The 49,824-nt window shown below is 69.0% G+C and carries 51 protein-coding genes and 1 pseudogene; 31 read left to right on the top strand and 21 right to left on the bottom strand.

Translation table 11 applies throughout. The features are described 5' to 3' along the window. Positions 1 to 11 precede the first annotated feature (11 nt). Both ACFP3H_RS25185 and mce read right to left on the bottom strand, forming a co-directional pair. The gene (locus ACFP3H_RS25185; RefSeq protein WP_378609678.1) at positions 12 to 1,013 is read right to left on the bottom strand and encodes a coiled-coil domain-containing protein; all 1,002 of its coding nucleotides are present in this window, start codon (positions 1,011 to 1,013) and stop codon (positions 12 to 14) included. Positions 1,014 to 1,099: 86 nt separating this feature from the next. Continuing rightward, the gene (mce, locus tag ACFP3H_RS25180; RefSeq protein ID WP_378609677.1) at positions 1,100 to 1,561 is read right to left on the bottom strand and encodes a methylmalonyl-CoA epimerase; all 462 of its coding nucleotides are present in this window, start codon (positions 1,559 to 1,561) and stop codon (positions 1,100 to 1,102) included. A 196-nt stretch (positions 1,562 to 1,757) separates the two neighbouring features. Here mce and ACFP3H_RS25175 point away from each other — a divergent pair, with 196 nt between their 5' ends. From ACFP3H_RS25175 to ACFP3H_RS25165, 3 genes are all read left to right on the top strand, one after another. Further along, the gene (locus ACFP3H_RS25175; protein WP_378609675.1) at positions 1,758 to 2,942 is read left to right on the top strand and encodes an acetyl-CoA C-acetyltransferase; all 1,185 of its coding nucleotides are present in this window, start codon (positions 1,758 to 1,760) and stop codon (positions 2,940 to 2,942) included. 218 nt (positions 2,943 to 3,160) lie between these two features. Next, positions 3,161 to 3,526: a DUF3817 domain-containing protein gene (locus tag ACFP3H_RS25170; RefSeq protein ID WP_378609674.1), complete on the top strand. Its 366-nt coding sequence runs from the start codon at positions 3,161 to 3,163 to the stop codon at positions 3,524 to 3,526. 61 nt (positions 3,527 to 3,587) lie between these two features. Then, positions 3,588 to 4,454 carry a tetratricopeptide repeat protein gene (locus ACFP3H_RS25165; protein ID WP_378609684.1) on the top strand — a complete coding sequence of 289 codons (867 nt, stop codon included), beginning with the start codon at positions 3,588 to 3,590 and terminating at the stop codon, positions 4,452 to 4,454. 143 nt (positions 4,455 to 4,597) lie between these two features. Here ACFP3H_RS25165 and glgB read toward each other — a convergent pair whose 3' ends face one another. From glgB to ACFP3H_RS25150, 3 genes are read right to left on the bottom strand one after another with little or no spacing between them, the layout of a single operon-like run. Then, positions 4,598 to 6,754, bottom strand: coding sequence for a 1,4-alpha-glucan branching protein GlgB (gene glgB / locus ACFP3H_RS25160; RefSeq protein WP_378609672.1), 2,157 nt, complete (start codon positions 6,752 to 6,754; stop codon positions 4,598 to 4,600). Further along, positions 6,751 to 8,754, bottom strand: a complete 2,004-nt coding sequence (locus ACFP3H_RS25155) for an alpha-1,4-glucan--maltose-1-phosphate maltosyltransferase (RefSeq protein ID WP_378609671.1) — start codon at positions 8,752 to 8,754, stop codon at positions 6,751 to 6,753. The genes glgB and ACFP3H_RS25155 overlap by 4 nt, the downstream gene beginning before the upstream one ends. Next, positions 8,751 to 9,401 carry a TetR/AcrR family transcriptional regulator gene (locus ACFP3H_RS25150; RefSeq protein ID WP_378609669.1) on the bottom strand — a complete coding sequence of 217 codons (651 nt, stop codon included), beginning with the start codon at positions 9,399 to 9,401 and terminating at the stop codon, positions 8,751 to 8,753. The genes ACFP3H_RS25155 and ACFP3H_RS25150 overlap by 4 nt, the downstream gene beginning before the upstream one ends. 77 nt (positions 9,402 to 9,478) lie before the next feature. Here ACFP3H_RS25150 and ACFP3H_RS25145 point away from each other — a divergent pair, with 77 nt between their 5' ends. The 5 genes from ACFP3H_RS25145 (at position 9,479) to ACFP3H_RS25125 (ending at position 15,632) form a co-directional block, all read left to right on the top strand. Continuing rightward, complete coding sequence (locus tag ACFP3H_RS25145; RefSeq protein ID WP_378609668.1) at positions 9,479 to 9,895, top strand: VOC family protein; 417 nt, start codon at positions 9,479 to 9,481, stop codon at positions 9,893 to 9,895. 180 nt (positions 9,896 to 10,075) lie between these two features. Beyond that, on the top strand, positions 10,076 to 12,646 hold the full coding sequence (gene glgP, locus ACFP3H_RS25140; protein WP_378609666.1) for an alpha-glucan family phosphorylase: 2,571 nt from the start codon (positions 10,076 to 10,078) through the stop codon (positions 12,644 to 12,646). A gap of 110 nt (positions 12,647 to 12,756) precedes the next feature. Further along, the gene (locus tag ACFP3H_RS25135; protein WP_378609665.1) at positions 12,757 to 14,118 is read left to right on the top strand and encodes an NCS2 family permease; all 1,362 of its coding nucleotides are present in this window, start codon (positions 12,757 to 12,759) and stop codon (positions 14,116 to 14,118) included. Between the two features lie 64 nt (positions 14,119 to 14,182). Continuing rightward, positions 14,183 to 14,596 (top strand): MTB12 C-terminal domain-containing protein, encoded by a 414-nt coding sequence (locus ACFP3H_RS25130; protein WP_378609664.1) that lies wholly within the window; start codon positions 14,183 to 14,185, stop codon positions 14,594 to 14,596. Between the two features lie 226 nt (positions 14,597 to 14,822). Then, complete coding sequence (locus ACFP3H_RS25125; protein WP_378609662.1) at positions 14,823 to 15,632, top strand: hypothetical protein; 810 nt, start codon at positions 14,823 to 14,825, stop codon at positions 15,630 to 15,632. 7 nt (positions 15,633 to 15,639) lie between these two features. On the opposite strand, the gene ACFP3H_RS25120 is transcribed toward ACFP3H_RS25125, so the two are convergent. The 6 genes from ACFP3H_RS25120 to ACFP3H_RS25095 form a co-directional block, all read right to left on the bottom strand. Continuing rightward, positions 15,640 to 16,965: a glycosyltransferase 87 family protein gene (locus tag ACFP3H_RS25120; RefSeq protein ID WP_378609661.1), complete on the bottom strand. Its 1,326-nt coding sequence runs from the start codon at positions 16,963 to 16,965 to the stop codon at positions 15,640 to 15,642. A gap of 142 nt (positions 16,966 to 17,107) precedes the next feature. Further along, positions 17,108 to 17,812: a methyltransferase domain-containing protein gene (locus ACFP3H_RS25115; RefSeq protein ID WP_378609660.1), complete on the bottom strand. Its 705-nt coding sequence runs from the start codon at positions 17,810 to 17,812 to the stop codon at positions 17,108 to 17,110. 53 nt (positions 17,813 to 17,865) lie between these two features. Then, complete coding sequence (locus ACFP3H_RS25110; RefSeq protein ID WP_378609659.1) at positions 17,866 to 19,911, bottom strand: ATP-dependent DNA helicase; 2,046 nt, start codon at positions 19,909 to 19,911, stop codon at positions 17,866 to 17,868. Between the two features lie 159 nt (positions 19,912 to 20,070). Continuing rightward, positions 20,071 to 20,607 (bottom strand): DMP19 family protein, encoded by a 537-nt coding sequence (locus ACFP3H_RS25105; RefSeq protein ID WP_378609657.1) that lies wholly within the window; start codon positions 20,605 to 20,607, stop codon positions 20,071 to 20,073. An 11-nt stretch (positions 20,608 to 20,618) separates the two neighbouring features. Beyond that, on the bottom strand, positions 20,619 to 21,173 hold the full coding sequence (locus ACFP3H_RS25100) for an isochorismatase family protein (RefSeq protein WP_378609656.1): 555 nt from the start codon (positions 21,171 to 21,173) through the stop codon (positions 20,619 to 20,621). A 238-nt stretch (positions 21,174 to 21,411) separates the two neighbouring features. After that, positions 21,412 to 22,725 (bottom strand): nicotinate phosphoribosyltransferase, encoded by a 1,314-nt coding sequence (locus ACFP3H_RS25095; protein ID WP_378609654.1) that lies wholly within the window; start codon positions 22,723 to 22,725, stop codon positions 21,412 to 21,414. Positions 22,726 to 22,786: 61 nt separating this feature from the next. Here ACFP3H_RS25095 and clpS point away from each other — a divergent pair, with 61 nt between their 5' ends. The 10 genes from clpS (at position 22,787) to rdgB (ending at position 29,699) form a co-directional block, all read left to right on the top strand. Continuing rightward, entirely contained in the window at positions 22,787 to 23,137 is a 351-nt protein-coding gene (clpS, locus tag ACFP3H_RS25090) for an ATP-dependent Clp protease adapter ClpS (protein ID WP_378609653.1), read from the top strand. 21 nt (positions 23,138 to 23,158) lie between these two features. Further along, complete coding sequence (aosR, locus tag ACFP3H_RS25085; RefSeq protein ID WP_378609652.1) at positions 23,159 to 23,728, top strand: oxidative stress transcriptional regulator AosR; 570 nt, start codon at positions 23,159 to 23,161, stop codon at positions 23,726 to 23,728. Positions 23,729 to 23,731: 3 nt separating this feature from the next. Next, positions 23,732 to 24,790 (top strand): P1 family peptidase, encoded by a 1,059-nt coding sequence (locus tag ACFP3H_RS25080; protein WP_378609650.1) that lies wholly within the window; start codon positions 23,732 to 23,734, stop codon positions 24,788 to 24,790. Between the two features lie 210 nt (positions 24,791 to 25,000). Continuing rightward, positions 25,001 to 25,414: a M67 family metallopeptidase gene (locus tag ACFP3H_RS25075; protein WP_378609649.1), complete on the top strand. Its 414-nt coding sequence runs from the start codon at positions 25,001 to 25,003 to the stop codon at positions 25,412 to 25,414. Positions 25,415 to 25,444: 30 nt separating this feature from the next. Further along, a complete protein-coding gene (locus tag ACFP3H_RS25070) occupies positions 25,445 to 25,720 on the top strand; it encodes a MoaD/ThiS family protein (protein ID WP_378609647.1) in 276 nt (91 codons plus the stop codon). 4 nt (positions 25,721 to 25,724) lie between these two features. Next, positions 25,725 to 26,687: a PLP-dependent cysteine synthase family protein gene (locus ACFP3H_RS25065; protein WP_378609646.1), complete on the top strand. Its 963-nt coding sequence runs from the start codon at positions 25,725 to 25,727 to the stop codon at positions 26,685 to 26,687. A 69-nt stretch (positions 26,688 to 26,756) separates the two neighbouring features. Then, the gene (locus ACFP3H_RS25060; RefSeq protein ID WP_378609645.1) at positions 26,757 to 27,470 is read left to right on the top strand and encodes a rhomboid family intramembrane serine protease; all 714 of its coding nucleotides are present in this window, start codon (positions 26,757 to 26,759) and stop codon (positions 27,468 to 27,470) included. A gap of 69 nt (positions 27,471 to 27,539) precedes the next feature. After that, positions 27,540 to 28,304 carry a cyclic nucleotide-degrading phosphodiesterase gene (locus tag ACFP3H_RS25055; RefSeq protein WP_378609644.1) on the top strand — a complete coding sequence of 255 codons (765 nt, stop codon included), beginning with the start codon at positions 27,540 to 27,542 and terminating at the stop codon, positions 28,302 to 28,304. A 22-nt stretch (positions 28,305 to 28,326) separates the two neighbouring features. Continuing rightward, positions 28,327 to 29,091: a ribonuclease PH gene (gene rph, locus ACFP3H_RS25050; RefSeq protein ID WP_378609643.1), complete on the top strand. Its 765-nt coding sequence runs from the start codon at positions 28,327 to 28,329 to the stop codon at positions 29,089 to 29,091. A 2-nt stretch (positions 29,092 to 29,093) separates the two neighbouring features. Next, the gene (gene rdgB / locus ACFP3H_RS25045) at positions 29,094 to 29,699 is read left to right on the top strand and encodes an RdgB/HAM1 family non-canonical purine NTP pyrophosphatase (protein ID WP_378609642.1); all 606 of its coding nucleotides are present in this window, start codon (positions 29,094 to 29,096) and stop codon (positions 29,697 to 29,699) included. Between the two features lie 2 nt (positions 29,700 to 29,701). On the opposite strand, the gene ACFP3H_RS25040 is transcribed toward rdgB, so the two are convergent. The 3 genes from ACFP3H_RS25040 to ACFP3H_RS25030 are packed head-to-tail and all read right to left on the bottom strand — an operon-like array spanning position 29,702 to position 31,544. Beyond that, entirely contained in the window at positions 29,702 to 30,091 is a 390-nt protein-coding gene (locus ACFP3H_RS25040) for a DUF3817 domain-containing protein (protein ID WP_378609641.1), read from the bottom strand. Continuing rightward, on the bottom strand, positions 30,088 to 30,516 hold the full coding sequence (locus tag ACFP3H_RS25035) for a transcriptional regulator (RefSeq protein ID WP_378609683.1): 429 nt from the start codon (positions 30,514 to 30,516) through the stop codon (positions 30,088 to 30,090). Before ACFP3H_RS25035 ends, ACFP3H_RS25040 begins: the two co-directional genes overlap by 4 nt. Positions 30,517 to 30,575: 59 nt before the next feature. Beyond that, positions 30,576 to 31,544, bottom strand: coding sequence for a GlxA family transcriptional regulator (locus ACFP3H_RS25030; RefSeq protein WP_378609640.1), 969 nt, complete (start codon positions 31,542 to 31,544; stop codon positions 30,576 to 30,578). Between the two features lie 118 nt (positions 31,545 to 31,662). On the opposite strand from ACFP3H_RS25030, the gene ACFP3H_RS25025 reads away from it, so the two are divergent. After that, entirely contained in the window at positions 31,663 to 32,601 is a 939-nt protein-coding gene (locus ACFP3H_RS25025) for an NADP-dependent oxidoreductase (RefSeq protein ID WP_378609639.1), read from the top strand. On the opposite strand, the gene ACFP3H_RS25020 is transcribed toward ACFP3H_RS25025, so the two are convergent. The 3 genes from ACFP3H_RS25020 to ACFP3H_RS25010 are packed head-to-tail and all read right to left on the bottom strand — an operon-like array spanning position 32,589 to position 34,634. Continuing rightward, on the bottom strand, positions 32,589 to 33,464 hold the full coding sequence (locus ACFP3H_RS25020) for an oxidoreductase (protein WP_378609638.1): 876 nt from the start codon (positions 33,462 to 33,464) through the stop codon (positions 32,589 to 32,591). The two genes, ACFP3H_RS25025 and ACFP3H_RS25020, sit on opposite strands and share 13 nt — an antisense overlap. Positions 33,465 to 33,502: 38 nt before the next feature. Continuing rightward, the gene (locus ACFP3H_RS25015) at positions 33,503 to 34,414 is read right to left on the bottom strand and encodes a sigma-70 family RNA polymerase sigma factor (RefSeq protein ID WP_378609637.1); all 912 of its coding nucleotides are present in this window, start codon (positions 34,412 to 34,414) and stop codon (positions 33,503 to 33,505) included. A 52-nt stretch (positions 34,415 to 34,466) separates the two neighbouring features. Beyond that, a complete protein-coding gene (locus tag ACFP3H_RS25010) occupies positions 34,467 to 34,634 on the bottom strand; it encodes a hypothetical protein (RefSeq protein ID WP_378609636.1) in 168 nt (55 codons plus the stop codon). A 117-nt stretch (positions 34,635 to 34,751) separates the two neighbouring features. Here ACFP3H_RS25010 and ACFP3H_RS25005 point away from each other — a divergent pair, with 117 nt between their 5' ends. Next, positions 34,752 to 35,384, top strand: coding sequence for a TetR/AcrR family transcriptional regulator (locus ACFP3H_RS25005; RefSeq protein WP_378609635.1), 633 nt, complete (start codon positions 34,752 to 34,754; stop codon positions 35,382 to 35,384). Positions 35,385 to 35,451: 67 nt separating this feature from the next. Further along, on the top strand, positions 35,452 to 37,482 hold the full coding sequence (locus ACFP3H_RS25000; protein WP_465263773.1) for an MDR family MFS transporter: 2,031 nt from the start codon (positions 35,452 to 35,454) through the stop codon (positions 37,480 to 37,482). 11 nt (positions 37,483 to 37,493) lie between these two features. Here ACFP3H_RS25000 and ACFP3H_RS24995 read toward each other — a convergent pair whose 3' ends face one another. The 4 genes from ACFP3H_RS24995 to ACFP3H_RS24980 all read right to left on the bottom strand — a co-directional run bounded on the left by ACFP3H_RS24995 (position 37,494) and on the right by ACFP3H_RS24980 (position 39,996). Continuing rightward, positions 37,494 to 38,147 carry a phosphatase PAP2 family protein gene (locus tag ACFP3H_RS24995; RefSeq protein WP_378609634.1) on the bottom strand — a complete coding sequence of 218 codons (654 nt, stop codon included), beginning with the start codon at positions 38,145 to 38,147 and terminating at the stop codon, positions 37,494 to 37,496. A gap of 25 nt (positions 38,148 to 38,172) precedes the next feature. After that, a complete protein-coding gene (locus tag ACFP3H_RS24990; protein WP_378609633.1) occupies positions 38,173 to 38,397 on the bottom strand; it encodes a hypothetical protein in 225 nt (74 codons plus the stop codon). A 35-nt stretch (positions 38,398 to 38,432) separates the two neighbouring features. Next, entirely contained in the window at positions 38,433 to 39,218 is a 786-nt protein-coding gene (locus tag ACFP3H_RS24985; protein ID WP_378609632.1) for an HNH endonuclease family protein, read from the bottom strand. 127 nt (positions 39,219 to 39,345) lie between these two features. Continuing rightward, a complete protein-coding gene (locus ACFP3H_RS24980; RefSeq protein WP_378609631.1) occupies positions 39,346 to 39,996 on the bottom strand; it encodes a phosphate signaling complex PhoU family protein in 651 nt (216 codons plus the stop codon). Between the two features lie 103 nt (positions 39,997 to 40,099). Between ACFP3H_RS24980 and ACFP3H_RS24975 the strand changes: the two genes are divergently transcribed. The 10 genes and pseudogenes from ACFP3H_RS24975 to ACFP3H_RS24930 all read left to right on the top strand — a co-directional run. After that, entirely contained in the window at positions 40,100 to 41,197 is a 1,098-nt protein-coding gene (locus ACFP3H_RS24975; RefSeq protein WP_378609630.1) for a calcium:cation antiporter, read from the top strand. Positions 41,198 to 41,395: 198 nt separating this feature from the next. Further along, on the top strand, positions 41,396 to 42,241 hold the full coding sequence (locus tag ACFP3H_RS24970; protein ID WP_378609629.1) for an MlaE family ABC transporter permease: 846 nt from the start codon (positions 41,396 to 41,398) through the stop codon (positions 42,239 to 42,241). Then, complete coding sequence (locus tag ACFP3H_RS24965; protein WP_378609628.1) at positions 42,241 to 43,101, top strand: MlaE family ABC transporter permease; 861 nt, start codon at positions 42,241 to 42,243, stop codon at positions 43,099 to 43,101. Before ACFP3H_RS24970 ends, ACFP3H_RS24965 begins: the two co-directional genes overlap by 1 nt. A 4-nt stretch (positions 43,102 to 43,105) precedes the next feature. Continuing rightward, positions 43,106 to 44,137 carry an MlaD family protein gene (locus ACFP3H_RS24960; RefSeq protein ID WP_378609627.1) on the top strand — a complete coding sequence of 344 codons (1,032 nt, stop codon included), beginning with the start codon at positions 43,106 to 43,108 and terminating at the stop codon, positions 44,135 to 44,137. Next, positions 44,137 to 45,141 (top strand): MlaD family protein, encoded by a 1,005-nt coding sequence (locus ACFP3H_RS24955; RefSeq protein WP_378609626.1) that lies wholly within the window; start codon positions 44,137 to 44,139, stop codon positions 45,139 to 45,141. The genes ACFP3H_RS24960 and ACFP3H_RS24955 overlap by 1 nt, the downstream gene beginning before the upstream one ends. Then, positions 45,129 to 46,142: an MlaD family protein gene (locus ACFP3H_RS24950; protein ID WP_378609625.1), complete on the top strand. Its 1,014-nt coding sequence runs from the start codon at positions 45,129 to 45,131 to the stop codon at positions 46,140 to 46,142. Before ACFP3H_RS24955 ends, ACFP3H_RS24950 begins: the two co-directional genes overlap by 13 nt. After that, positions 46,142 to 47,239, top strand: a complete 1,098-nt coding sequence (locus tag ACFP3H_RS24945) for an MlaD family protein (RefSeq protein ID WP_378609624.1) — start codon at positions 46,142 to 46,144, stop codon at positions 47,237 to 47,239. Before ACFP3H_RS24950 ends, ACFP3H_RS24945 begins: the two co-directional genes overlap by 1 nt. Further along, positions 47,236 to 48,285: an MlaD family protein gene (locus ACFP3H_RS24940; protein WP_378609622.1), complete on the top strand. Its 1,050-nt coding sequence runs from the start codon at positions 47,236 to 47,238 to the stop codon at positions 48,283 to 48,285. Before ACFP3H_RS24945 ends, ACFP3H_RS24940 begins: the two co-directional genes overlap by 4 nt. Next, positions 48,282 to 49,235, top strand: a complete 954-nt coding sequence (locus tag ACFP3H_RS24935) for an MlaD family protein (RefSeq protein WP_378609621.1) — start codon at positions 48,282 to 48,284, stop codon at positions 49,233 to 49,235. The genes ACFP3H_RS24940 and ACFP3H_RS24935 overlap by 4 nt, the downstream gene beginning before the upstream one ends. A gap of 88 nt (positions 49,236 to 49,323) precedes the next feature. Next, a pseudogene (locus ACFP3H_RS24930) lies at positions 49,324 to 49,824 on the top strand (hypothetical protein); the annotation flags it as partial.

Below are 49,824 nucleotides of genomic sequence, written 5' to 3'. Positions count from 1 at the left end.
TTCGACAGGGATCAGTTGACGTCGGCGCTCTCGCGGTCCTCGTCGACGATGTCCTCGTCGGCCACCTCGGGGATGGCCTTGTTCTGACGCGAACCCGACACGGACTTGTTGCCGTTGCTGTTGGAGCTGATCGACTTACGCTCGGGCGTGCCGTCGAGCAGTTCGCTCTCGCGGTTGACCGCGGCGAGCATGGCGGGCACCGAGTCGAGCTGACCGCGGATACCGAGCAGCTGGGCCAGGACCCGGCCGCGCAGCACGCGCATCTCCTCGGCCAGTTCCTTCGCGTGCGCGATCTTGCGCTCGGAGGTCTGGGTGGCCGAGCTGATGAGCCGGTTGGACTCGTCGGTCGCGTCCTTGATCCGCTGGGCGGCCTCGGCGCGACTGGTGGCCTCGAGCTCCTCCATGGCACGGGTCAGCTTGGTGCGCCGATCGTTCATGGTGGCCTCGAAGTCCTGCTGGGTGGCCTTGCGCTTGGCTTCGGCCTCCTTGCCCAGACGTTCGACATCGGCTTGGGCGGCTTCGATGATCTTGGCGGACTCGGTGCGCGCGTTCGCGAGGGTCTGCTCGAACTCGATTTCGAGCGCCTCGCGCTTCTCCTTGGTCTCCGCGAGCAGCGACTCGTACTTGCCACGCATCTCGGTGGCCTGCTGCTCGGCGATCGACACCATCTCGGCGGCCTCGGCCTGCGCGAGCGCGCGAACCTCGGACGCTTCGTCCGAGGCGAGGCGCAGCATGCGCGAGATGCGGTCGGACATGCCTTCGGCGGTGGTCGGCGGCACGGAAAGCCGGTCGACCTCCTTGCGGAGCTCGTCGATCTCGTCACGCGCGTCTTCCAGCTGGCTGGCGAGATTGCGGGCCTGCGCGGCGGCAGCATCCCGGTCGGTGGCGGTGACGCGGAGCTCAGCGTCGAAGCGGTCGAAGTAGTTGCGCACCTCGTCTTGCGCATAACCCTTGCGCACAACGGTGAAGGGCAGTGCAACGAAGCGATTGCGATCGGACTCAGGTGACGACATGGCACACAAAATACAGCCTCGAGCGACCCTATGGAGACTCGACCGGGATTGTGATCGCGCCGAGATTTACCGACAGTACCGGCGTACTAGTGCGTAATGTCCGGGTTCGGCTCCACGAGCTCGACCAGCACACCCCCAGCATCCTTCGGATGGATGAAATTGATGCGGGAATCGGCGGTCCCGTGGCGGGGCGCCTCGTACAGCAAACGCACGCCACGCCCGCGCAGGAAGTCCGAAACCGCCTCGATATCGGTGACGCGGTAGGCCAGTTGCTGCAGGCCGGGACCGCTGCGGTCGATGAACTTGGCGATGGTGGACTCCGGGGTGAGCGGGGCCAGCAACTGCAGGGCGGTCGCGCGGTCGGCCGCGGCCGGGCACGACAGCATGGCCTCGACGACGCCCTGGGCCTCGTTCACCTCGCGGTGGGTCTCGACCATGCCGAGGTTGTCGGTGTACCAGGCCACGGCGATGTCGAGGTCGGGCACGGCGATGCCGACGTGGTCGACGGCGATGACGTAGTCGGCGGGGATGAAGTTCTCGTTGGTCACCCTACGAAGCTAGCGCTTGTGCGCGGGAACGGGGATCGGGCCCGCGCTCTCGTCGTCGAGCGCAACGTCGGCGCCGGCACGCCGACCTGCGTGCCGGGCACCGGCCGACACAAGTTACCGTGGAGGTAACTCCTGTACGTCTGCGGTGGCCCCGCCTGCGTCCGGCGAGGTTCGACTCAATGAATGCGAGGCTTTCGTGACCACTTCTGTCATCGTGTCCGGTGCGCGTACCCCGGTCGGTCGGCTGCTCGGCGGTCTGAAGGGCTTCAAGGCCTCGGATCTGGCCGGTGTGGCGATCAAGGCCGCGCTCGAGAAGGGCGGCGTCGCGCCCGAGCAGGTCGACTACGTGATCCTGGGCCAGGTGCTGCAGGCCGGCGCCGGGCAGCTGCCTGCCCGCCAGGCCGCCATCGCGGGCGGTATCCCGATGGATGTGCCCTCGATCCTGATCAACAAGGTCTGTCTGTCGGGCATCAACGCCATCGCGCTGGCCGATCAGCTGATCCGTGCCGGTGAGCACGAGATCGTGGTCGCCGGTGGCATGGAGTCGATGAGCCAGACCCCGCACCTGCTGCCCAAGAGCCGTGAGGGCCACAAGTACGGCGACACCACCCTGGTCGACCACATGGCCTACGACGGCCTGCACGACGTGATCACCGACCAGGCCATGGGTCTGCTCACCGAGGACCGCAACGACCTGGACAAGGTCAGCCGCGAGGATCAGGACGCGCTGGCCGCGGCCTCGCACCAGCGCGCCGCCGCCGCGTGGAAGAACGGGCTGTTCACCGACGAGGTCGTGCCGGTGGCCGTGCCGCAGCGCAAGGGCGACCCGATCTACGTGACCGAGGACGAGGGCATCCGCGCCGACACCACCGTCGAGTCGCTGGGCAAGCTGCGTCCGGCCTTCCGCAAGGACGGCACGGTCACCGCAGGCACCGCCTCGCAGATCTCCGACGGCGCCGCGGCGGTCGTGGTGATGAGCAAGGCCAAGGCCGAGGAGCTCGGACTGGAGTGGATCGCCGAGATCGGCGCCTCGGGCCAGGTCGCCGGACCGGACTCGACGCTGCAGGACCAGCCGGCCGACGCCATCCTCGCCGCGTGCGCGAAGGAGGGCATCACGCCCGCCGATCTGGATCTGATCGAGATCAACGAGGCGTTCGCGGCCGTCGGCGTGTCGTCGACCCGCAAGCTCGGGTACGACCCGGAGAAGGTCAACGTCAACGGTGGCGCCATCGCCATCGGCCACCCGCTCGGGGCGTCCGGGGCGCGGATTCTGCTGCACCTGGCGCTGGAGTTGAAGCGTCGGGGTGGTGGGGTTGGTGCTGCCGCGCTGTGTGGTGGTGGTGGTCAGGGTGATGCGCTGATCATTCGCGTGCCTGCTTGATTTTTGTGACTGAGGTCCCGGTGCTCGGTGAGTGCCGGGGCCTTTGTTGTGTGGTGGGCGGGGATTTGGTGGGGTGGGCGCAGGCCGACGATCTTCGCCGAGTCACCGCCGGCCGCCTCCATCGCGGAGACGTCGTAGATCTGCAGCGAATTGTCGTGCGTGGCCAGGGTGGATGGGTCCACTACGTGGTGTCGTAGATCATGCTGCACAATGGGGGCATGGGTTTCTTCGATTTGCGGTCTACGGCTAGTCGGTTTCGGTTCTTCGCGGTGCTCGAGGCGCTGTCGTGGGTGGGTCTGCTGACCGGTATGGCGTTCAAGTACCTGCCTGCCGAGGGCAACGAGATCGGTGTGAAGATCTTCGGACCGGTGCACGGGGTGATCTTCGTGCTGTTCGTGCTGACGGCGCTGTTGACCGCGCGTGAGCTGAACTGGAACTGGAAGACCACCGTGCTGGCGCTCGCGTCGAGCATTCCGCCGCTGTTCACCGTGATCTTCGAGGCCTGGGCGGTGCGCACCGGGCAGCTCGGTGAGCTGAGTGCGAACAGCAAGGGCTCCGCGGCAGCCGCGCCGACGGCTTCGTGACAAACTGGGAAGCGTGACTCGACCCGCTGCCCGTCGTCCTTCGCCCGCCGCAGCCGCTGCCATGTCCGGCGCGGTGGATCTGTCCGCGCTGAAGCAGCCGCCCGCCGCACCCGGTGGGGCCGCCGCACCGGCCTCGGGAAACCACACGGTCACCGAGGCCGATTTCGAGGCCAAGGTGATTCGGCGCTCGATGCAGGTGCCCGTGGTGGTCGCGCTGTACTCGCAGCGCAGCCAGGGCAGTGTCGATCTGGTTCGTACGCTGGAACGGTTCAACGCCGAGGATCGCGGCGCGTGGGATCTGGCCGCGATCGAGGCCGAGGCCAATATGAACATCGTCCAGGCGCTGCGCGTGCAGGGCATTCCGACGGTGATCGCGGTGGCCGGTGGGCAGCCGCTGGCCGATTTCGAAGGCACGCAGCCCGATCCGCAGGTGCGCCAGTGGCTCGACGCGGTGATCGACGCGACCGCGGGCAAGCTCGAGGGCGACCCGGGTGCGGCTCCGGCCGAACCCGAGGTCGAGGATCCGCGCTTCGTCGACGCCGAGGACAAGCTGTCCGAGGGCGACTTCGCCGGCGCCGAGGCGGCCTACGAGGCGATCATCGCCGAGGAGCCGGGCAACGAGGAAGCCAAGGCGGCCCTGCGCCAGCTGCGCTTCCTGACCCGCGCCCAGCAGCTCGACCCGGCGGTCGTCGCGACCGCCGATGCCGACCCCGCGAACCTCGACGCCGCCCTCGACGCCGCCGACGTGGAACTGCTCGAACAGCGCCCCGAAGCGGCCTTCGAGCGCATCATCGCCAGCGTGAAGCGCACGGCCGGCGACGACCGCACCCGCGCGCGCACCCGCCTGCTCGAACTGTTCGAGTTGTTCGACCCCGCCGAGCCTTTCGTCATCGCGGCCCGCCGCAAGCTCGCCGCCGCCCTGTACTGATACCCACGTCGACGCCGCCCCGGACACTGCCCTGGGCGGTTTCGTCGATTCTGGGCTCGGTCGGTGGCATAAACGTGCAACCATCCTCGATTACAGCCGAAATCGGCACGAATTCGCTCACGAGTGCACGTTTATGCCAATGGTCAGGGTGGCGAGGACAGCCAGAGGGCGCTGTGGGGAGCCATGGTGACGGCGGCCGAGGCGGGGTGGCCGTGGCTGGGGGTGGCGGTGGCGGTGACCGTGCCGAGGTTGCCGATGCCGGAGCCCGCGTATTCGGTGGCGTCGGTGTTGAGGATCTCGCGCCACGGGCCGGGGTGGGGTAGGCCGATGCGGTAGTTCTCGCGGGGGGAGCCGGAGAAGTTGAAGACGCAGGCCACCGCGCTGCCGTCGGTGCCCCAGCGCAGGAAGGCGAAGACGTTGGCGGTGCTGTCGTCGGCTTCGATCCAGGAGTGGCCGCCGGGGGTGGTGTCTTGCGACCACAGGGCGCAGTGGGCGGTGTAGGTGCGGTTGAGGTCCGCGACCATGGTGCAAATGCCTTGGTGGAGTGGGTTTTCCAGTTCGTGCCAGTCCAGGCCGCGGTCGTTGTCCCACTCGCGGAACTGGCCGAATTCCTGGCCCATGAACAGCAGTTGTTTGCCGGGGTGGGCCCACATGTAGGCGAGCAGGGCGCGCACGCCGCTCGCCTTGGCGAAGTCGTCGCCGGGCATGCGGGTCCACAGGGTGCCCTTGCCGTGCACGACCTCGTCGTGGCTGATCGGCAGGACGTAGTTCTCGCTCCACGCGTAGACCAGCGAGAACGTCATCTCGTTGTGGTGCCACGAGCGGTGGATGGGGTCTCGGCCGAGGTAGCCGAGGGTGTCGTGCATCCAGCCCATGTTCCACTTCATGGTGAAACCGAGGCCGCCGACGTCGGTGCCGCGGGTGACGCCGGGCCAGGTGGTCGACTCCTCGGCGATGGTGACCACACCGGGGTGGGCGCCGTGCACGGTGTCGTTGAGGTCCTGGAGGAAATCGACCGCTTCCAGGTTCTCGCGGCCGCCGTAGATGTTGGGTTCCCAGGCGCCGTCGGGGCGGGAGTAGTCCAGGTAGAGCATCGAGGCGACCGCGTCCACGCGCAGGCCGTCGATGTGGAATTCCTCGATCCAGAAGGCGGCGTTGGCGACCAGGAAGTTGCGGACCTCGTTGCGGCCGAAGTCGAAAACGTAGGTGCCCCAGTCGAGTTGCTCGCCCCGGCGGGGGTCGGCGTGTTCGTAGAGCGGGGTGCCGTCGAAGCGGGCCAGTGCCCATTCGTCGCGGGGGAAGTGCGCGGGGACCCAGTCGAGCAGCACGCCGATGCCGGCGTTGTGCAGGTGGTCGACGAAGTAGCGGAAGTCGTCGGGGGAACCGAAGCGGGAGGTGGGGGCGTAGTAGGAGGTGACCTGGTAGCCCCACGAACCGCCGAAGGGATGCTCGGCGACGGGCAGCAATTCGACGTGGGTGAAACCGGTTTCGCGCAGGTAGTCGGCCAGCTGGTGGGCCAGTTCGCGGTAGTCCAGGCCGGGGCGCCAGGAACCGAGGTGGATCTCGTAGGCGCTCATGGGGGAGCTGACGGCGTCGGTGCGGGCGCGGCGGTCGAGCCAGGCGCTGTCGGTCCACACGTGGTCGGCGCGGGTCACCACCGAGGCGGTCGCGGGCGGGATCTCGGTCGAGAAGGCAAGGGGGTCGGCGTGATCCACGACGCGACCGTCGGCGCCGTGCACGCGGAACTTGTAGCGGGTGCCCGGTCCGACGCCCGGCACGAACACCTCCCACACCCCGGAGGTGCCCAGCGCGCGCAGCGGGGTGGCGGTGCCGCCCCACAGGTCGAAATCGCCGAAGACGGTGACGCCTCGGGCACTGGGCGCCCACACCGCGAAGGACGTGCCGTCGACCTCGCCGTCGAGGGTGGTGTAGTGGCGCGGATGCGCGCCGAGGACCTCCCACAGGCGGGTGTGGCGGCCCTCGCCGATGAGGTGCAGGTCGAACTCGCCGACCGTGGGCAGGAAGCGGTAGCCGTCGGCGGACACCACGGTCTGACCGCCGGGGTACTCGGTGCGTACGCGGTAGTCGTCGATGCGCGGATAGGGCAGCACCGCGTCGAAGATGCCGTGCCCCAACGATTTCAGGCGGTGCTCGGCCTCGCCGACCAGGACCGTCACGGTCTCGGCGTGCGGGCGCAGGACCCGGACCGCGGTGCCGTCGCCGTGCGCGTGCGCGCCGAGGACGGTGTGCGGGTCGGGGTGGGTGCCCGCGGCCAACAGCAGCAGATCGCGACGCTTCATCGCAAGGTCTCGCGGTAGGCCAGCGGTGCGCGGGCAGCGGTCGGGACGGCGGGCAGGGCCAGGATGTGCGCGACCGCGCGGGCGGGGTCCAGGCGCACGAAATTCGTGTGGCCCCAGTGGTATTCCTCGCCGCTGACCTCGTCGAACACCACGGGATGGTCGTGCCATTCGCGGCCGATCGCGGGCAGATCCAGCGAGATGTGGCCCTGCTCGGCGGCATACGGGTTCAGGTTCACCACGACCAGCACGGCGTCGCCGGTGGCCGGGTCGATCTTGGAGTAGGCGATCAGCGCGTCGTTGTCGACGTGATGGAAGTGGATGCAGCGCAACTGTTGCAGCGCGGGATGTTTGCGGCGGATCTCGTTGAGGCGGGTCAGCCAGGGCGCCAGCGATTCGCCGCGTTCCAGGGCGCCGGCGAAATCGCGCGGGCGCAGTTCGTACTTCTCCGAGTCGAGGTATTCCTCGCTGCCCTCGCGCACCGCCTCGTGTTCGAACAGCTCGAAACCGGAGTAGACGCCCCAGGTGGGGGCCATGGTGGCGGCGAGCACGGCGCGGATGGCGAACATGCCGGGACCGCCGTGCTGCAGGCTCTCGTGCAGGATGTCGGGGGTGTTCACGAACAGGTTCGGCCTGGCCTCGTCGGCCTTGGCGGCGATCTCGTAGCCGAACTCGGTGAGCTCCCACTTGTGCACGCGCCAGGTGAAATAGGTGTAGGACTGGCTGAAGCCGCGTCGGGCCAGGCCGTAGAGGCGGGCGGGGCGGGTGAACGCCTCGGACAGGAAGATCACGTCCGGGTCGGTGCGGCGCAGCTCGGTGATCAGCCACTCCCAGAAATCGGCGGGCTTGGTGTGCGGGTTGTCGACGCGGAAGATGGTGACGCCCAACGCGATCCAGTGCCGGACCACGCGCAGGATCTCGGCGTAGATGCCGTCGGGGTCGTTGTCGAAGTTGACCGGGTAGATGTCCTGGTACTTCTTGGGCGGGTTCTCGGCGTAGGCGATGGTGCCGTCGGGCAGGGTGGTGAACCACTCCGGGTGGGCCGCGACCCAGGGGTGGTCGGGGGCGCACTGCAGGGCCAGATCGATCGCGACGTCCAGGCCCAGAGCTGTTGCGGTGGAAACGAACTCGGTGAAATCGGCCTCGGTGCCCAGCAGTGGGTTGACCGCGTCGTGGCCGCCCGCGGCCGAACCGATCGCCCACGGGGAGCCCACATCGTCGGGCTCGGTGGTGAGAGTGTTGTTGCGGCCCTTGCGATTCACCTCGCCGACCGGGTGGATCGGCGGCAGGTACACCACGTCGAAACCCATGCCGGCGATGCGGGGCAGTTCGCGCGCGGCGGTGGCGAAGGTGCCGTGGACCGGCTTGCCGTCGGCGTCGCGGCCGCCGGTGGAGCGGGGGAAGAACTCGTACCAGGAGCCGACCAGCGCGCGGCGGCGTTCGACCAGCACCGAGAACTGGGTGCCGCGGGTGACCATGTCGCGCAGCGGGGTGGCGCGCAGGATCTCGGCGACCTCCTCGGAGAAGGCGGGCGCGACCCGGGCGGGCAGTTGTTCGTCGCTCCGCAGTGCGGTGGCGGCGGCGCGCAGGCGTTCGAACTGCTTCTTCGGTACGGCCTGGGCGGCGCGGTCGAACAGGCGGGCGCCGGTCTCGAGATCGTTGGCCAGATCGGCGGCGGTCTGGCCGACCGCGAGCTTCGCCTCGACGGCTGAGCGCCAGGTGGCGACGGGGTCGCTCCAGCCCTCGATCCGGTAGGTCCACAGGCCCTGGAGGTGCGGGGTGAACACGGCGTTGAAGACATCGGGCTGGTAGTCGGGGGTCATCGGGATGCGGGTGATCCGCGAGGAGCCGGGGGCGCGCACGGCGAGGGTGGCGGCTACCGCGTCGTGACCCTCGCGCCAGACGACGGCGCGCACGGGAAATACCTCGCCGACGGCGGCTTTGGCCGGGCGGCCGCCGGGGATGGACGGGGCAATGTCATCGATGGCTATCCGGCCGGTCACTCGGTCAACTTACCCGCCTGCCCGCTGATTACGCGCGTCGTCGGCGCGGATGTTTCGCCGCGGCCGCGTGTGGGGCCGCGCAGGCCGTCCAGGAGTCGGTCCAGGGCCGCGATGGTGTCGGGTAGGGCCTCGGGTTGCGTGGTCAGCCAGAGCGCGGCCTCGTTCATCGCCCCCGAGAGCAGGTGGGTGAGCGGGGCGACCGGTTGCGGGGGTAGGACGCCGGCGTCGACGAGGGCGCTCAGGGCCTCGTGCAGGTGGCGGGCGGAGTTGGCCTCGTCCATGGCGCGCCACTCGTGCCAGCCGAGCACGGCGGGGCCGTCGATGAGCATGATCCGCTGGATCAGGGGGTCGGCGCACGCGCGCAGGAACGCCGCGCAGCCGGTGCGCAGTTGCGTCCACGGGTCGGGTTCGGCGTCCGCGGCGGCGGCGACCTGGGCGCCGACCTCCTCCTGGACCTGGGTGAGGACGGCTTTGAACAGGTCGGTCTTGCTGTCGAAGTGGTGGTAGAGCGCGCCCTTGGTGACCCCGGCCGCCGTCACGATCTCCGCCAGGCCGACGGCGGCGTAGCCCTTCGCGGCGAACAGGGCCCTGGTCTCGCGCAGCAGGATCCGGCGGGTCTCCTCGCGCTGTCGCGCCCGTGTCGTCATCGATTCCTCCATTGACCTACCGGTGGTATGTGAACTATCGTACGACACATACCAACGGTATGTGAAAGGTGATCGTCATGAGACTCAGCAGCTTCTACCCCGTGCTCGCCACCACCCGGATCGCACAGTCGCGCGACTTCTACACCACCTGGTTCGGCTTCGAGATCGTGTTCGAGGCCGACTGGTACGTCAGCCTGCGGCGGCCCGGCGCCGACGGCGAACCCGACTACGAACTGGCCCTGCTCGACCCCACCCACCCGACCATCCCCGCCGGTTTCGGCAAACCGGTCCAGGGGTTGGTGCTCAACTTCGAGGTCGACGATGTCGACGCCGAATGGGATCGCCTGGTGAAAACCGGTGGGCTGCACGCCGAACTGGAATTGCGCTCCGAGGACTTCGGCCAGCGCCACTTCATCGTCGCCGACCCGTCGGGTGTCCTCGTCGACGTGATCACCGAGATCCCGCTCCCCCGCCTCTCCGAGTATTCAGCGTGACGTCCGGTAGCTCGACTGTCGGTCGTCGGGCTACCGGAAGATGGCGATGGGTGGGAGGTGGTCGGGGAGTTACCCATGTTCTTTCGAGATCAGTGGGTTGCGGGATCGAATCGATAGGCCCTGGGTTGCGGCGTTGTTTCTGACGCGCTCCGCCCGGCGAGCGCGGGTACTCTCTGGCTGGTGAAGGCACTCCGTCGGTTCACTGTCCGTGCTCATCTGCCGCAGCGGCTCGCCGCACTGGACGAGCTGTCGACCAATCTGCGCTGGTCCTGGCACGGTCCGACCCAGGATCTGTTCGCCGAACTCGATCCCGAGTTGTGGCGCGTCGTCGGGCAGGACCCGGTGCGGATGCTGGGGGAGGTGCCCGCCGAGCGGCTCGACGAACTCGCCGCCGACCCCGACTACACCGCCAGGGTCGACGCGGCCGCGGAAGGCCTGCGCGACTACCTCACCCGGCCGCGCTGGTTCCAGGAGCAGACCGGCACCGACGTGGCCGGTATCGCCTACTTCTCGATGGAGTTCGGTGTCACCGAGGTGCTGCCGAACTACTCCGGTGGTCTCGGCATCCTCGCCGGTGACCACCTCAAGGCCGCCTCGGATCTGGGGTTGCCGCTGATCGGGGTCGGGCTGCTGTATCGCTCGGGCTACTTCCGGCAGTCGCTGTCGGCCGACGGCTGGCAGATGGAGCACTACCCGGCGCTCGACCCGCAGGGGTTGCCGCTGCGCCTGCTCACCAGTGACGGTTCGCCGGTGCTCATCCACGTCGGGATGCCCGAGGGGCGGGTGCTGCGCGCGCGGGTGTGGATCGCGCAGGTGGGCCGAATTCCGTTGCTGCTGCTCGATTCCGACATCGCCGAGAACGATCCGGAACTGCGCGCGGTGACCGACCGGCTCTACGGCGGCGACCAGGACCACCGCATCAAACAGGAGATCCTGGCCGGGATCGGCGGGGTGCGCGCGGTGCGGGCCTACACCCGCGCCAACGGCCTGCCCGATCCCGATGTGTTCCACATGAACGAGGGCCACGCGGGCTTCCTCGGCGTCGAGCGGATTCGCGAATTCATCGCCGACGGACTGGATTTCGATACCGCGCTGGCCGCGGTCCGCGCGGGCACCGTGTTCACCACACACACCCCGGTCCCGGCGGGCATCGACCGGTTCCCGATGCCGTTGGTGCGCAGGTACTTCGGCGGCGGGCACGGTGAATCCGAATCCGCGCTGCTGCCAGGGCTTTCCGTCGACCGTATCCTCGCCTTCGGTCGCGAGAGCGATCCGTCGGTGTTCAACATGGCGCACATGGGTCTGCGGATGGCCCAGCGCGCCAACGGGGTGTCCAAGCTGCACGGTGAGGTCAGCCGGGACATGTTCGCCGCGCTGTGGCCGGGCTTCGACGCGTCCGAGGTGCCGATCGGTTCGGTTACCAACGGCGTGCACGCCCCCACCTGGGCCGCGCGCGAATGGATCGACAAGGCGCGCGAACTCGTCGGTCCCGAACTCGTGGAGGAGGCGCGGGGCTGGGAGAAGCTCAGCGATGTCGACCTCGGGCAGCTGTGGTCGACGCGAAACACCTTGCGCGGCGTGCTGATCGAGGAGGTGCGGCGCAGGCTGCGCGACTCCTGGCATCAGCGCGGCGCCGCCGACGCCGAATTGGGCTGGGTGGACGACGTTTTCGACCCGAACGTGCTCACCATCGGCTTCGCCCGCCGCGTGCCCACCTACAAGCGACTCACCCTCATGCTGCGCGATCCCGATCGGCTGCGCGCGCTGCTGCTCGACCCCGAACGCCCGGTGCAGTTGGTCGTCGCGGGCAAGAGTCACCCCGCCGACGACGGCGGCAAGGCGCTGATCCAGCAGGTCGTGCGCTTCGCCGACGATCCCGAGGTGCGCAACCGCATCGTGTTCCTGCCCGACTACGACATGTCGATGGCCCGCTACCTGTACTGGGGTTGCGATGTGTGGCTGAACAATCCGCTGCGCCCGCTCGAGGCGTGCGGGACCTCGGGGATGAAGTCCGCGCTCAACGGCGGCCTGAACCTGTCGATCCGCGACGGCTGGTGGGACGAGATGTTCGACGGCCACAACGGCTGGGCCATCCCCACCGCCGACGGCGTCCGCGACGAGGCCCGCCGCGACGATCTCGAGGCGTCGGCGCTCTACGAACTGGTCGAACGCACCGTCGCGCCCCGCTTCTACGACCGCGACGGCGACGGCGTGCCGGTGCGCTGGACCGAGATGGTGCGCCACACATTGCAGACCACCAGCCCGAAGGTGCTGGCCTCGCGGATGGTGCGCGACTACGCCGAGCAGTACTACGGACCGGCCGCGGCCGCGTTCGGTCGCGCCGCCGCGGACAAGTTCGCCGGCGCCGCCCAGGTCGCCGAGTACCGCAGGCGCGTCGACGCCGCGTGGCCCTCGGTGCGGATCGCGCAGGTGGACAGCTCCGGGCTACCCGATACGCCGGTGATCGGCGCCGAGTTGTCGCTGCACGCGCGCGTCGAACTCGGCGGGCTCACCCCGGCGGACGTGGTGGTGCAGGCGGTGCTGGGCCGGGTCTCGCCGACCGACGACCTGTCCGACACCACCACCTTCGAGATGACCCACACCGGCACCGACCACGGCACCGAGCTGTATTCGATCCAGGCGCCGGTGCCGCTGTCGGGCGCGGTCGGCTATACGGTGCGGGTGCTGCCGCACAACGCGCTGCTCGCCGCCGACGCCGAACTGGGGTTGGTGGCCGTCGCGGGGGCGTAACAGTACGCGTGACACGTATGCCGGGTTATTCGATCGAGTGAACTCTCCGCTACCGTTCGGCGGGCACTATTTCCCATCGAACAGCTTCGAGAAACCCGGACTGGAGAGTCATGGCCAGCGATGTCGCAACCCGCGCCCGAGGGCGCATCGACGGATACTTCGGTATCTCGTCGAGCGGGTCCACCTTCAAACGCGAGGCGATGGCGGGCACGGTCACGTTCCTGGCGATGTCGTATGTGCTGGCGGTGAACCCGTCGATCCTCGGTGACGAGGGGGCGCTCGGCGACAAGGGCATCCCGATGCAGGCGGTGTTCACCGCCACGGCCGTTGCCGCGGTGTTCGGCACGCTGGTCATGGGCATCTGGGCCAAGTACCCGATCGCGCTCGCACCGGGCATGGGCCTCAACGCCTTCTTCGCCTACACCGTGGTGCTCAGCATGGGCATCCCGTGGCAGGTGGCCCTGTCGGGAACCTTGCTCTCGGGCCTCATCTTCTTCGTCCTGGCCATCACGAAGATCCGCGAACGGGTCCTCAACGCGATCCCGCTGCAGCTGAAGTTCGCGGTCGGCGCGGGTATCGGGTTGTTCGTGGCGTTCCTCGGTTTGAAGAACGCGGGCATCGTCGTCAACAGTGACGCCACCCTGGTCACCCTCGGCGACTTCACCAAGGGCACCACGCTGCTGGCCATGTTCGGGCTCATCGTGACCGTGATCTTCCTGGTGATCGGCTGGCACGGCGCGGTCCTCTACGGCATCGTCGCCACCACCGTGCTCGGCATGGTGACCGGGCTGGTCGGCGTGCCCGACGGCATCGCCGAGCTGCCCAAGGGCCTGGATCAGACCTTCGGTCAGGCGATCATCCACCTGCCCGACGCCTTCACCGGGCAGATGATCATCGTGGTGCTGACCATGCTGTTCGTCGACTTCTTCGACGCCTCCGGCACTCTCATCGGCGTCGCGAACCAGGCCGGGCTGCTCAACAAGGACGGCACGCTGCCCCGCGCGCGCAGTGCCATGGCCGCGGACTCGGTCGGCACCACCGCGGGCGCCATCATCGGCACCTCCACCACCACCGCCTATGTCGAATCGACCGCGGGTGTGTCGGCGGGTGGTCGCACCGGATTCACGGCGGTGACCACGGCGGGGTGGTTCCTGATCGCGATGTTCTGCTACCCGATCTTCTCCGTGGTGGCCGGATCGGCCGAGATCACCTCGGCCGCGCTGATCGTGGTCGGCGTGCTGATGGCGCGTTCGCTCGGCGACATCGACTGGCAGAACCTGGAATATTCGGTGCCCGCGTTCATCACCGTGATCATGATGCCGCTGACGTATTCGATCGCCAACGGGCTGGCGATGGGCATGATCTTCTACCCGATCGTCATGGTCGCCAAGGGTCGGATCAAGGAAGTCCATCCGGTGATGTGGGCGCTGATGGTGTTGTTCATCGCGTACTTCATCTTCTTGGTCGAGTAGGGATCTCGGCGTAGGTGTGTCTATACTTAGGCTAGCCTAAGCCTTGATTGAAGGAGATCTACCCATGAAGCGCTCGTTCGCTGCTGCCTCGATGGCTCTCGCCGCTGTCTTCGCGCCGGTCACCGTTGCCGTCGTCGCCACCGCCCCCGCCGCCATCGCCGCGCCCGCCACCCCGTCGGTCGGTGAACTGCAGGGCAAGCTGACCGCGGCCATGAACGGCTCGTCCGCCGAGCTCGAGTCCGGCAACGCGGGCAGCCTGATCGTCGTGCGCGACACCGTCAACCGCATCCCCGGCTACCGCTGGAGCGTCGCGGGCCCCGTCTCCGTCGACGGCGACACCCTCCACGCCACCCTGAACAGCCAGCTCGGCGACTACATCTACCCGATCCCGGTGACCTGGAAGGCCGTCAACGGCACCTGGAAGCTGTCGCAGGAGTCGGAGAGCACGCTGGTCGGTTACGCCACCATGGCGTGGTGATCTGAGCGATCGCACGCGAACGGGCCGTCCTGGTAGGGCGGCCCTTTCGCGTTTTCGGCCCGGATTCGGTTGCCGCGCCGCCTCTTTCGCGCCAGTTCGTCATCGGCCGGATACCTGGGGTTCCACGCAGTGCGCGTGGCTGTCGGTAGCAGCGATTACGCTCGTGGCGGCGCCGGGGACAGCAGCGGCGTCGGGCATTGTCCGCGGATGGAGGAGGAGAGCTGCGATGAAGGCTTACGACCTGGGTTTCGGTGACTCGGCGGACAAACTGGCCGAGACGCCCGGCGGGGAACCGCTGGCGCTCGTCGGCCCGGTGCGCGCCGGGTGGATCGGCAGCGCGGGTCCGGCGATCGACCCCGCGACCTGGCCGCGCGGACCTCTCACCGGATTGCCGATGATGCACGCGTTCACCCTGCGCCTGCCCACCGACTACCAGCGTCGCGGACCGGGTTTCCCCGCCATCGCCTTCTTCCAGGGCGAGGGTCAGTTCGCCGGCTCCGACGCGGTCGAACCCGACGCGAACTCCGACGACCCGCTGGCGCGCGACCTGGCCGCCACCCGCTTCCACCCGAAGTCGCAGATCCTGCACGACGAGATCGGCGGCGCCTTCGCCCTGATCTGGCTCACCGACAAGGAATTCGACGCGGGCCCCGCCGCCCCGCCCGCCGACGTCCGCGAGCCCGGTTCGCACGCCGCGAGCGACGAGGGCCGCAATGCCTGGGACGATGTCGAACCCACCCTCGGCATCTGGCTCGCCGAGCGCACCGGCGACCCCAATGTCGGCATCCCGCCTGTCGAGTACGACCCCAACACCAAGTACCAGGATCCGCTCACCGACGACTCCGGCTGGACCCCGTGGGCCGAGCCGCTGTTCGGGCGCTCCCACCTCGGCGGTACCGCCTTCCCGGTCCAGGCGCTGCCCGAGGGTCTCACCCCGTACTACCTGGAGATCGAGGAGATCTCCGGGCTGAACTTCGGCGGGGGCAACGGCCAACTCGATTTGGAGTCGGGCATTTTCGACTGGTCCTGCGGGTAGGAGCGGGTCAGCGCACGGTTGCTGTCGGACGATCGTCGTCGGTACCGGCGACGATCTTCGCGGTTTGGAGCTGGGCTGCGGCGTGCGAATTTTCTTGCGGTGCGGGGTGTTTGACGCGCGGTGTGGTTTTCCTGGGTGAGCGGACGTGAAAGGCGATGGCTGCCAAGGTGATCAGGTAGATCAGCGTGTAGATGTTGAGGAAGAGCTGGGGCAGCGGCCACCACGGGGGGAGCAGGAAGGTGCCCACGCTGACCCAGGTGGGGGTGTAGGTGTAGGTCCAGGCGGCGGTGGCCAGGTAGAGGGCGGCCGCGGCGAGCCACCAGCGGGAACCGGTCTGGGCTCGGTGGATGAGGTAGACGAGCAGCGGGACGAACCACACCCAGTGGTGGCCCCACGAATACGGGGACACCGCGCACGCGGTGAGGCCGCCGAGCGTGACCGACAGCAGCGGTTCGTCACGGCGGACCAGGGCCGCGGCCAGCCACAGGGCGACCAGCGCGATCGGCACGGCGATCAGCAACCACAGCCAGATCGGGGCGGGACCGTGGGTGAGATGGGCGATGGTCCCGCGCACGGACTGGTTGGCCGGATGGGTGTCGGGGGCGATGCGGCCGGAGTGGAAGAACGTGGAGGTCCAGTACTGGTAGGAATCGCTGGGCAGGACCACGGCGGTCACGCCGATCGTCGCGAGGAACGTGAGCGTGCCGGTCGCCGCCGCGCGCCACTGCTTCTGGGCCAGGTACTGGGCGATGAAGTAGAGCGGGGTCAGTTTGATCCCGGCCGCGATGCCGACGCCGAGTCCGCGCAGCGCGCTGTCGCGGGCGCGGGAGAAGTCCCACAGCACCACCAGCATCAGCACCAGATTGATCTGCCCGTAGTACAGGGTGGTGCGCACCGGCTCGGAGAACGTGCAGGTGAGGGTGAGCAGGGCGCTCGCACAGGCCAGAGCGGGCGTCACCCGGTAGCCGAGCATCCGAAAGCTCTGCAGCACAACGCCGAACAGCACGAGCAGGTTGAACACCAACCAGGTCGTGGTGACGTGCGCCCACGGCACCAGCAGCAGCGGCAGGAACACCAGCGCCGAGAACGGGGTGTAGGTGTAGAGCAGGTTGTAGTGCGTGGGCTCGAGGTAGAGGGCGCGTTCGTGCACGACGCGCCAGCCGCCGTCGCGGTAGATGTGCACATCGAGCCCGCCCACCAGGATGCCGCCCGCGTCCATGTGGGGATCCATGGTGGTGAACAGCAGGGTCACGCCGAACACGGCGGTGCCGAATAGCAGCAGAAGCGTCAGGGTCGTGCGTGGCAGGGCCGTGGCGGCTCGCGTCGTGTGCACGCCTGAGAACGTACCGCGCCGACGATCGGCTTTCGGCGGCGGTTCGACTTCGGTAGGAAATCGACATAATCAGCGGTCCGACGGGGTGCGAACCATTCCCGACGGTACGGTTCGGCGCGTGTTCGCGTGTGCCCGTGAGGATTCAGGCGGCCGTGCGCAGGGTCAGCATGGTGTCGGCGCCGTGGTGGAACTCGTAGTCGATCTTGCGCAGTTCGGTGTCGACGCCCTTGTCGTAGAGCTCGGTGCGCAGGTAGGCGATGAGATCGTCGAGCGGGGCGCCGGTGTAGTCGAGCAGGGGGTAGACGCGGGTCTCGATGGTGGTCACGCGCGACAGTTCGAGCAGGGCGGCCAGGTGGAAGTCGGCGTCGAGGCGGTCGGCGTAACTGAACAGCAGGTGCGAGCTCAGAGCCAGGTCGAAGGCGTCGTCGGCGCACGGCAGCGACGGCAGCGAACCGGCGAGATAGCGCTGCGGGGTGGCGCGGACATCGTCGGCGAAGCGGGCGGCGGCGCCGCGGCGGATCTCGGCGTGCTCGGCGGTGGAGCCGTACCAGTCCCAGCGGTAGCGCCCGGCGTGGGCATGGGCCCAGGCCACCGCGCGTTCGTTCTCCGCACGCGCGCGCACCGCCAACTCGGGTGGCGCGGTGGCGTAGATCGGATCGATGGCGGTGACCTCGGCGCCCAGCTCGCTCGCCTCGACCGCGAAACTCGCCGCGCCACCGGGACAGTCGAGTATTCGGCGGCCGCGCAGATCATCGTCGTGCAGGTGGAACATCGCGCGGTACTCGGTCAAAGATCGTGCGCTGACCAGAAATTCGCCGAGTACCTCGCCATCGGCGTGGTGCGTCATCACCACACGTTCTCACGAGTTACGTTCGCGCGCTTGGTGAATCGTTCGGGAGCTCAGGCGGTATCGGTGAGCCTGCGCAACGCCTTCGCGACCACCTCGGGATCGCTGGTCTCCCAGTACGGCGGCAGCGAGGCGCGCAGATAACTGCCGTAGCGGGCGGTGGCCAGGCGCGAATCGAGAACGGCTACCACGCCGCGATCGTCGACACTGCGCAGCAACCGGCCGGTGCCCTGGGCCAACAGCAGGGCGGCGTGATTGGCGGCCACGGTCATGAACCCGTTGCCGCCACGCGATTCCACCGCTCGTTGCCGCGCGGTGAGCAGCGGATCGTCGGGGCGAGGGAACGGAATGCGATCCAGGATCACCAGACTCAGCGACGGGCCGGGCACATCGACACCCTGCCAGAGGGTGAGCGTGCCGAACAGGGAGGTGGCCGGGTCGTCGGCGAACTTACGCACCAGCGCGCCCATCGAATCGTCGCCCTGGCACAGGACCGGGGTGTCGAGGCGTTCGCGCAGCGCCTCGGTGGCGGCCTTCGCGGCGCGCATCGAGGAGAACAGGCCCAGCGTGCGGCCACCGGCGGCGGTGATGAGCTGTTCGATCTCGTCGAGATAGGCGGGGGACAGGCCATCGCGGCCGGGCGGGGGCAGGTGCTTGGCGACATAGAGGATGCCGGACTTCGCGTGGTCGAACGGTGAGCCCACATCGAGGGCGTTCCAGCGGATCGATTCCAGATCGGCCGGGGCGGTGGCGCCGTTGGCCAGCGCCGGGTCGACCTTGCCGCCCGACTGCGACGGCAGACCCCAGGTGATCGCGAGACCGTCGAACGAGCCGCCGATCTGCAGGGTGGCCGAGGTGAGCACCACGGTGGCGGTGCCGAAGAGCCTGCTGCGCAACAGGCCACCCACCGACAGCGGCGCCATGCGCAGGGTGCGGCGGGGCACGCCGCGCATCTCGTCGGCCGACATCCAGATCACGTCGCGGCGCGCGGCCGGGTCGGCTTCCTCGAACGCGGTGAGGGTGCGCACCGCGGCGTCGTGGACGTCGTCGAGGGCGGCCACGGCCATGGTGCGGGCGGCGGCGTTGTCGGGGTCGTCCTGGGTTTTGACGCTGCCGGTCGGGGCGATGGCGGTGCGCGCGTTCCACGCGGCGTCGCGGACCAGGGCCAGCACGGGGGCGATGCCGTCGGGGAGCTGGTCCCAGCGGCCGGGGGACAGGTCCTCCATGGCCTGGTGGAAGGCCTCGGCGGCGCCCTCGAGGCGGTCGACCTCGCGTTCGTCGATCAGTTTGGTGCAGCGGCGGGCGGCGGCGCTGATCGCGGTCGCGGCGAGTTCGGCGGTGGCCACGCCGGTGACCCGGTCGACCAGCTCGTGCGCCTCGTCGATGACGACCACATCGTGTTCGGGCAGGATCTGGATGCCGCTGATGGCGTCGATGGCCAGCAGGGCGTGGTTGGTCACCACCACATCGGCCTGCGCCGATTCCGCGCGCGCCTTCTCGGCGAAGCAGTCCTGGCCGAACTGGCAGCGCGACTTGCCCAGGCATTCGCGCGAACCCACACTGACCTGGCGCCAGGCGCGGTCGGTGACGCCGGGGGTGAGCTCGTCACGGTCGCCGGTCTCGGTGTCGGAGGCCCACTCGTTGAGGCGTTGGACCTCACGGCCCAGCCGCGAGATGGCGAAGGCGTCGAAGAGTTCGGCCTCGCCGCCGGTGTCCTCCGGGATGACGCTGTTGATCTTGTTCAGGCACAGATAGTTGTTGCGGCCCTTGAGGATCGCGAACTGGGGTGCCCGGCCCAGCGGCTTGGTGAGGGCCTCGGCCAGGCGCGGCAGGTCGCGGTCGACGAGCTGGCGTTGCAGGGCGATGGTGGCCGTGGAGACCACCACGGTGCGACCCGTGCGCACCGCGTGCCGCAGGCTCGGAACCAGGTAGGCCAGCGACTTGCCGGTGCCGGTGCCCGCCTGGACCGCGAGGTGTTCCTTGGTGTCGATCGCGTGGTCCACCGCGGTGGCCATGGTGGTCTGCCCGGTGCGTTCCTTGCCGCCGAGGGCGCGCACGGCGGTGACGAGCAGGTCGGCTACGGGAGGAAGTTCGGGCACGCGGCGAGCTTATCGGTGGGGTACGACAGGGTTCGGTCGGCCAGGAGGTATGCGTGGAGGTAGCGGTGGCATAAACGTGCACAGACGCGCTGAGACGGCTGATTTTCGGGGTTGGGGGCGGATGGTTGCACGAAAATGCCACCTCGGTGGGTGGTCGGGTCAGGTTTCGCGCACGAAGTCGTCGAGGTGGTCGCGGACGTAGTCGAGGACGCGCTGTTCGAAGTCGGCGGGTTCGTTGATGTCGTAGATCTCGTCGGGGTCCTCGGCGCGGTCGCCGGTGGGGCGGCGGATCTGGTCGGGGTTGGCCAGGGTCTGGTGTTCGTCTTCCCAGAAGCGGTCGAGGTCGTCGTGCGGCGAACTCGCGGAGGCGTCGCGGGCGGCGAGGATCGCGGCGGCGGCCAGGCGGGGCATGCCTGCTGCGCGCAAACCCCTTGTGGCCCACGGGAGTTCGCTGCGGCGGGTTTTCAGGTAGCGCGAGAAACCGGCGTCGAGGACGGTGGTGTGCAGGCTCGACAGGGCCAGCAGGTGCGAGAACGCGGGCGGGAGCTGGCCGAAGGCGCCGACGCCGAGGCGTTGCAGGTCGTCGGTGGCGGGGTTGGACCAGAAGACCAGGTCGGCGGCGTCGTGGATGCTGTCGGTCTCGGCGAGGGCCTTGGTGAGGGCGGGTCGGGTGTGCGCCGGGAATCGATAGTCCATGGGGACAGTATTCAGGGGTGCAGGTTCACGCCCGCGGCGCGCAGGGCGGTGATCGCGGTTTCGGTGCTCTCGGGCGACACGCCCGCGGTGAGATCGAGCCGGACGGTGGTGTCGAAACCGGCCGCGGCGGCGTCGAGGGCGGTGGCGCGCACGCAGTGGTCGGTGGCGATGCCGACCACGTCGACGGCGTCGATATCGCGGGCCCGCAGCCAGTCGGTGAGGGTGGTGCCGTCGGCGGCCGCGCCCTCGAAGCCGGAGTAGGCGGCGGTGTACTCGCCCTTGGAGAAGGTCTCCTGGATGGGGGCGGTGTTCAGGGCCGGATGGAAATCGGCGCCGGGGGTGCCGACGCGGCAGTGCGGCGGCCACGAGTCGACATAGTCGGGTTCGTTGGAGAAGTGCGGGCCGGGATCGATGTGCCAGTCCCTGGTCGCGACCACGGCGTCGTAGTTCTCCCGCGCCACGAAATCGGTGATCGCGGCGGCGACCGCCGCGCCACCGGCCACCGCGAGGGAACCGCCCTCGCAGAAGTCGTTCTGCACGTCGACAATGATCAAACCGCGTCCCATGTCATCCTCCACCTCGTTCGAGCGTCACCATTCTCCGCCGTGAAAGCCATCGCGGCTACCTGCTCGGCGTGAGCCGAGAAGCCCGCTCGGCCGCGACCACGACGATTCTCACTCGCGCGGTCGAGTCTGCGCCGCAGTGGTAGGTGGTCGCCGGTGCTCGGTCGGGTGGTCGAGTCTGTGCCGTAGCGGTAGCTGGTCCTCGGTCGCGCGGTCTCCGGCTCGTTCGGTGTGTCGATTCTCAGCCGAGGAACGTCGTCGGGACCGCGGGCTCACCCGCCGACAACTTCAGCCCCTCCCACGGCAGGCTCACCAACCCGCGCGCGACCAGTTCGCGACTCTGCGCCAGTGTCGCCACCCCGTCGACCACCTCGCCGCCGCGTACCAGCGGCACCTGCAACTCGCGCACCTGAAAACCGTTGGTGGCGGGCGCTTCCGAACCCTCGGGGTAGACGATCTCCTCGACGATGGTGCCCGTGGCGCGCGCCAACCGCACCGCCTTCTTCGTCCCCCCACGCGACTGCTTGTGACTGGACCGCTTGGCGACCGGGATCCCGTCCACCTCGACCAGCTTGTAGACCATGCCCGCCGTCGGCGCCCCGGAACCGGTGACCAGCGAGGTGCCGACGCCGTACACATCGACCGGTTCGGCCCGCAGCGCCGCGATCGCGTACTCGTCGAGATCGCCCGAGACCACGATGCGGGTGCCGGTCGCGCCGAGCTCGTCGAGTTGCCTGCGGACCTGCGCGGCCCACACGCCGAGGTCGCCGGAGTCGATGCGCACCGCGCCGAGTTCGGGACCGGCCACCTCGATCGCGGTCGCCACGCCGCGGGTGATGTCGAAGGTGTCGACCAGCAGGGTGGTGCCGATGCCGAGCGCGTCGACCTGACTGCGGAAGGCGGCGGCCTCGTGCTCGCCGTCGGCGCCGCTGTGCAGCAGGGTGAAGGCATGCGCGCTGGTGCCCGCGCCGGGCACGCCGAAGCTGCGCACGGCCTCGAGATTGGAGGTGGCGTCGAAGCCGGCCAGGTAGGCGGCACGCGAACTCGACGGGGCGGCGAGTTCGTGGGTGCGCCGCGACCCCATCTCGATCATTCGGCGACCGGCCGCCGCGCTCACCATCCGCGCCGCCGCCGAGGCGATGGCGCTGTCGTGATTGAAGATCGACAGGGCCAGCGTCTCGAGCACCACGCACTCGGCGAAACTGCCGCGCACGGTCAGGATCGGCGAGCCGGGGAAGTACAGCTCGCCCTCGGCGTAGCCGTCGATATCGCCGGTGAAGCGGTACTCGCGCAACCAGTCCACGGTGGCCGGGTCGAGGAACTTCGCGGCCACGGCCAGCTCGTCGGGGCCGAAGCGGAAGTGGGCCAGCGCGTCGAGCAGGCGACCGGTGCCCGCGACGATGCCGTAGCGACGCCCGTGCGGCAACCGCCGCGCGAACACCTCGAAGGTGCATCGACGCCGCGCGGAACCGTCGGCCAGCGCCGCGGCGAGCATGGTCAGTTCGTACTGGTCGGTCAGCAGCGCGGTGCTGGCGAACTCGTCACGGATCTGCACATCCGAAACTCTAGTCACCGCGGGTGTTGAATCTCGTGGGCCTCGTCGTACCCTGGTTTTCATGGCCGTGTGCAATACCGTTCGGGCCGGCGCCGTCACCGACGCTGTGAACGCCGCACTGTCGGCACCGCAGGCGACGCCGGAGACCACGGAATTTACCGAGATCCTGGAGGCCGAGGACCGGCCCTGGGTCACCGTGGTGTGGGACGACCCGGTGAACCTGATGCACTACGTCACCTACATCTTCCAGAAGCTGTTCGGCTACAGCAAAGCCAGAGCGACCGAGCTGATGATGCAGGTGCACAACGAGGGCAAGGCCGTCGTGTCGTCGGGTTCGCGCGACAAGATGGAGCAGGACGTGCGCCGCTTACACGCGGCCGGACTGTGGGCGACCATGCAACGAGACGACTGAGGAACTGGGTAGCCTGGCCCTGTGCGCAAGTGGAGCAGGAAGAACTCGCTGAGTGGCCTCAAGCTTCGATCCGAAATGGACGAGCACGAGGCCACGGTCCTTCGCTCCCTGATCGGCGCGGTGTCGGGCCTGCTCAACGATCGCGCCGCCGAGACCCCCGAAGACGAACTCGCCGCGCTCACCGGTCTGCGCACCGGCAATTCCACCCCGCCCGACGACCCGCAACTGCTGCGGCTGCTACCCGACTTCCACCGCGCCGAGCCCGGTTCCCCCGACGCCAAGCGCGCCGATCTCAACAGCGCCCTGCGCAGCCTGCACGAACCCGAGATCATCGACGCGAAACTGGCAGCGGGCAAGGTCGTGCTCGACAGCTGCCCCGAGACCGGCGGCAAGATCGTGCTCACCCCCGAGCAGGCCGACGCGTGGTTGGCCGCGCTCACCGATGTGCGGCTGGCGCTGGGCACCCTGCTCGACATCGACGACGAAACGCCCGACCACTTCGATCCGAACGATCCGCGCGCCCCGCACCTCGACGTCTACCACTGGCTGACCTGGATGCAGGATTCGCTGCTCCAAGCCCTGGCGCCCTGACCGATGCGCAGCGCACCGGGGGCTCGTAATTCGATCACCGATGTGGCCGGTGTGCTGGTCGGCCACCACCAGGCCCTCGACGCCGAGGTCACCCTCGGGACCGGCGCCGCGACCGGCTGCACCGTGGTTCGGGTACCCGGCGGCGCGACCGCCTCGGTCGACGTGCGCGGCGGCGGTCCGGGAACCAGGGAAACCGACCTGCTCGACCCGGCCAACACCGTCCGGCGGCTCAACGCGATCGTGCTCACCGGCGGCAGCGCCTACGGCCTCGCCGCCGCCGACGGCGTGATGCGCTGGTCGGAGGAGCACGGCGAGGGCATCCCGATGGACCCGACCGATCCGAGTCGGGTGGTGCCGATCGTGCCGGGCGCGGTGATCTTCGACCTGCCGGTGGGGGACTGGCACCTCCGACCCGACGCCGAGTTCGGCTATCGCGCGGCCGCGGCGGCCTCGACCGAATTCGCCAGGGGCACAGCGGGTGCGGGCGTCGGCGCGCGAGCGGGTGCGCTCAAGGGCGGAATCGGTTCGGCCAGTGTGGTTCTCACCGACGGGCCCGGTGCCGGCGTGACCATCGGCGCGGTGATCGTCGCCAATCCGGTTGGCTCGGTGGTCGATCCGCGCACCGGACTGCCGTGGGGCGTGGGCACCGACGGACCCGATTTCTTCGGACTCCGGCCCGGCACCGCGCCGGAGATCGCCGCGCTGAACGCACTGCCGGTGAAGGGCACGGTCCTCAACACCACGATCGGCGTGATCGCCACCGACGCCGCGCTCGACCCGGCCGGTTGTCGCCGCCTGGCCGCCACCGCCCACGACGGACTCGCCCGCGCGATCCGCCCCGTGCACTCGCCACTGGACGGCGACACCCTGTTCGCCCTCGCCACCGGCGCGATCGAGGTGGCCCCGCTCCCGCTGCCCGCCGCGTTCCCCGGCGACCTGCTGCTGCTCGACCAGCTGTGTACCGCCGCGGCCGTGGTGGTCGAACGCGCGGTGGTCGACGCCGTCCTCGCCGCGACCTCGATCGCCGATATCCCCGCCTACTACGACCTGTTCCCACGCTGACTCGACCGCCCGAACGCGCACGGGTCGCATCGATTCGCCGTGACCGTGCTCGCCGCCGGACCCCGACCGGGCGCGCGGCACCCGATCCCACCTGCGAGGACGACGCGGCCGGGGCCGGAGTGCGCGCCCGCCGGAATAGCCGAATAGGGTGGGTCGTTGTCGAGGAAGGCGCTCGACGGCGCTCTAGCTGGATGTGGAAAGGGTCGACAAGTGCTGGTGATCAGGGCCGATCTCGTTGACGCGATGGTGGCGCACGCGCGCGCCGATCACCCCGACGAGGCCTGCGGGATCATCGCCGGACCCGAGGGCAGCGACCGCCCCGAGCGGTTCGTCGCGATGGTCAACGCCGAACGCTCACCCACCTTCTACCGGTTCGACTCCGGCCAACAGTTGCGCGTGTGGCGGGCGATGGACGACGCCGACGAGGTCCCGGTCGTCATCTACCACTCCCACACCGCCACCGAGGCCTACCCGAGCCGCACCGACATCTCCTACGCCGCCGAACCCGACGCGCACTACGTGCTGGTGTCCACCCGCGACCCGCACGCCCACGAACTGCGCAGCTACCGCATCATCGACGGCGAGGTCACCGAAGAACCGGTGCGCGTCGTCGATTCCTACTGAACCCACCAAGTCATCACCCGAGGAGTCCCCATGCCGGTAACCGTGTCCATCCCGACCATCATGCGTGGTATCACCGGGGGTGAGAAGCGGGTGCAGGGCGAGGGCTCGACCCTGTCCGCGCTCATCGCCGACCTCGACGCCAACCACCCGGGCCTGGCCGACAAGCTGCTCTCGGACGGCAAGCTCAACCGCTACGTCAACATCTACGTCGACGACGAGGACGTGCGCTTCTCCGGCGGCCTGGACGCCGAGGTGCCCGCCGACGCGTCGGTCACCATCCTGCCCGCCGTGGCCGGCGGCGCCTGATCTCGTGGCCCGCTACGAATCGCTGATCGCGACCCTGGGCAACACCCCGCTCGTCGGGCTCCAGAAACTGTCCCCGCAGTGGGACGGTGACGACCACGTGCGGCTGTGGGCCAAGCTAGAGGACCGCAACCCCACCGGGTCGATCAAGGACCGGCCCGCGCTGCGGATGATCGAACAGGCCGAGGCCGACGGGCTGCTCACCCCCGGCTGCACCATTCTGGAACCGACCAGCGGCAACACCGGGATCTCGCTGGCCATGGCGGCCAAGCTCAAGGGCTACCGGATCGTGTGCGTGATGCCGGAGAACACCTCGGTGGAGCGGCGGCAGTTGCTCACGATGTTCGGCGCCGAGATCATCGACTCGCCCGCCGCGGGCGGCTCAAACCAGGCGGTGGCGCTGGCCAAGCAGATCGCGGCCGAGAACCCCGACTGGGTGATGCTCTACCAGTACGGCAACCCCGCCAACGCCCTGGCGCACTACGAGAACACCGGGCCCGAACTGCTCGCCGACCTGCCCGAGATCACGCATTTCGTCGCGGGCCTGGGCACCACCGGCACGCTCATGGGCACCGGTCGCTACCTGCGCGAACACGTGCCCGGCATCGAGATCGTGGCGGCCGAGCCGCGCTACGGCGAACTGGTGTACGGCCTGCGCAATATCGACGAGGGCTTCATCCCCGAGCTCTACGACGAGAAGGTGCTCACCACCCGCTTCTCGGTCGGCCCGTACGACGCGGTGAAACGCACCCGCGAACTCGTCGGCGAGGAAGGCATCTTCGCCGGCATCTCCACCGGGGCGATCCTGCACGCGGCCCTCGGCGTCGCCAAGAAGGCGCACAAGGCCGGAAAGCGGGCCGATATCGCCTTCGTCGTGGCCGACGGCGGCTGGAAGTATCTGTCCACCGGGGCATACGACGGCACGCTGGACGAAGCCGAGGAGAAGTTGGACGGCCAGCTCTGGGCCTGACCGGATGTCGGTCCCCTTCGGTAGTCTCGAATCAGTGCTGGTCGAAGAGCACGTGCTGAAACGGAGGCGATGTCGGTGAGCGGTGGGGTGGGTGCCTCGTTCGACCCGGATCGGGTCGCGGGGTTACGCGGGAGCACCGGCTCCCCGGCGCCCGCGCGTCGTGGGGGATCCTGGCTGCGCGCCGCGATCGTGATCCTCGCGTTCGTGGGGTCGCTGTACGTGATCGAGGCGATCGACGTGGTGCTGTCCCACGATCGCCCGGTCGGCGCGAACAACCAGCTCGACGGCGCGGGCATCGAGCCGCGCGATGTGGGCGGGCTCGACGGCATCCTCTGGGCGCCGTTGCTGCACGGTGGCTGGGACCACCTGATCGCCAACACCCTGCCGCTGCTGGTCCTCGGCTTCCTCGTGCTGGTCTCCGGGATCGGGCGCGGGATCGCGGCCACGGCCATCATCTGGGTGGTCGCCGGCGTGGGCACCTGGCTCACCGGTTCCTCGGGCAGCCTGCACCTGGGCGCGTCCTCGATCGTGTTCGGCTGGCTCACCTACCTGATCTGTCGTGGCTGGTTCGCGCGCAATGTGGGCCAGATCGTGGTGGGTCTGGTGATCCTGTTGTTCTACGGTTCGATGCTGTGGGGCGTGCTGCCCAGCGACCCTCGAATTTCTTGGCAGGGACATCTTTTCGGGGCGGTGGGTGGAGTGCTCGCGGGCTGGGTACTCTCGTCAGATGAACGTCGACGCCGCCGTGGAGCTTCGGTCGGCCGCGCAGTACCAACGCGGTAGCCAGGGGTCCGGATCGGAAATTGGGGGGATCCTGCAGTGAGTACCAGCACGTCGTGGCAGCATGAGGGAATGCGCCTTACCGTCCTCGGGTGCTCGGGCAGTGTGTCCGGCCCGGATTCACCCGCGTCGGGTTACCTGCTGACGGGTCCGGATATGCGACCGACCGTCATCGACTTCGGTCCTGGCATCTTCGGTGCGCTGCAGAAGCACATGAATCCGGCCGATGTGGATATCTTCCTCACCCACCTGCACGCGGATCACTGCCTCGACCTGCCCGCGCTGCTGGTGTGGCGGCGCTACCACCCCAATCCGCCGACCGGCAAGGCGCTCGTGCGCGGGCCCTCCGACGCCGCGCTGCGCATCGGCAACGCCTCGGCCGAGATCGGCGGCGAGACCGACGACTGGTCCGACGTGATCGACTCCCAGGCCTGGGTCGAGAACACCCCGATCCCGTTCGGCCCCGGCCACACGGTCGAGGCCCGCCGCATGTTCCACCCGCCGGAGTCCTACGGACTGCGCATCACCGCCGCCGACGGGCGCGTGTTCGTCTACACCGGCGACACCGCCATGTGCGACGCGGTGGTCGAGCTGGCCCAGGGCGCCGATGTGCTCATGGCCGAAGCCTCCTGGACCCACGATCCGGCGAATCGCCCGCCGGGCATTCATCTTTCGGGCACCGAGGCGGGCGAGATCGCCACGCGCGCGGGCGCCAAGGAGCTGCTGCTCACCCACATTCCGCCGTGGACCTCGCGCGAGGACGTGATCGCCGAGGCGAAAGCGGCCTTCTCCGGGCCGGTCCACGCCGTATCACCGGGCGAGAGCTTCGACCTGTAAGCGCGCCAACTACACTGCCGGTGTGTCTAGACGAGCTGATGGTAGGGCGGACGACGAGCTCCGCGACGTGAAGATCACTCGGGGTTTCACCACGCACCCGGCGGGTTCGGTGCTGGTGGAATTCGGGCAGACGCGGGTGCTGTGCACCGCCAGTGTCACCGAGGGGGTGCCGCCGTGGCGGCGGGATTCGGGACTGGGGTGGCTCACCGCGGAATACGCGATGCTGCCCGCGGCCACCCACACCCGCAGCGGGCGCGAATCGGTGAAGGGCAAGGTCGGTGGGCGCACCCAGGAGATCAGCCGCCTGATCGGCCGTTCGCTGCGCGCCTGCATCGACCTGGCCGCGCTGGGCGAGAACACCATCGCGCTGGACTGCGACGTCCTGCAGGCCGACGGCGGCACCCGCACCGCCGCGATCACCGGCGCCTACGTGGCACTGGCCGACGCGGTGACCTACCTGGCCGCCGCGGGCAAACTGGCTGACCCGCAACCGATCTCGTGCATGATCGCCGCGGTCAGCGTGGGCGTGGTCGACGGCCGGGTGCGCCTGGACCTGCCCTACGAGGAGGACTCGCGTGCCGAGGTCGACATGAACGTGGTCGCCACCGACACCGGCACGCTGGTGGAGATCCAGGGCACCGGCGAGGGCGCCACCTTCCCGCGCTCGACGCTGGACAAGATGCTGGACTCGGCCTTCGCCGGGGCCGAGCAGCTGTTCGCCATCCAGAAGGCCGCACTGGAACTGCCCTACCCGGGCGCGCTGCCCGAACCGGCCGCGAAGAAGTAGTCGTGAGCGCGCGGGTGCTGGTGGCCAGCCGAAATGCCAAGAAGCTGAAAGAACTTCAGCGCATCCTCGACGAAGCCGGGGTCGCCGGAATCGAATTGGTGAGCCTGGCCGACGTGGCGCCCTACGCGGAGGCGCCCGAAACCGGCGCCACCTTCGAGGAGAACGCGATCGCCAAGGCGCGCGACGGGGCCGTCGCGACCGGATTGCCGTGTGTGGCCGACGATTCCGGCGTCGAGGTCGACGCGCTCAACGGGATGCCCGGTGTGCTGTCGGCGCGCTGGTCGGGCGGGCACGGCGACGACGCGGCCAACAACGCGCTGCTGCTCGCCCAACTCGGCGATGTTCCCGACGAGCGGCGCGGCGCCCGCTTCGTCTCCACCTGCGCCCTGGTTCTGCCCGACGGCACCACCACCGTGGTTCGCGGCGAATGGCCCGGCGCCATCGCCCGCGAACCGTACGGTGCGGGCGGGTTCGGCTACGACCCGCTGTTCCACCCCGAGGGCGGCACCGGCAGCGCGGCCGAACTCACCCCCGCCGAGAAGGACGCCGTTTCGCACCGGGGTCGGGCGCTGCGCCAACTCCTGCCCGCGCTGGCCGCACTGGCCTGAGCTCAGAGCCCGAACTGGCGCTTCACGTCCTGGGCGTTGCGGTGCTCGGCGAAGAACGACAGGAACGGGACGGTCCCGGCCAGCGCGGTCAGGATCGTCTGCGAACCCTTCCAGCGGGCCTTGATCGCCAGGTCGATGGTCAGGGCCAGGTACAGCATGTAGAACACGCCGTGGGCCTGGCCGATGTAGAAGAACCAGCTCGGCGCCTGCGACTTGTCGTCGAGGATCAGGTACTTGTAGATCAGTTCCGCGGTCAGCACGAGCAGCCAGACACCGGTGATCCAGGCCAGCACCCGGTAGCGGTTCAGCGCGGCCCGAACCTTCTCGCGACTGGCCGCGCCCGCGGGCGGGGTGGCGACGGTGGTGTCGATCTGGTTCTCGCTGGTGGTCACCCGGCGTTCCTCTCGGGGGAAGGCAAGCCGGCGGTGCGGACCTGCTCATCGATGTCTTCGGCGTGTAGTCGCGCCAGGTACTGGTTGTACGCGGCCGTTTCCGGGTCGTCGCTGCGCGCGGCCACCGGACGCTCCGGCAGGATGCCCTCCGGAATCTCACGCGGCGCCGAAGCCTTGTCCACCGCCGGTTTCGCCGGCCCGTCCGCCTCCCGCTCCAACCGCACGAACCGCACGAACGCGAACACCGCGAACCCGGCGAACAACGGCCACTGCAGCGCGTACCCCAGATTCTGCCCGGTCCCCGACGACGACTCGAACCGCTCCCACTGCCACCACGCCAACGCCAGACAGCCCACCGCGACAACAAACACCAGCGCGATCAGAGCCGGACGATTATGCGCCGGACGGGGAGATGGAGCGGACACGCGCTCCACGGTACCCGCCTACTACGCGGTGCGTAGGACCAGGTCACCGCGTGCGTGGGTCAGGTCACCGCGGCGGTTCGGGCGAAGGTCTGGCGGTAGGCGGTGGGGGAGACGCCGATCGTGGCGGCGAGATGTTGGCGCAGCGAGGCGGCGCTGCCCAGGCCCGCGTCGGCGGCGACCCGGTCGATGGGCAGGTCGGTGGCTTCGAGCAGGTGGCGGGCGTGTTCGACGCGCTGCTGGGTGAGCCATTGGCCGGGCGGAAGGCCGGTCTCCTCGCGGAAGCGGCGGCAGAAGGTGCGCACACTCATGCGGGCGTGCGCGGCGAGTTCGGACAGCGGCAGCGGTCGGTCCAGATGTGTCAACGCCCAGGCGCGGGTGGCGGCGGTGGTGGCGCTGCTCGGTTCGGGGACCGGGCGATCGATGAACTGAGCCTGGCCGCCTTCGCGCCACGGCGGCACGATGCACAGGCGGGCGACCTGATTGGCGACCGCGCTGCCGTGATCGCGGCGCAGCAGGTGCAGGCACGCATCGATCCCGGCGGCGCTGCCTGCCGCGGTGAGGATGCGGCCGGAGTCGACGAACAACACGTCGGCATCCATGCTGACCTGCGGGAACAAGGTGCGGAACCGATCGGCTTGCTTCCAGTGGGTAGTCGCGGGTCTGCCGTCGAGTAGGCCGATCGCGGCCAGGACGAAGGCGGCGGTGCAGATCGAGACGATGCGGGTGTCGGGGCGCAGTCGGCGCAGCGCGTCGGCGAGCTCGGCGGGCACCCACTCCGAATCCGGTGCGTCACACGCGGAGAACGGCGGGATCACCACGGTGTCGGCCTCGGTGAGCGCGCCGCTGTCGGATTCGACGGCGATGCGGAAGTCGGCGTTCGTGGCGACCGGTGCGCCGTCGAGGCTGCACGTGCGCACGTCGTAGAGCGCGGCGCCGTCGGGACCGGTCGCCGTGCCGAAGATCCGGGCCGGGATCCCCAGCTCGAATGGATAGACCCCGTCCAACGCCAGAACCACCACGCGATGCATGGCAAGATCCTTGCATATATTGGCGTTCTTGCCACTCGTGGCGGTCTCGTCGACCCGGCATCGTGGTCCCCACACCGCCGTTTCGAGGTGAAACGGCATGGGAGACAAGGGAGAAACGATGCGCGCAATCCGGCAGGACAGCTTCGGTGGACCCGAGGTGCTGCGGGTGGTGGAGGTCGACAAGCCGACGCCGGGTCCGGCGGAGGTCCTGATCCGCGTTCACGCGGCCGGGGTGAACCCGACCGACTCGTGGCACCGGGGCAGCGGCGGGCTGTTCGGCGAGATCGTCCCGCTGGGGTGGGACGTGTCCGGCGTGGTCGAGGCGGTCGGCGTCGGCGTGACGCTGTTCGCCCCCGGTGACGAGGTGTTCGGGATGCCGCGACTGCCCTACGCGGCGGGCACCTACGCCGAGTACGTCACCGCGCCGACCCGCCACCTCGCGCGCAAGCCCGCGAACCTCACCCACCCCGAAGCCGGCGCGCTCGCGCTCGTCGCGCTCACCGCCTGGCAGGCGCTGGTCGACACCGCCGAGGTGGGGCCCGGCCGACGGGTGTTGATCCATGCCGGGGCGGGCGGGGTCGGCCATGTCGCGATACAGATCGCGAAGGCGCGCGGTGCTCACGTCATCGTCACGGCACGCGCCGACAATCACGATTTCGTGCGTAGCCTCGGCGCTGACGAGGTCATCGACTACACGACAACGGATTTCGTGGCCGCGGTCCGCGACGTCGACGTGGTCGTCGATCCGATCGGCGGCGAATACGGGCCGCGCTCACTGCGGGTCCTGCGCTCCGGCGGCATCCTCGTCTCGTTGGCCTCGCCCGCCGAGGCCGCGCTCGTCGAGCAGGCCCGCCCGTTCGGGGTGCGCGCCGGGTTCATGATCGTGGAACCCGACGGCGCGGCCCTGCGGGAGATCGCCGCGCTGGTCGAGGCGGGTGCGCTGCGCGTCCACGTCGAGACCGCGCTGCCGCTGGAACTCGCGGCCAAGGCCCACGAGATCAGCGACACTCGGCGCGGCCGCGGCAAGATCGTGCTGACGGTCGATCAGAACTTGTAGGTGATTCCGGTCATTTTTTCGGATTCTTCCCAGAGTTTGTGGAGGAGGTCGGGGTTGCGGGAGATTTTGCTGGAGGGGCAGGCGGTGACGGGGCCCTGGGATTGCAGGAGGCGGTTGGGGCCCCAGTAGGTGGTGGGGTCGGCGTCGGGGGTGGTGGCGGCGAAGAGGGTGGAGTGGGCGGCCTTGTGGGGGGCGTGGCCGATGAGTGTGATGAAGGGCTTGCTGACCAGGTCGAGGGGGGTTTCGGTGCGGGTGAACAGGTCGGTGGCCGAGACGCCGGGGTGGACGGCGTAGGACCTGGTGGTCGCGCCCGCTTCGGTGAGGCGGCGCTGGAGTTCGCGGGCGAACATGAGGTTGGCCAGCTTGGACTGGGCGTAGGCGAGGTTGCGCTGGTAGCGGCGGTTGTCGTAGTTGAGGTCGTCGATCCACAGCTTCGGGGTCTGCTTGTGGGCGATGCTGGCCAGCGACACCACCCGGTCGCGGACGCGGTCGAGCAGCAGGCCGGTGAGCGCGAAGTGGCCGAGGTGGTTGACGCCGAACTGGGTCTCGAATCCGTCGACGGTGCGCGAGAACGGCACGTTCATCAGTCCGGCGTTGTTGATCAGCACATCGAATTCGCCCTGCTGGTCGGCGAATTCGCGCACCGAGGCCAGGTCGGCGAGGTCGAGGGCGGCCACCCGCACGTCGCCGGGGATGGCCTCGGCGACGGGCTGCGCCTTGGCGGTGTTGCGGCAGGCCATGATCACCGTCGCGCCCTTGGCTGCCAGCACCCTGGTGGTTTCGGCACCAAGGCCGCCGTTGGCCCCGGTGATCACGAAGGTGCGCCCGGACTGGTCCGCGATGTCAGTTGGTTTCCATGCCATGCCGCCGATCTTACTCTGGAGTAAGGTTGGCGGGGGTCTCAGCCCAGCAACCCGGCCAGCGTACGGGCACAGGCGGGTTTGCGCAGCTTGATCATGGCTTTCGCCTCGATCTGCCGGGCCCGCTCGCGCGAGACCCCGAGCGCGCACCCCACCTCCTCGAGCGTGCGCCCCTCACCCCGATCCAGCCCGAACCGCAGCCGGATCACGGCGGACTCCCGCTCGGTGAGCACCGACAGCGCCGTCTCGACATACCCGCCGAGGAGTCGATCGGCCACCACGTCGGCCGGCGCGGGCGCGGTATCGGGCAGCAGTGACCCGAGATCGGTGTCCTCGCCGATGGGCGCGTGCAGCGAGACCGGCTCGGCCTCGTGCCGCAATACCGCCTCGACCTGCGCGATCGTGAGCTCGGCGCCCTCGGCCAACTCCTCCACGGTGACCGCGCGCCCCAGCTGATGGGTCAGTTCGCGCCGCACCCGAACCACCCGGTGCAGCACCTCGGCGACATTGGCGGGCAGGCGAATCGCGCGCCCCTGATCGGTGAGCGCGCGCCCGATCGACTGCCGGATCCAGTACGTCGCGTAGGTCGACAGCTTCAGCCCGCGCTCGTGGTCGAACTTCTCCACCGCGCGCATCAACCCCACCGTCCCCTCTTGGATCAGATCCAGCAGCGACATCCCGGTATTGGTCGGAAAGCGGCGCGCGATGGACACGACCAGCCGCAGATTCGCCCGCACCATATGGTCTTTCGCCCGCAACCCGTCGATTTCGGTGCGGCGCAACATCTCTCGACGACCTGCGGCGAGTTCGGCGCCGGCCGAATCGATCTCGGCCCGCGCCACGACGCCGGCGGCGATACGGGCGCCGAGGGCGTATTCCTGCTCGGCGGTGAGCAGGGGAGTGCGACCGATGGCGGCCAGGTAGTCGCGAATGGGGTCGGTGGTGATGGTCAAGAGAGCTCCCGTTCGAGGTGTGTTCGGAGGTCGACGCGACGGTTCGGCGGGGTCAGCGACCCGGAATGCGCAGCGGGCGGCGCACGGCGATCGAGCGGTTCTGCGCGCCGCGAATGGGGGAGTGCGAACCCCGGCGGCGCGGCGTCGGGAACGGCGCCTCGGTGTTGCGGCGGGGCTTGGGCGCGGAGGTGTTCAGTGCGCTGCTCGGGTTTCGGACCATCGTGGCGGCTCCTTCGGTGGTGATGGCGAAGCGGGTCGGGGCGACGAACACAAACTTAGAACCAACCTAAAAATATGTCAAGAACAATTTTGGGACGGGTTCAGATATGCTGGTGGCATGACCACTCAGCAGGGCCTTCGCGCCAGGAAGAAGCAGCAGACCAGGGAACACATCTCCGACCGGGCCACCGCTCTGTTCCTCGAACGTGGCTTCGACCGGGTGACCATCGCGGAGATCGCCGCGGCCGCCGATGTCGCCAAGATGACCGTCACCAACTACTTCCCCCGCAAGGAAGACCTGGCGCTGGACCTGGGTGAGATGTTCGTGGAGCAACTGGCCGCGGTCGTGCGCGACCGCGCGCCGGGGCAATCGGCGCTGGCCGCGCTGCGCGAGGTCTACCTCGCCGCGGTCGCCGCCCAGGACCAGATGATCGGCTTCAGCGGCCTGCCGTTCGCGAAGATGATCACCGACAGCCCGGCCCTGGTCGCCCGGCTGCGCGAATTCGACGACGAGCGCGAGGCGGCCCTGGCCCGCGCCCTGGCGCAGGCCACCGACGCCGCCCCCGACGACATCACCCCGCGCGTGGCCGCCGCCCAGCTCACCGGCGTGCACCGGGTGCTGCTCGCCGAGATCATGCGCCGCACCATGGCGGGGGAGTCGGGCGACGAGATCGCCGCCGCCCTCACCGAGTACGCGCGGATCGCCTTCGGCAAACTGGAATCGGGACTGGGTGACTACGCCGTGCGCTGAGATCGTTCGCCGATTGCTGCCGTGTCACTGGGCCCCTGCGCCGATGCCATAAGCCCATACTGAGGCAATGCCGGATGGTGTTGCTACGGACAAGCCCGTCGAGCCGATGAGCAAGGCGAAGATCAACATCATCTTCGCCACGGTCGTACTCGGCATGCTGATGGCCGCCCTGGATCAGACCATCGTGTCGGCGGCGCTGCCCTCGATCGTGGCCGACCTCGGCAGCGCCGGGCACATGGCCTGGGTGGTGACCTCGTACCTGCTCGCCGAGGCCGTCGCGACCGTGCTCGCGGGCAAGCTCGGCGACCTGTTCGGGCGCAAACTGCTGTTCCAGATCAGCGGCGCCATCTTCATCGCGGGCTCGGCGCTGGCCGGCGTCGCCACCAGCATGGTCGTGCTGATCGTGGCGCGCGGCATCCAGGGCATCGGCGCCGGCGGGTTGATGGTGACCTCGATGGCCCTGATCGCCGACACCATCCCGCTGCGCGAACGCGGCAAGTATCAGGGCGCGCTCGGCGCGGTCTTCGGCGTGACCACCGTCGTCGGCCCCACCCTGGGCGGCCTGTTCACCGACCACGCCAGCTGGCGGTGGTGTTTCTACGTGAACGTGCCGATCGCGATCATCATGATCGTGATGGCGGCGCGCACCCTGCCGCACCTGCGCGCGGTCGCGCGCCCGGTGATCGACTACCTCGGCATCGGCCTGGTCGCGCTGGGCGTCTCGTCGCTGATCCTCGGACTCGAGTTCGGCGGCAACGAATACCCGTGGGGCTCCTGGCAGATCATCGGCCTGTTCGTGCTGGCGGTGGTGCTGCTCACCGCGTTCGTGCGGGTGGAGAACCGGGCGAAGGAGCCGATGCTGCCCATGCGGCTGTTCAGCAGCCGGGTGTTCACGGTGTCGTCGGTGCTCAGTTTCATCGTCGGGTTCGCCATGCTCGGCTCGATGACCTACCTGCCCGCCTATCTGCAATATGTCGACGGCGCGACGGCGACGAGCTCGGGCGTGCGGACCCTGCCGCTGGTGATCGGCCTGTTCATCACCTCGATCTTCTCCGGCCAGGTGGTCGGCCGGACCGGAAGGTACCGGTACTTCCCGGTGGTCGGCATGGCGGTGATGGCGCTGGGCCTGCTGCTCATGTCGACGATGGGCCACGACACGAGCGTGTGGCTGGAATCGCTGTACATGCTGATCCTCGGCTCCGGGCTCGGTCTGTCGATGCAGGTGCTCACCATCGTCGTGCAGAACACCGTGCCCTACGCCGACCTCGGCACCGCCACCTCGGGCGTCACCTTCTTCCGCACCCTGGGCAGCGCGTTCGGCACCGCGGTGTTCGGCACGCTCTACACCAACCAGAGCAAAACCGCGCTCGAGGAGGCGATGGCACAGTCGCCCGGCGTCTCACCCGAGGCGGTGTCGAACCCGAAACTGCTGCGCGAACTGCCCTACGAGCAGACGAAACACATCATCGACGCCTACGCGAGCTCGATCGACCACGTGTTCCGCTGGGTCGTGCCGGTGGCGGTGGTCGGCTTCGTCGTGTCGTGGTTCCTGCCGCAGGTCCGCCTGCGCGACAGCTCCCGGCACGGCGCGGGCGATGTCGGCGAGGGCTTCTCGGTGCCCGATTCGCACGACCGGGTGGTGCAGCTCGAACGCGCGGTCGCCACGACGGTGCGCAAGGCCAGGGCCGAGAAACCGATCATCCCCGAACTGCTCGCGGCCTCGGGTTCCACGCTGCACCCGGACGCGGCCTGGGCCCTCGGCCAGGTCTACCTCTACAGCAAGGAAGGCCAGCCCGCGACGGTGCACGCCATCGCCTACCGGCACCGGCTGCCGGTGGAGGTCCTCGCGCCGGTGTTCCGGCAGGCGGTCGAGGCCGGGCTGCTGCACGACGATCGCGGCACCCTGACCCTGACCGACGAGGGCAACACCGAGGTCGACACCCTGCGGGTGGGCTGGCGACGCTGGCTCGGCGACCGTCTCGACGACTGGAATTCCGAGGATCCGACCGACCGCGAACTGCTCGACAAGGCCCTGTCGCGGATCGCGGGCAAGCTACTCGATCAGGGCGCTGATAGCCCGGAGGTATCGAAGGGTTGAGCGCGGCCGGTTCACCGGGGGTAGGCGCGGGTGAAAGCCGTGACGCACAAGATCAACCAGAGCCCGCCGATGAGCCAGCCCGCGAGCACATCGGTGGTCCAGTGCACGCCCAGATAGATCCGCGACAACCCGACCCCGACCGGGAAAACCACCGCGAGCACCGTCGCGCAGACCCGCGCCCAGTGCCGGTGCAGGCGCGGAATCGCCACGATCGCCACGATTCCCACCACCACCGTGGAACCGAGCGTGTGCCCGGACGGATACGACAGACTCGGCTCGAACACCAACCGCGACACCTCCGGCGGCCGATGCCGCCCCACGAGTCGCTTGATCACCCACACCAGCACCCCCGCGCCCAGCGAGGCGATCGCGACCAGCGCGGCGACCGGCAGATCCCGCCGCCACGCGAACCACGCGATGGTCAGGGCCGCGAGAATCGTCATCGACAACGTGTCGCCGAGGTCGGTGATCACCCGGGCGATCCCGGTGAGCGGTTCGTCGCGATGGGCGATCATCCAGTCGAGCACGCGGGCATCGATCCCGCTGTGGTCGTTGGTGGTGGTGACGTACCAGGTGAGCGCGGTGATCAGCGCGACCGCGGTCACCACCAGCGCGAACACGCGCGGGGTGCGACGACACAGACCTCTCAGAGCGACATCATGCATAACTACCAGATTGCCAGCTCGGCGCTCAGGCTTCGAAGACCACCGCGTTGCCGACCGCGTCGCGGGTGCCCGCGACCTTCTTGATCGCTTTGACCAGATCGGCGACACACTCCCAGGTGCGCGCGGGCTCGCCCTCGAGGTTGCCGATGGTGTACCAGGTGTCGGTGTCGCGATAGCGGACCAGGCCCCTGCCCGCGTCGTCGAGCATCACATCGAGCTCACCGGAGATCGTCCCTTCCTCATCGGTCATGACGGAGCTGTCTGCGGTGATCTCGATGGTGTCGCTTATTTGAACTCTCCTCGGCGGAGGCAGTCATCGACTGCGGTCTGCAACGCGGCGTGCTCTGCGGTGTCAACGGTCAGCGCGTATTTTACCTTCACTTTCACGTAGTGCTCCACATACGCGCATCGAAACTCGCCGGGGGGCAGGTAGTTCGCCGGATCCTGGTCGCCCTTGGAACGGTTGGCCGACGGGTCGGCGGCGACCAGGTTCAGCGAGTCGTTGGCGAGGCGGCGGCGGGTGTCGTCGTCGCGGTCGGCGGCGCCGGAACGCCACGCTTCGGCAAGGGGCACAATGTGTTCGGCGTCGACCTTGGTCGGATCGGTGATGAACTTGTAGGGCCCCATCTGGCCGGTCTTGCGATCGATGAAGCCGTAGCGGTCCTGCCAACCGCCGCCGGCCTGCACCGTCAGATCGCAGGTCTTGGCGTCGAGGGTGACCTTGCCGTTGGAGTCGCGCAGCATCATCACCTCGCGGCTGGTGCATTTGGCGTACTGCGCCAGCGGTCCGCTGAAGCCGTGTTCGGGCTTGTTGGTGTCCCAGTGCGGGAACTTCTCGCGCGTATAGCCCGTCATCGGGCCCTCCTTGGCGACCACGAGCGTGCCGAGCAGATCACCGATCTCCTTGCCCGACACCGTCGCCGCGCCCGCCGAACCGGGACCGGGCGCGCTCGGATTCACCTTGTCCAGCATCGAATTCGCGAGGGTGACCACCACGGCCAGCGCCGCCGCGGCGGCCAGTGCCAGCAGGGCTCGTCCCAGGGGAGAGCCGCTGATCGAGGACCATTTCATGTCCGTACCACCCACATGCATCGTCGAGAAATGAACCGGCACAACCTAACGGCGGAACCGGGCGTTCTCAGTGATTGTCCGCTATGAGGTTGCGCACAGCACACCGCACGGCGATTGTGCGATCTCCTCAGTCCAGCAGTGCGCCGGAATCGGTGGGAATTCCGGTGTCCAGGAAGCGGATCAGGCGGGTGATCCGGGCGGCGTGGTCGACGCACCGCTGGAATTGACTGCCCAGCAAGGCCATATCGATCGCGGCCGCGGGGCCCAGCGCGGAATCGGCGAGGACGGTACGCAATCGCGCGCACCGCGCGTCCATCGCCGCGGCGTCGCCGTCGTCGTCGGTGTCGATGCGACCGGTGGCCACCGCGGTGGTCGCCCGGCCGACGCAATCGGTCGCCAGCGTGCCCATCGCCACCAGCTCCGCGATCACCGGTGCGGGCGCGACCGGCTCAGGATGGGCCCGATACACATACTGGCCTGCGGTTTCGGTGCGTCGGCCGATGCGCGAGAGCTCACCGGCGACCTGGATCGCGGTCACCACATGACGCAGATCGCGCGCGACCGGCGCCTGCAACGCGAGCAGCGCCATCGTGCGTGACTCGCAGGCCGCGAACATCAGCTGTAACCGCTCGTCGAGTGCGAACACCTCGTAGGTGGCCGTGAGGTCGGCGCCCGCGATCGCCGCGGTGACCCGCTCGGTCGCGTCTCGGGCCACGCGTGACATCTCGGTGAGGTCGCCGGCCAGGGAGACGAGCTCGAGGGTGAACTGGGTCCGCACGCGCTGAATTGTTCCCCATCCGGGCGGCGCGAGTGAATCCATCGCCGAGATCGGACGCCGACGGATCCGGGGTTCCCCGGCGGCAACTGGAAAGATGGTGATCATGATTGCCGCGTTGACGACTAAATGGACAATGTACGTGCCCATCCTCGCCGCGCTCGTGCTCCTGCTCAGCTGGGGCCGTTCCGTACCGGGGTTGATCGTCGCGCTGGTGAGCCTGGCGCTGGTCGGCGCGGTGCTGGCCGCGGTGTATCACGCCGAGATCGTGGCCCACCGGGTCGGCGAACCCTACGGTTCGCTGGTGCTCGCGGTCGCGGTGACCGTGATCGAGGTGGCGCTGATCGTCACGATGATGATCTCCGGTGGCGAAAAGACGGCGTCGCTGGCGCGCGACACCGTGTTCGCCGCGGTGATGATCACCTGCAACGGCATCTTCGGCCTCGTGCTGCTCGTCGGGGCGTTGCGCAGGCGGGTCGCGGTGTTCAACGCCGAGGGCACCGGCGCCGCGCTGGCCACCGTGGCGACCCTGGCCACCCTGAGTCTGGTGCTGCCGACCTTCACCACCAGTGCCAACGGCCCGGAGTTCTCGACCGCGCAGCTGGCCTTCGCCGCGGTCGCCTCGCTCTCGCTCTACGGGCTGTTCGTGATGGTGCAGACGGTGCGCCACCCCGACGACTTCCTGCCGGTGGAGGACGGCGGCGCGGTCGACGACAGCGACACCGTCGTGCACAGCCACGCGCCGTCCAACCGGGCCGCGTTCATCAGTCTCGAGATGCTGGTGTTGGCGCTGGTCTGCGTGGTCGGGCTGGCCAAGGTGGTCTCGCCCGCGCTCGAGTCGGCCATCGCCTCGGCGGGTCTGCCGCCCTCGGCGGTCGGTGTGGTGATCGCGATGCTGGTGCTGCTGCCCGAGACGATCGCCGCGGTGAACTCCGCGCGCCGCAATCAGGTGCAGATCGGGCTGAATCTGGCGCTCGGTTCGGCGATGGCCAGTATCGGTCTGACCATTCCGGTGATCGCGATCGCGACCATCTGGCTCAGCGGTCCGCTGGTGCTGGGCCTCGGCGCCACGCAGATGGTGTTGCTGGCGCTAACCGTCGTGGTCGGCACGCTGACGATCGTTCCCGGCCGCGCCACCCTGCTGCACAGTGGCGTTCACCTGGCGTTGTTCGCGGCTTTTGTGTTCCTCGCCGCAAGTCCGTAGCTGAAGTGTTGCGGATCACATCGGTCGGATAGCTGTCATGGAAACAGTTTTTTAGAGACGAGGGTCACCCACCGAAAATTTTGTTGTGACGCAGAGTACCGGTTAGCTTGCTGGAGTTGGCACCGACGCCGAAGCCAGAGAGTGCGGTATGAGAATCACAAACTCCGCGCTTCGCGAGTGGGCCGGAGGCATTCTCGGATGACCACCGGACTGCGCCCCGCGAAGCAGGATTCCGCTACCCAGATCGTCCGCAAGAACTTCACCGATACCGTGGTGTCATCGCTGCGGACCTTCGGGCGTGCGGTCGATCTCGCCCAGCAATCGGTCGGCGGTTCGGTCTCCGACATCGCCCGCAGGCAGTTCCAGTGGCGTGAGACCCTCGTGCAGGCCTGGCGGCTGATCACGGTCACCGCCATCCCCGCGATCCTGATGGCCATCCCGTTCGGGGTGATCGTCTCGGTCCAGGTCGGCAACCTGATCCACAGTCTCGGCGCCGACTCCATGCTCGGCGCCACCGGCGGGCTCGGCGTGATCAAACAGGGCGCCCCGATCGCCACCGGCTTCCTGCTCGGTGGCGCGGGCGCGGCGGCCATCGCGGCCGACCTCGGCGCGCGCACCATCCGCGAGGAGATCGACGCGCTCAACACCATGGGTATCAACCCGGTGCACCGCCTGGTCATCCCGCGCATGGCCGCGATGCTGATCGTGGCCCCGATGCTCAATGTGCTGATCATCTTCGTCGGCGTGCTGGCCGGATACGCGGTCGCCGTCGGCGGTCAGGGCGTGACGCCGGGCAGCTACTGGTCGACCTTCGGGTCGTTCGCGACCACCGGTGACGTGTGGGTCTCGCTGCTCAAGGCGTTGATCTTCGGCTTCCTGGTCGTGATCATCTCCTGCCAGCGCGGCCTCGAGGCCAAGGGCGGACCGCGCGGGGTCGCCGACGCGGTGAACGCGGCCGTGGTGCTCTCGGTGGTCTCGATCGCGATCGTGAACCTACTGGCCAGCCAGATCAGCGCCATGTTCCTGCCGACGAAGTTGGCGTGATGGCTGCCTCCTCCTACATTCCCGCCCACTGGCTGCGCAAGCCCGCCCGCGCGGGCAAACGGATCATCTCCGCCGGTGAATCGCTCGGCTTCGTCGCGGTGTTCGTCTGGCAGGTGCTGTCGTCGGTCCCGCTGACGCTGCGCCGCTACCGGGACGAGACGCTGCGCGCGGTCACCGATATGACCTGGGGTCGCGGATCGATCATCGTCGGCGGCGGCACCGTCCCGATGATGATCGTGCTCGGCCTGGTGATGGGCGCCTCGGTGGGCGTGGAATCGTTCGCCTCCCTCGACATGCTCGGCATGGGCCCGGTCACCGGCGTGATCTCGGCCTACGCGACCACCCGCGAGCTGGCCCCGATCGCGGCGGCCATCGGCTTCGCCGCCCAGGCGGGCTGCCGGATCACCGCCGAGATCGGCTCGATGCGCATCTCCGAGGAGATCGACGCCATCGAGGCGCTGGGCCTTCGCTCGGTGCCGTTCGTCGTCACCACCCGCGTGATCGCCGGTGCCATCGCCATCGTGCCGACCTTCCTGATCGCGCTGATCCTGGCCTACGGCGCCTGCCGCGGCCTGCTCACGATGGTCTACGGGCAGTCGGCCGGGGTCTATGACCACTACTTCTTCCAGTTCATCTCCGGCTTCGACATGATCGCGGCGGTGATCAAGGTCGCCGTGTTCGGCACGGTGGTGATCCTGGTGCACGCCTACTTCGGGTTCTTCGCCACCGGCGGACCCGAGGGCGTCGGCATCGCCTCGGGCCGCGCGGTGCGCGCGAGCTCGGTGGCCATCATCGCCATCGACATGGTGCTCTCGATCATGCTCTGGGGCTTCAACTCGGCGATCAGTTTTACGGGGTGAGCTAGTGCCTAACTACGGAATGCCCGGCGTCGCGGCCGATCGGCGCACCGCGCGCCGCACCGGCGCGATCATCCTCGGCCTGATCACGGTCGTGCTGGTCGCGAGCCTGGCCTACAGCAACCTGCGCACCGAGGACGGCCTGCGCATCGCCCTGCGCACCGAACACCTCGGTGACGGGATCAGCGCGGGCAGCCAGGTCCGCATCGACGGCGTGACCGTCGGCGAGGTCGCCGAGGTGACCCCCGGCGACCGCGGCACCCAGCAGATCTCGCTGCTGCTCGACGCCGCCCGGCTGGTCGGCATCGACGACAGCCTCGCCGTCGACTACGCCCCCACCAACCTGTTCGGCATCGCCGAGATCGAACTGCGCCGCGGCACCGGCGGTTCCCCGCTGCGCGAGGGCGCGGTGCTCGACCTCACCGGCGCCAACGGCGACCGTGTCTACGACGCCACCATGAGCGCGATCCTGCGCAGCCTCTCGCAGGTCGGCATGACCGTGACCAGCCCGCAGATGGCGACGGTCATCTCCCAGCTGGCCGCCGACTTCAAGGCCTTCACCCCGCTGGTGCAGGCCCTGATCACCGTCGCCGAGACCATCGCCGACAACCAGGACGTGCTGCCCTCGGAGCTGTTCGGCAAGCTCGGTCCCGCCTTCGACGGCGGCGGCCAGTTCGCCGGCGCCACCATGCAGGTGATCGACCAGCTCAGCGAGATCCGGGTGACCCAGGTCGACAAGGACCGCTACGACATCGGCGTCGGCGTCATCGGCGGGTCCATCCTGCCCGCGCTGACCACCACGCTGAGCACCGCGGGCGGCCACCTGGCCGAGACCACCGACATGCTCGCGCCCATGCTGCTCGCGCTGGCGCAGATGTCGCCGAATCCGCGCGCGACCAGCGCCGACCTCACGGCCCTGCTACAGAACCTGCGCGGCGCCATGCCAGACGGCCCGAACGGTCCCGTTCTCAATCTCGACGTGGAACTGCGCGGAGTCCCCGGCCTCGCGGTGCCGTTGTTCGGAAAGGCCGGTGCCTGATGAAGATTCGCGGAACCGCACTGCGCCTCGGCGCGTTCACGCTGGTCATGGTCGCGGTGCTGGGCATGGTGTTCACCCTGATCGAACGCCCGGTCGCCGGTGACACCAACTCCCACGACGCCATGTTCACCGACGCCAACGGCCTCAAGGTCGGCAACGACGTGCGCATGTTCGGTGTGCAGGTGGGCAAGATCGAGAAGATCAGCCTCGACGGCGACAAGGCCAAGGTCGCGATCACCGTCAAGACCGACACCCCGATCTACGACAACTCCCGCCTGGCCATCCGCTACCAGAACCTCACCGGCCAGCGCTACATCGACCTGCAGCAGGCGCCCAACCCCGGCACCCGCATCCCCGCGGGCGCCCGGATCGGCGCGAACATGACCGTGCCGTCCTTCGACGTGACCAGCCTGTTCAGCGGCCTCAAGCCGGTGCTGGCCACGCTCTCGCCGGAGGCGATCAACCAGTTCACCGCGAGCATGCTGGCCGTCATCGAGGGCGACGGCACGGGCCTTGGTCCCGCGCTGACCGCGATCGACCAGCTCGCCGACTACGCCGACGACCGCCAGCAGGTGATCAGCACCCTGATCCGCAACCTGTCCGACCTGGCCGATCGCCACGGCGGCCAGGTCGGTCACCTGCTGCCGCTGCTGGCCCGGCTCACCGACATCTTCGAGGCGATGCAGCGCAATATCGGCGGCGTCGCCCAGTTCGCGATGACCGCGCCCTCGGTGCTGGCCCCGGTGGACCGGCTGCTGGCCTCGCTCGGCCTGGTCGAAGGCGGCGGCGCCGACGTGGACGCGATGATCCGCGGCCTGTTCCCGAATCCGCAGGAGGCCGTGGCCGTGTTCGGGCGCCTGCCCGGCCTGCTCGCCACGGTCGACGCCTCGCTCTCGCGCGATTTCGCCGACTTCACGCCGCACTGCAGCAACGGCGCCGCCGAGGTACCCGCGCCGCTGCAGGTGCTGATCGCCGGACAGAAGGTCACCGTATGCAACTCCTGACGCTGCCGAAGTTCGCCGGTGATCGCCCGATCCTCGACGAGGCGGGCAAACGCGCGCGCGAACTGCGCATGGGCATCATCGGCCTGAGCCTGGTAGTGCTGTTCATCGTCGCCGCGGGCGTGGTCTACGTGGTGCCGCTGGGCAAGCACACCTACACCGCCGAACTCAGTGAGGCGCAGTCGGTGCGCGAGGGCGACGACGTGCGCCTGGCCGGGATCTCGGTCGGCAGCGTCACCTCGCTGGAACTGCGGCCCGACAAGGTGCTCATGCGTTTCACCGTGGACAACGAGGTGTTCGTCGGCGACAAGACCTCCCTCGATGTCCGCATGCTCACCGTGGTCGGCGGTCACTACGTGGCCCTCTACCCGGCCGGCACCGTCCCGCTGGGCGACACCGCGATCCCGTCGGATCGAATTCGCCTGCCCTACAGCCTGATCGAGACCTTCCAGGACGCGACCGCCCCGCTGGCCGCGGTCGACGGCGACACCGTGCGCAACAACCTGGCCGCCGCGAACTCCGCGATCGAGACCTCTCCGGACGCCCTGCGCGGCACCTTGGACACGGTCGGCCGGTATGTCGACATGCTCGAGCGCCAGCGCGGCCAGGTGTCGAAGTCGATCGCGATCCTCGACGAGTACATCTCCATGTACGACGGCGCCAAGTCCGATCTGGGCAGGCTGATGGACAACGTCAACATGCTCGAGGACCTGCTGCTGAACAAGAAGGCCGAACTGGCCGAAGCGATCCGGCTGCTCGTCTCGGTGGTGAACCGCCTGGCCGGTCTCGCGCCGAGCTGGGAGTCCTCGCTGAAACCGCAGGTGCAGGCCCTGGCCGACGCCCTGCCGCGCCTGCGCGAGCTCAGCGGCCAACTCGAACCGGTCATCGGCACCGTCGGTGAACTGCAGACCAAGCTCTCGCAGCTGGCGACCCCCGAAGCCGGGGTCGTGGTCGACCAGTCCAGCGCGCGGGTGTGCGTACCGCTGCCAGGGAAGGCGTGCTGATGCTGAAACGACTGCTCGGATCGCAGGCGTTCATGTCGATCGCCGGTGTCGCGGTGCTCGCGGCCCTGGTGACCGGCGGCTACTTCATCGCGTTCGACCCGATGAAGAAGACCGAATCCTATTGCGCGCTCATGCCCGACGCGATCGGCCTCTACCCCGGCAACCACGTCACCATGCGCGGCATCGACGTCGGCGAGGTGACCGCGGTGCGCAACGAGGGCAACAAGGTGCGCGTCGAGTTCTCCGTCGACGCCGAATTCCCGATCTACGCCAACGCTTCCGCCACCACGGTCGCGTATTCGGTTGCCGCGGACCGTAACTTGGCGGTGCTCACCACCGGTGAGACCGCCGCGCCGCTCGCGGGCAACTGCATCACCAAGACGCTGACCCCCAAGAGCATCACCGAAACGCTCACGGCGCTGGCGAGCCTGTCCGACGAACTGTCCGGCACCACCGCGGGCGAGCCCGGCGCGCTCGCACAGGGCCTGTCCTCGCTGGACCGGGCGACCGCGGGTACGGGCCCCACCGTGAACGAACTCATTACCAAGCTCGGCGCGGCGATGACCAAGCCCGACGCCGATATCGGCCATCTCGCCGGGCTTTTCGACGCGTTCGCCTCGGTGTCGAACCGGGTCGCCGCCCACTGGGGTGACCTGCAGACGATGCTGGTCCGCCTGGCGCCGCTGCTCAACCAGGCCTCCGACGACCTGCTCGGCCCGGCCGTCACGCTGTTCGACGGCCTCGGCGAGCTGCTGCCGATGCTCAACGACATCGCGCTGATCCTGGGCGACCCGCTCATCGGCGCCCTCGACGACACCGTTCCGCTGGTGAAGTTGTTGCGCGCCAACGTCGGTGCGCTCAGCGAGATCGTGGCGAAGATGCCCGCGCTGGCCTCGGCCTTGCGCAGCGCCACCGATCCCGCGGGCGGTACCGCGGTCACCTACGCGCCGCCCAGGGTCGCGCTGCCCGTCGGCGAGGCCGATCAGGTGTGCGCCGCGGTGAACGCGCTGATCCCGGGGCAGTGCCCCGATCCGGCGCAGGGACTGGCCGATGTGAATCTCGTGCAGGTCGTGCTGGGAATGGCAGGGACTCGATGAAGACACCGAAGATGGTGCGCCGCAGCGTGATCGCGCTGCTGGCCGCGACCGCGCTCGCGGTGAGCGGCTGTGGTTTCGACCCCGCCGAGGTGCCCGTGCCCGGCTCGACGGTCGGCGGCTCCTCCTACCGGGTGCAGATCGAGTTCAGCAGCGCGCTGAACCTGCCCGCCAAGTCGAAGGTGATCGCCAACGGCGCCGAGATCGGCATCGTCGACGGCGTGCGGGTGGTCCAGCCCGCCGACGCGCCCGCCGGTCGCGGCGGCTACGTCATCGTCGAGGCCGACATCCTCGACACCGTGGCGCTGCCCCGCGAATCCATCGCCGAGCTGCGCCAGGACACCATCCTCGGCGACATCCACCTCTCGCTCACCACCCCCAAGGACGGCTTCGACGACCTGCTGCGCGACGGCGACACCATCGGCATCGCGCAGACGAAACCGCCGGTGCAGCTGGAAGACACGATGGCCACGATGGCCCTGTTCGTGCAGGGCGGGGCGATCGGCCAGTTGCAGGAGATGCTCGGTCGGATCAACTCGGTGATGCCGCAGGATCCGCGGGAGACCGCGCGCATCGCCGCCGTCATGGGCGCCGACGCCGCCGATCTGGCCGCGAATCTGGACCAGGTCGACCTGCTCGTCTACGGCCTGGCCACCAACGCCGAGGTCATGCACAACATCGAGGCCGAACTGAGCAATATCCTCACCCCGGCGGCCGTGGCCGCGCTGACCGGGACCGAGGACTCGATCGCCAAGACCATGACGATCTTCGACGCGCTGGGCCCGGTCGGTTCCTCGCTCACCTGGTTGGCCCCGATCGCGAACTCCGGTGACGCGGCCGCGATGGCGTTGCTGCCGTTGGCCACCGGCGGTTCGGCCGATCTGCGCTCGGCGACCAACATGGCGCTGCTCACCGCGCTGTTGCGCGACAAGATCATTCCCTTCGTCGAGAAGGGTCCGAAGGTGAACGTCACCGGGGTCGAGGTATCCGAACAAGACCAGGTGGCGCAGATCGTCACCGCGCTGCGGATGATCGGAATGGTGCGATGAAGATCGGTGCCCTGGCATCCCTTGGCGGTATCGCCGCCATCACCGTGCTCGGCGCGAGCTACCTGACCTTCGGGGTGGTGCGCGTCGATCCGTTCGCCGATTTCACCGCCGCCTCGCTCGAGATCTCCAATTCCGGTGGTCTCAGCGTCGGTTCGCCGATTCTGTTGACCGGCATCGAGATCGGTGAGGTCACCGGCATCGACACCTCCGCCGGTGGGCGCGTGCAGGTCGACTTCCGGTTCGGCGCCGACCACAAGGTGCCGATGAGCAGCGTCGTCACCATCGAGCACCTGTCCTCGCTGGGTGAGCCGTACGTGCAGTTCGTGCCTGCCAGTGCCGAGGGGCCGTTCCTGGCCGACGGGCAGCGCCTGACCGGGGAGAACGTGCGCACCCCGATGTCGATCCCGGAGGTCGCGCGGCTGGTCACCAAGACCGTCGAGCAGCTCGATCCCGCGGTGGTCGGCTCGCTGGTCGACACCCTCGGCACGGCGATGGTCGGCACCGAGAACGTGGTTCCCGAGCTGGCCAGGGCCGGTGACCTGTTGGCGGCGGCGCTGATGAGCCGCGCGCCCGCGATCGGCGAGCTGCAGAACAACTTCGAGTACGTCTCCGGCGACATCGCCTGGGCCGGTCCGGCCACCTCGGCGGCGGCGCCCGCGTTCGTGCGGCTGAGTCAGGTGATCGACCAGTTCGTCGAGTCCGTCGGTCGCGCCACCGAGGGCGACATGGGGCAGTACGTGCGTGACGGCGGTTTGGTGCCGTTGCTCGAACAGCTCACCGCGAAGCTGGAGGAGATCGGTCCCGAGCTCGCGGCCCTGCTGCCCGGACTGCGTCCGCTCACCGAATCGGTCACCGCCGCGGCCCCGCAGCTGGACCTGAGCACCCTGATCGCGCAGGCGTTGCACGAGACCGACGCCGACGCCGTGAAGGTACGGGTCGCGATCAAGTAAATATCTGGCAACCATCGTATGTAGGTGTTCGCCCTGGCCAGTGATACCTCGGCCGAGCGGGTCGGCTTCCCAGCAACCGTGCGGTAGCGTGCTGATCGGGACAGACCTGATCCGCGGCGAAGGCGGTGCGATGGTGGACAACGGCGATGCTCCCTCGGCACGGACCGGCGGTACTCGCAAGATCACGCTCGCGGCCGTCCTGGCGGCCGTGCTCGCGCTGGTGGTCGCGCTCGGCCTGGTGCTGCGCACCGACTCGGGCACCGACAGCGCCTCGGTGACGCCCGTCGGCTCCGGCGCCGACGAGGCTCCCGTCGCCGGGTCCGACCAGGCGGTCGCCGACGATCCCCGCGAATTCGCGCCGCCGTGGCCCGCGCGTCGGGTCGGCGGCAACTGCTCGGCCGGCGGCATCGTCGCGCACTGGCGGGTGGACGAGGGCGCGTGGCAGTGCACCGCAACCACCCCCGAATCCGAGCCGCCGACCACCGCGCCCGCCCCGCCTCCGCCGCCCGCCCATGAACCGGCCCCGGCTCCCGAGGCGGCCCCGCCGGTGGCAGAGGCACCGCCGCCGCCCCCGGCCTACGAACCGCCG

It is taken from the genome of Nocardia lasii, assembly GCF_042658545.1.
GTDB lineage: Bacteria > Actinomycetota > Actinomycetes > Mycobacteriales > Mycobacteriaceae > Nocardia > Nocardia lasii.
Note: the sequence above shows the minus strand (reverse complement) of the source record. Positions and strands in the feature narration are given on the sequence as shown.

Excerpts from the sequence above, each read along its gene's own strand:
- ACFP3H_RS25185 (WP_378609678.1), bottom strand. The coding sequence starts at position 1,013 with ATGTCGTCACCTGAGTCCGATCGCAATCGCTTCGTTGCACTGCCCTTC.
- ACFP3H_RS25170 (WP_378609674.1), top strand. The coding sequence starts at position 3,161 with ATGGGTTTCTTCGATTTGCGGTCTACGGCTAGTCGGTTTCGGTTCTTC.
- ACFP3H_RS25165 (WP_378609684.1), top strand. The coding sequence starts at position 3,588 with ATGTCCGGCGCGGTGGATCTGTCCGCGCTGAAGCAGCCGCCCGCCGCA.
- glgB (WP_378609672.1), bottom strand. The coding sequence starts at position 6,754 with ATGAAGCGTCGCGATCTGCTGCTGTTGGCCGCGGGCACCCACCCCGAC.
- ACFP3H_RS25150 (WP_378609669.1), bottom strand. The coding sequence starts at position 9,401 with ATGACGACACGGGCGCGACAGCGCGAGGAGACCCGCCGGATCCTGCTG.
- ACFP3H_RS25145 (WP_378609668.1), top strand. The coding sequence starts at position 9,479 with ATGAGACTCAGCAGCTTCTACCCCGTGCTCGCCACCACCCGGATCGCA.
- ACFP3H_RS25135 (WP_378609665.1), top strand. The coding sequence starts at position 12,757 with ATGGCCAGCGATGTCGCAACCCGCGCCCGAGGGCGCATCGACGGATAC.
- ACFP3H_RS25130 (WP_378609664.1), top strand. The coding sequence starts at position 14,183 with ATGAAGCGCTCGTTCGCTGCTGCCTCGATGGCTCTCGCCGCTGTCTTC.
- ACFP3H_RS25125 (WP_378609662.1), top strand. The coding sequence starts at position 14,823 with ATGAAGGCTTACGACCTGGGTTTCGGTGACTCGGCGGACAAACTGGCC.
- ACFP3H_RS25115 (WP_378609660.1), bottom strand. The coding sequence starts at position 17,812 with ATGACGCACCACGCCGATGGCGAGGTACTCGGCGAATTTCTGGTCAGC.
- ACFP3H_RS25105 (WP_378609657.1), bottom strand. The coding sequence starts at position 20,607 with ATGGACTATCGATTCCCGGCGCACACCCGACCCGCCCTCACCAAGGCC.
- ACFP3H_RS25100 (WP_378609656.1), bottom strand. The coding sequence starts at position 21,173 with ATGGGACGCGGTTTGATCATTGTCGACGTGCAGAACGACTTCTGCGAG.
- clpS (WP_378609653.1), top strand. The coding sequence starts at position 22,787 with ATGGCCGTGTGCAATACCGTTCGGGCCGGCGCCGTCACCGACGCTGTG.
- ACFP3H_RS25080 (WP_378609650.1), top strand. The coding sequence starts at position 23,732 with ATGCGCAGCGCACCGGGGGCTCGTAATTCGATCACCGATGTGGCCGGT.
- ACFP3H_RS25070 (WP_378609647.1), top strand. The coding sequence starts at position 25,445 with ATGCCGGTAACCGTGTCCATCCCGACCATCATGCGTGGTATCACCGGG.
- ACFP3H_RS25060 (WP_378609645.1), top strand. The coding sequence starts at position 26,757 with ATGTCGGTGAGCGGTGGGGTGGGTGCCTCGTTCGACCCGGATCGGGTC.
- ACFP3H_RS25055 (WP_378609644.1), top strand. The coding sequence starts at position 27,540 with ATGCGCCTTACCGTCCTCGGGTGCTCGGGCAGTGTGTCCGGCCCGGAT.
- ACFP3H_RS25030 (WP_378609640.1), bottom strand. The coding sequence starts at position 31,544 with ATGCATCGCGTGGTGGTTCTGGCGTTGGACGGGGTCTATCCATTCGAG.
- ACFP3H_RS25025 (WP_378609639.1), top strand. The coding sequence starts at position 31,663 with ATGCGCGCAATCCGGCAGGACAGCTTCGGTGGACCCGAGGTGCTGCGG.
- ACFP3H_RS25020 (WP_378609638.1), bottom strand. The coding sequence starts at position 33,464 with ATGGCATGGAAACCAACTGACATCGCGGACCAGTCCGGGCGCACCTTC.
- ACFP3H_RS25010 (WP_378609636.1), bottom strand. The coding sequence starts at position 34,634 with ATGGTCCGAAACCCGAGCAGCGCACTGAACACCTCCGCGCCCAAGCCC.
- ACFP3H_RS25005 (WP_378609635.1), top strand. The coding sequence starts at position 34,752 with ATGACCACTCAGCAGGGCCTTCGCGCCAGGAAGAAGCAGCAGACCAGG.
- ACFP3H_RS25000 (WP_465263773.1), top strand. The coding sequence starts at position 35,452 with ATGCCGGATGGTGTTGCTACGGACAAGCCCGTCGAGCCGATGAGCAAG.
- ACFP3H_RS24995 (WP_378609634.1), bottom strand. The coding sequence starts at position 38,147 with ATGCATGATGTCGCTCTGAGAGGTCTGTGTCGTCGCACCCCGCGCGTG.
- ACFP3H_RS24990 (WP_378609633.1), bottom strand. The coding sequence starts at position 38,397 with ATGACCGATGAGGAAGGGACGATCTCCGGTGAGCTCGATGTGATGCTC.
- ACFP3H_RS24985 (WP_378609632.1), bottom strand. The coding sequence starts at position 39,218 with ATGAAATGGTCCTCGATCAGCGGCTCTCCCCTGGGACGAGCCCTGCTG.
- ACFP3H_RS24975 (WP_378609630.1), top strand. The coding sequence starts at position 40,100 with ATGATTGCCGCGTTGACGACTAAATGGACAATGTACGTGCCCATCCTC.
- ACFP3H_RS24970 (WP_378609629.1), top strand. The coding sequence starts at position 41,396 with ATGACCACCGGACTGCGCCCCGCGAAGCAGGATTCCGCTACCCAGATC.
- ACFP3H_RS24965 (WP_378609628.1), top strand. The coding sequence starts at position 42,241 with ATGGCTGCCTCCTCCTACATTCCCGCCCACTGGCTGCGCAAGCCCGCC.
- ACFP3H_RS24955 (WP_378609626.1), top strand. The coding sequence starts at position 44,137 with ATGAAGATTCGCGGAACCGCACTGCGCCTCGGCGCGTTCACGCTGGTC.
- ACFP3H_RS24950 (WP_378609625.1), top strand. The coding sequence starts at position 45,129 with ATGCAACTCCTGACGCTGCCGAAGTTCGCCGGTGATCGCCCGATCCTC.
- ACFP3H_RS24945 (WP_378609624.1), top strand. The coding sequence starts at position 46,142 with ATGCTGAAACGACTGCTCGGATCGCAGGCGTTCATGTCGATCGCCGGT.
- ACFP3H_RS24940 (WP_378609622.1), top strand. The coding sequence starts at position 47,236 with ATGAAGACACCGAAGATGGTGCGCCGCAGCGTGATCGCGCTGCTGGCC.
- ACFP3H_RS24935 (WP_378609621.1), top strand. The coding sequence starts at position 48,282 with ATGAAGATCGGTGCCCTGGCATCCCTTGGCGGTATCGCCGCCATCACC.